Raw genomic sequence first — 55466 nt, 5'->3', positions numbered from 1 at the left:
CTGGGCGCCGATCGCCGCGATGGTCGCCGCGTTGGCCATCTGGTCGGCGTCCAAGGCGACCCGACCGTCGGCCTGGACCGTGCAGGTCCGCGAGGACAGCGGCAGTCGCAGCTCGTCTCCGACCTGCCGCAGGACGAGCCAGATTGCGATCACGGCGACGAGGACGAGGACCACGCCACCCGCCACGGTTGCCCGAGTTCGCACCCACACCCCCAGATCGACAGTCCGACAAGAGTACGTCCCCCGGCGACCAATCCGGGTCGTCCGACCGGTTTCGAACCGACGGGACCGACCTACGCCGACTGGAGATTCCCCCTCCGGTCGGGGTCTCACCCGACTTCCTGATCGCAGGACTATTGCCCGGATTCTCCGAATTTATCCCCAATGGTCTGTCGTCAGCGTCACGATGGCCGAGTTCGGTGGAAAGTGCTTGATCGGTCAAGCGATTGCCTGACATGACACGTCAATTACCCGGGCCCGTCAGGACCTGGGCCACGGACCGAGGAGGAGTCCCATGGGAACGCTGGATGGCGAGGTCGTGCTCATCACCGGCACCGGTGGAGGTCTGGGCCGCGTCGCGGCGCTGGCCTTCGCGCGGGAAGGTGCACGGGTCGTCGGGGCCGACATCCAGATCGATGGCAACAACGAAACGGTCGACCTCGTCCGGAAAGCCGGTGGGGAGATGACGGGCATCGCACCGGTCGATCTCACCGACCCGGAACAGGTGCGCCAGTTCGTCGAGGACGCGGTGGCGGCGTACGGCGGGCTTGACGTGGTTTACAACAACGCGGCCGCGCTCCGCTTCGGCCCGATGCCCGACTTCTCCGTCGAGGACTGGCGGTACACCATCACCGGCGAACTCGACATTCCCTTCTTTCGTGTCGAAGTTCGCCTGGCCGCACCTGGTCCGGCGCGGCGGCGGCGTCATCATCAGCGCCGCTTCCATGGCCGGAATGATCGGTGGCCATGTCCCCCCGATGGTCGGGCACGCCGCGGCGAACGCCGGCATCATCGGCATGACCCGACAACTCGCGCTCGAGGGCGCGCCCCACGGGATCCGGGCGGTGGCGATCAGTCCCGGGCCCATCGTGAGCCCGGCCAGCGAACGCGACCTCGGCGACAACCAGGCGGCCCGGGACGCGATCACCGGCAAGACGCTCGTCAAGCGCTTCGCCCAACCCGAGGAGGTCGCCGAGCTGGTGGTCTTCCTCGCGTCCGACCGGGCCTCGTACATCACCGGCGCGAACTACCCGGTCGACGGCGGCGCGACCGCGTGGTGACGGACCTCGGGGCGCCGCCTTTCCCGGGCGGCGCCCCACCCTCATCGAGGCCGTTTGCTCTGCTTAGACGTCGAGAGCGGGCACCCAGTGCGCCGGTCGTTTCTCCCGGAACGCGGTGACCCCCTCGCGTCCCTCGTCGGAGAGGAAGTATCCGGTCGACAGAGCGGACAGCCGGGCCAGCTCAGCGCGCAGCTCGGCGGTGCCCGGTTGGCGCAGCAACTCCTTCGCGCCGGCCAGTGCACCCGGGGCGCCGCGCACCAAGGAGTCGCAGTACCGGCTGACCGCCGAGTCCAGCCCCTCGACCGGGACCGCGGCGGTGACCAGGCCGATCTCGGCGGCCCGCCGGCCGTCGAAGGTGTCGCCCGTCAGGTACAGCTCGGCGGCGGCGCGCGGGTGCAGCCGGGGCAGCACGGTCGCCGAGATCACCGCCGGGATCACCCCGATCCGCACCTCGGTGAAGGCGAACGTCGCCTCCTCGGTGCAGACCGCCAGGTCGGCGGCCGCGATCAGGCCCAACCCACCGGCCCGCGCGGGCCCGGCGACCCGGGCCAGCACCGGCTTCGGGCACTCCCAGAGCGCGGCGAGCACGTCGCCCAGCATTCCGGCCGGCACCGTCCCGCTGGCATACGCGGCGGCGGTCTCCTTCAGGTCCGCGCCCGAGCAGAACACCGGACCGGTGTGGTCGAGCACGATCACCCGGACCGCGTCGTCGGCCACCGCGTCGGCCAGCCCGGCCAGCAGCTGGGTCATCAGGCCGGTGGAGAGCGCGTTGCGGTTGTGCGGGCTGTCCAGGGTGAGGGTGGTCACCCCGCGGGCCGTGGAGACCCGCACGAGCACGTCGGGAGAGGTCATGCCGGGCACACTAGTGGCCATGCCCGGCGTCCTTCCAGATGGTGAGACCGTCCCCGCCGACGGATCGCTGCCCGCCACCGCCACCACCGCGGTCGGCGCGCGCGGCTTCGGCGTGTACGTCCACGTGCCGTTCTGTGCCAGCCGCTGCGGCTACTGCGACTTCAACACCTACACCGCGGCCGAGTTGGGCGGCGGCGCCAGCCGCGAGGGGTACGCCGACACCGTGCTGGCCGAGCTGGCGCTCGCCGCCCGGGTGCTCGGCGACAACCCACCGCCCCGGGTCGACACCGTCTTCGTCGGCGGTGGCACGCCCACTCTGCTTCCCGCCGACGACCTGGCCCGCATCCTCGACGGCATCGACCGCACCTGGGGGCTGGCCGCCGACGCCGAGGTGACCACCGAGGCCAACCCGGAGTCGGTCACCCCGGAGTCGCTGAAGCTGCTGCGGGCCGCCGGCTACACCCGGATCTCGCTCGGCATGCAGTCCGCCTCCCCGGGGGTGCTGGCGATCCTGGACCGCAAGCACAGCGCCGGTCGGGCCACCGCCGCCGCCCTGGAGGCGCGCGACGCCGGTTTCGAGCACGTCAACCTGGACCTGATCTACGGCACCCCGGGGGAGCGGGCCGAGGACTTCGCCGCCTCGCTGGAGCAGGTGGTCGCAGCCGGGGTGGACCACGTCAGCGCGTACGCCCTGATCGTGGAGGACGGCACCCGGCTGGCCGCCCGGATGCGTCGCGGCGAACTGCCGTACCCCAGCGACGACGTCGCCGCGGACCGTTACCTGGCCGCGGAGGCTGCCCTCGACGCCGCCGGCCTGTCCTGGTACGAGGTCTCCAACTGGGCCCGCACCGACGAGGCCCGGTGCCGGCACAACCTGCTCTACTGGACCGGCGCCGACTGGTGGGGGCTGGGCCCCGGGGCGCACAGCCACGTCGGCGGGGTGCGCTGGTGGAACGTCAAGCACCCGTCGGCGTACGCCCAGCGGCTGGCCGCCGGCGCGTCACCCGGCCTCGCCCGGGAGGTGCTCACCGGCGACGAGGCGCACATGGAGGACGTCATGCTCCGGCTGCGGCTCACCACCGGGCTGCCGCTGGCGGTGCTCGACGCCACCGGCCGGGCCGGCGCCGAACGGGCGCTGGCCAACGGACTGCTGGCCGCACCGGAGTACGCGGCCGGCCGGGCGGTGCTCACCCTGCGCGGCCGACTGCTCGCCGACGCCGTGGTGCGCGACCTGCTGCCCTGAGCCGGCGTGCCGCCGCCGGTTGGCCCGACGGCCGTCGGCAGTCGGCCCGCCGGTCGACCGACGGCGGTGCACCGGGTCGGCCGGGGGAGCGGCCGACCCGGGTCACTTGATGAAACTGGCCGACATCGGGTAGCGGTAGAGCTGGCCCTCGTTGGCCTTCATCCCGGCGATGATCCCGAACAGGATCTGGATCACCACCACCGCGATGCTGGGCAGGAAGAGCAGGCACCAGCTCACGAAGAGCAGCACGAACGCGATGATCGACCAGAGGATCTGGAAGTTCAGCGCGGCCAGGGCTTGCGCCCGGACGGCCGGCGACTGCTGACCGCGGGCCAGATAGGCGATGAGCGGGGCGACGAAGCCCAGCGGGCCGAAGCTGATCAGCGCGCCGGCGGCGCCGCCGAAGTGCGCGACCAGTGCCCAGGTCTTGTCCTCGTTGCTGGCGTAGCCGCCGCCGGGGCCGCCGTAGGCGCCGCCGGTCGGATAGCCGCCAGGGGGATAGCCCCCGGGTGGCGGAGGGTAGCCGCCCGACGGCGGTTGGTCACCGGTGGGCGGCGGATAGCCACCGGCCGGGGGATAGCCGCCCGGGCCGGGTGCCCCGGACAGTGGTGCGGTGGGTGGCTCGGCCGAGGAGGCCGGGCCGGGAGCGGCCGGCGGGTAGGTCGGCTCCGGCGGCTGATCGCCGGGGTCTCCCGCACCGGGAGGGCGAGGTGGTTCAGTCATGGATGTCACGGTAGGGGCCCGTGGCAACGCCCACCAGAGCGACACCGCCGGGCCAGCCTGTCTGAACGGACAGCGGCGGCCTTGATCATCGCGCTGGGGGGCACGCCGACGTAGACTGGCACTCGTTACAGTCGAGTGCCAGTACGGCCCGCCGGCCCCGCCGTGCCGGCGGCCGACGTGCGACAGGAGGTGCGGAGGATGGGTCTGGACGACCGCAAGCTCGCCGTGCTCCGCGCCATCGTCGAGGACTACGTCTCCACGCAGGAGCCGGTCGGCAGCAAGGCGCTGGTCGAGCGGCACCAGCTCGGTGTCTCCCCGGCCACGGTCCGCAACGACATGGCCGTGCTGGAGGAGGAGGGCTACATCCGGCAGCCGCACACCAGTGCCGGCCGGGTGCCCACCGACCGCGGCTACCGGCTCTTCGTGGACCGGCTGTCCCGGGTAAAGCCGCTCAGCCCGGCCGAGCGCCGGGCCATCGAGCGCTTCCTGGTCGGCGCGGTCGACCTCGACGACGTCGTGCACCGCACCGTACGGCTGCTCGCCCAATTGACCCGGCAGGTGGCCGTGGTGCAGTACCCGAGCCTGGCCCGCTCCTCGGTGCGCCATCTGGAGCTGGTGCCGATCTCCACCACCCGGCTGATGCTCGTCATGATCGCCGACACCGGGCGGGTGGAGCAGCGGCTGGTGGAGCTGCCCGGGCCGGTGCATCCCGACGACGTCACCGACCTGCGCCGACTGGTCAACGAGAAGCTCGCCGGCGCCCGACTGTCCGACACGCCGCCGCTGGTGCAGGCGCTGGTCGAAGAGGCGCCGTCCGAGCTGCGCCCGGCGATGACCACGCTCTCCACCGTGCTGCTGGAGACGCTGGTCGAGCGGCACGAGGAGCGCATCGCGCTGGCCGGCACCGCCAACCTCACCCGGGGCGGCCTGCTCGACTTCCAGGGCTCGCTGCGGCCGATCCTCGAGGCGCTGGAGGAGGAGGTCGTGTTGCTCAAGCTCATCGGCGAGACCGAGCCGAGCACGACCCGGGTGCTGATCGGCGACGAGAACGAGTTCGACAACCTGCGTGCCGCCTCGGTGGTCAGCACCGGGTACGGCCCGGGCGCCACCATCGTGGGTGGCCTGGGGGTGCTGGGGCCCACCCGGATGGACTACCCCGGCACCATCGCCACGGTGCGCGCCGTGGCACGCTACGTGGGCGAGTTGCTGGCCCAGAACTGACCAGTCAGGGCCGACGGCCGGCTGCGGCCGCCGACCGGCGCAACGCGAGACGAACATGAGGACACGGAACGCAGTGGCCAGGGACTACTACGGCATTCTCGGTGTGAGCCGGGAAGCCTCCGATGACGAGATCAAGCGCGCCTACCGCAAGCTGGCGCGCCAGTTCCACCCGGACGTCAATCCGGACCCGGAGGCTCAGGAGAAGTTCAAGGACATCAACGCCGCGTACGAGGTGCTCTCGGACGACCGGAAGCGGCAGATCGTCGACCTCGGTGGCGATCCGCTCGCCCCGGGTGGCGGCGGCGCCGGCGGCCCGGGTGGTCCGGGCGGCGCCGGCCCGTTCGTCGGGTTCCAGGACATCATGGACGCGTTCTTCGGCGGCGCGGCGGGTGGCGCGCGCGGCCCGCGCCCGCGGACCCGGCCGGGCGCCGACGCGATCCTGCGGCTGGAGCTGGACCTGCACGAGACGGCGTTCGGGGTCGAGGCGCCGATCACCGTCGACACCGCGGTGCTCTGCACCACCTGTTCCGGCGCCGGCACGGCCGCCGGCACCCACCTGGCCACCTGCGAGGCGTGCGGCGGCCGGGGCGAGGTGCAGTCGGTGCAGCGCACCTTCCTCGGCCAGGTGGTCTCCGCCCGGCCGTGCACCGTCTGCCAGGGCTACGGCACCACCATCCCGCACCCCTGCCCCACCTGCGCAGGCGACGGCCGGGTGCGCACCCGCCGTTCGCTGACCGTGAAGATCCCCGCCGGCGTCGAGGACGGCATGCGGATCCGGCTGGCCCAGCAGGGCGAGGTGGGCCCGGGTGGCGGCACCGCCGGTGACCTCTACGTGGAGATTCACGAGCGGCCGCACGACGTGTACTCCCGCAAGGGCGACGACCTGCACTGCCGGGTCACCGTCCCGATGACGGCGGCGGCGCTGGGCACCCGGCTGACCATCAAGACGCTGGACAGCGAGGAGACGGTCGACGTCAAGGCAGGCACCCAGCCCGCCAGCACGCTGCGGCTGCGCGCCCGCGGTGTGCCGCACCTGCGTGGCACCGGGCGGGGCGACCTCTACGTGCACCTGGACGTCCGGACGCCGACCAAGCTCGACCCGGACCAGGAGAAGATGCTGCGCGACTTCGCCAAGACCCGGGGCGAGGAGGTCGCCGAGCTGACCAAGCAGGGCGGCTTCTTCTCCCGGATGCGCGACGCGTTCAACGGCCACGCCTGACGGGCGCGGCTAGCCTGATCATCGTGTCCGCCCCACTGTTCCTGGTCGAGTCGCTGCCCACCGCCGACACGATGACCCTCGACGGTCCCGAGGGGCATCACGCCGCCACCGTGCAGCGGCTGCGGGTCGGCGAGGAGCTGCTGCTCGCCGACGGCCGGGGCGGCACGGCCGCCGCCGTGGTCACCGCCGTCGGCCGGGGCAGCCTGGAACTCACGATCACCTCTCGGGGATACGTGGACGCGCCCGTACCCCGGCTGGTGATCGTGCAGGGCATCGCCAAGGGCGACCGGGGAGAGCTGGCCGTGCAGGCGATGACCGAGGTCGGGGTGGACGAGATCGTGCCCTGGGCGGCGGTCCGCTCGGTCACCCAGTGGCGCGGCGACCGGGGCGTACGGGCCCGGGAGAAATGGGTGGCCACGGCCCGGGAGGCGGCCAAGCAGGCCCGCCGCCCCTGGTTGCCGGTGGTGGCCGGGGCGCCGGACGAGTCGACCGCCACGGTGACCCGCCGGATCGCCGGTGCCGCCGCCGGGTTCGTGCTGCACGAGGAGGCCGACGAACGGCTGACCGTCGCCGACCTGCCGCCGGCCGGGGAGATCGTCCTGGTGGTCGGCCCCGAGGGCGGCATCGCCCCGGCCGAGCTGACCGCTTTCCGCGAGGCGGGCGGCCGACCGGTCCGGCTCGGCCCTGCGGTGCTACGGACGTCCACCGCCGGGGTGGCCGCGCTCAGCGTGCTCGCCACCCGGCTCGGCCGCTGGTAGTCCGGGCTCGGAGCCGTTCCCACCCCCGAGGGCGACGCCCGCCCCGGCTGTCCTGCCCCCGACGTCCCAGCTCCCCCAACCACCCTGCCCGCGCCCTTTGCTCTGCTTCAACCACCGCAACACTTGCGGCCGTCGGGTGTTGCGCCCGTTGAAGCAGAGCAAAGGCGCGATGAGCAGGTCGGGCGACTCGACAACCGGCGGGTCCGGCTCGATCGCGGAACCGGCGGTCAGCTGCGCAGGTAGGAGGCGCCGTTGAGGTCGACGATGGTGCCGGACGCCCACTCGGCCTGGGGCGAGGCCAGCCAGTGCACCGCAGCGGCGATCTCCTCCGGCCGGGCCACCCGGTCGAACGGGCTCTGCGCCCGGATCGCCGCGCCCGGCTCACCGCGCAGGTGCTCGGTGGTCATGTCGGTCGCCACGAAGCCCGGCGCGACGGTGGCGACGGCGATGCCGTACGGCGCGAGCGCCACCGCGAGGGACTGGCCCAGCGCGTTCAGCCCCGCCTTGCTGGCGCCGTACGCCGGCTGCGACGGCTCGCCCCGGAACGCACCCCGGGATGAGACGTTGACGATCCGCCCGCCGCGCTCCCGCATGTGCTGGGCGGCGCACCAGGTGACGTTGCCGGCGCCGGTCAGGTTGGTCTCGAGCACCTGCCGCCAGCGCTTCTGCCACTGCTCGTAGGAGGCGCCGAAGATCGGGTGCGGGTCGTCCCGGTCGCCGTACACCCCGGCGTTGTTGACCAGCACGTCCAGGCCGCCCAGCAGTTCGGCGGCCCGGTCCACCATGGCCCGGACCTCGTCCGGGTCGGTGAGGTCGGCGCGGACCACCACGTGCCCCGCGCCGGGCAGTTGGGCGCGTAGCTCTTCAGCGGCGTCCGCGGAGTCGCGATGGTGGATGGCCACCCGGTCGCCGCCGGCCGCGAACGCCGTCGCCACCGCCCGGCCGATCCCGCGCGAGGCCCCGGTCACCAGTACCGCCCGATTCGTCACGCCGGACATCCTGCCGTAGCCGCCGCGGATGTCGGGACGGGACCCTTCCTTAGACTGCCCCGATGGGATCCGATTGCCTGTTCTGCCGCATCGTCGCCGGGGAGATCCCGGCCACCGTGGTCCGGGAGACCGCCACCACGCTCGCTTTCCGGGACATCGGCCCGAAGGCGCCGGTGCACGTCCTGGTGATTCCGAAGGAGCACTACGCCGACATCGCCACCCTCGCCCAGGGTGACCCGGCGCTGGCCGGGGAGGTGTTGGCCACGGCCGCCGCGGTCGCCGAGGACGAGGGGCTGCTCGGCGACGGCTTCCGGTTGATGTTCAATACCGGCGCGTACGGCGGCCAGGAGGTGTTCCACGCGCACGCGCACCTGCTCGGTGGCGCGCCGCTCGGCCCGATGCTCGCCCGGGACCTGGCGTGAGCACCGAGGCGGCGTCGACCCGAGTCGTGGACGAGCGGCTGGGCCGGCTGGTCCGCCGGGTGCAGGCCGACGCCCGGGTGCCGGCGGTGTCGGCGGCGCTGCACCGGGCCGACCGTCCGCTGTGGAGCTGCACCGTCGGCGGCACCGGCACCGACAGCCCGTTGGGGCCACGCACCCAGTTCCGGATCGGCTCGGTCACCAAGACCTTCACCGCGGTGCTCACCCTCCAGTGCCGCGACGACGGGCTGCTGGACCTGGACGACCCGGTGGGCCGGCACCTGGACCTGCCCGCGCACGGTGAGCTGACCGTCCGCCGACTGCTGTCGCACACCGGTGGTCTGCAACGCGAGCCGTTCGGCGACGTCTGGGACAGCCTGCGCGCGCCGGACGCCGGGCAGTTGGTGGCCGAGCTGGACCGGGCCGAGCGCGTGCTGCCGCCGGCCCGCCGATTCCACTACTCGAACCTTGGCCTGGCCGTGCTCGGCCAGCTGGTCGCCCGGCTGCGCGGCGGCAGTTGGGCCGAGGTGCTCGCCGAGCGGGTGCTGACGCCGCTGGGGCTGACCGACACCACCGTGACGCCCGGGCCTGCGGCGGCCACCGGGTTCCTCGTCGACGCGTACTCCGACGAGGCGCACCCGGAGCCGCCGACCGACTTCGGCGCGGTCGGCCCGGCCGCCCAGCTCTGGAGCACCGCGACGGACATGGCCCGCTGGGCGGCGTTCCTCGCCGACCCGGCCGCGTTGGACCCGGCCGGCGCGGTGCTCGCCCCCGCCACGCTGGACGAGATGCGCTGGCCGGTGACCACCACCGACGAGACGCTCTGGGGGGCCGGCTTCGGGCTCGGGTTGATCCTGGTGCCGCAGGGCGAGCGGGTGGTGCACGTGGGGCACGACGGGGCCATGCCCGGTTTCCTGGCCGCGGCGTACGGCAGAAGGGGCGGCGACGGCACGGCGGGCGCGATGGGCGCCGCGGTGCTCGGCTCCTCCGGCACGGCGGCGGAGCTGTTCGACCTGCCGCACCGGCTGCTCGCCGCGGCGGTCGAGCACGACCCGGCCGAGATCGAGCCGTGGCGGCCCGGCGCACCCGCTCCGGCCGCACTGCGGGGTCTGCTCGGTCGCTGGTGGGGCGAGGGTTTCGAGTACGTCTTCTCCTGGCACGACGGCACGCTGCAGGCGCGTGGGGCCGGCGACCCGGCGGGACGCCCACCGGCGGTCTTCACCCCGCTGCCGGACCGGCCGGACGTGTTCCGCACGGTCTCCGGTCGGGAGGCCGGCGAGCTGCTGAGGCTGACCCGGGACGAGTCGGGCGCCGTGGTCCGCATGCACTGGGCGACGTACCGCTTCACCCGCCACCAGGAGACCTTCGACCGGTACGACTTCCGGGCCGGGAGCTGATCGCGGCCAGCGGAAATGGACGCGATGCGGGCCGCGTTGAACGGATACGATGGGGGTAACGTCCGCACGCCGTGCCAGCAGGGCCGGCGGAGAGATCGAGAGCAGGTGCGCAGGGCCCTTCGGCCCGACCTATGACTGGCACCCCACCTCCCGGCCCGCCCCGGGTGCAGACCAGGATCACCGTGCCCGACTCGAAGATCATGGTCAATCTGCTCGGCGCAGGTGACGAGATCCTGCGACTCGTCGAACGCTCGGTCACCAGTGACGTGCACGTGCGTGGCAACGAGATCACCATCACCGGTGCGCCCGCGGACAACGCCCTCGCCGAGCGGGTCTTCACTGAGCTGCTCGAACTCATCGAGAAAGGCGAGACCCTGACCACTGACGCGGTTCGGCGTACCGTCGGCATGCTCGAGCAGGGCAGCGCCGAACGGCCCGCCGAGGTCCTGACGCTCAACATCCTCTCCCGGCGCGGACGCACCATCCGCCCCAAGACCCTCGGGCAGAAGCGGTACGTCGACGCGATCGACTCGCACACCATCGTCTTCGGCATCGGCCCGGCCGGCACCGGCAAGACCTACCTGGCGATGGCGAAGGCCGTCCAGGCGTTGCAGGCCAAGCAGGTCAACCGGATCATCCTGACCCGGCCGGCGGTCGAGGCGGGTGAGCGACTGGGCTTCCTGCCCGGCACGCTGAACGAGAAGATCGACCCGTACCTGCGCCCGCTCTACGACGCGCTGCACGACATGCTCGACCCCGAGTCGATCCCGAAGCTGATGGCCGCGGGCACGATCGAGGTCGCCCCGCTGGCGTACATGCGCGGCCGGACGCTCAACGACGCGTTCATCATCCTGGACGAGGCGCAGAACACCACGCCCGAGCAGATGAAGATGTTCCTGACCCGGCTCGGCTTCAATTCCAAGATCGTCGTCACCGGTGACGTCACCCAGGTGGACCTTCCCGGCGGCACGACCAGCGGTCTGCGGGTGGTCCGGGAGATCCTGGAGAACGTCGAGGACGTGCACTTCGCCCAGTTGTCCAGCTCCGACGTGGTCCGCCACCAGCTGGTCGGGCAGATCGTCGACGCGTACGCCCGCTGGGATGAGCGGGAGACCCAGCAGGCGCAGGGCGTCCACGCGGTGCCCGGGCGACCCGCCCAGGGCGGCCGTGCCGGCCGCCGCCGTTAAAGCAGAGGAAAGCAGTTGTCCATCGAGATCGCCAACGAGTCCGGTGTCGAGGTCGACACCGACGCCGTGCTCGCCGTCGCCCGGCACGCTCTCGACGAGATGGGGGTCAACCCTCTCGCCGAGCTGTCCGTGCTGCTGGTCGACATCGACTACATGACCGAGCTGAACCACCGCTGGATGGGTGGCGAAGGCCCGACCGACGTGCTCGCGTTCCCCATGGACGAGGGCAGCGTCGACCACGGCCCGGGCGAGAGTGCCCCGTCCGGCGGCGAGCCGGCCCTGCTCGGCGACATCGTGCTCTGCCCCGAGGTGGCGGCCAAGCAGGCGGCGACCGCCGGGCACGCTCCGGCCGACGAGCTGCACCTGCTCACCGTGCACGGGGTGCTGCACCTGCTCGGTTACGACCACGCCGAGCCGGAGGAGGAGCGGGAGATGTTCGCGCTCCAGGCCCGACTGCTGGCGAGCTGGCGGTCGACCCGCACCCAGTGATGCCCACTCCGCTACTGGCGGTCGGCCCCACGGCCGGCCTGCCCGACCTGCAACTGATCGTCTTCGCGGCCGGCCTGGTGGTGCTGGCCGGCCTGATTGCGATGACCGAGGCGGCGCTCGCTGCGGTTTCCCCGGCCCGGGCCGCCGAGCTGGCCCGGGACGGCGTGCGTGGCGCCCGTACCCTCCAGACCGTCGCCGCCGACGTGGTCCGGCACCTCAACCTGCTCCTGCTGTTGCGGCTGCTCGCCGAGTTGACCGCCACCACGCTGGTGGCACTGGTCGCGGTGGACACCTTCGGCGCCGGCTGGCGGGCCGCGCTGGTCACCGCCGGCGCGATGACCGTGGTGAGCTTCGTGGTGGTCGGGGTCGCCCCGCGCACCATCGGCCGGCAGCACGCGTACGCCGTGGGGCGGGCGGTGGCGCCGCTGGTCCGCTGGCTGGGCCGGGCGCTCAACCCGCTCGCGTCGCTGCTCATCCTCATCGGCAACGCGGTCACCCCGGGGCGCGGCTTCCGGGAGGGTCCGTTCGCCACCCAGGTGGAGCTGCGCGAGCTGGTCGACCTGGCCGAGCAGCGCGGCGTGGTCGAGCACGGCGAGCGGCAGATGATCCACTCGGTCTTCGCGCTCGGCGACACCATCGCGCGTGAGGTGATGGTGCCGCGTACCGAGATGGTGTGGATCGAGGAGGGCAAGACCCTCGAACAGGCGCTGGCGCTGTTCCTGCGGTCCGGTTTCTCCCGTATTCCGGTGATCGGCGAGAGCGTCGACGACGTGCTGGGTGTGCTCTACCTCAAGGACCTGATCCGGCGGTCCCGGGGCGGTGACCCGGACGCTGAGCAGTTGCCGGTGGCCGAGTTGATGCGTCCGGCCACCTTCGTGCCGGAGTCCAAGCCGGTCGACGACCTGCTGTCGGAGATGCAGGCCGCCCGCAACCACCTGGTCATCGTCGTCGACGAGTACGGCGGCACCGGCGGCCTGGTCACGATCGAGGACATCCTGGAGGAGATCGTCGGCGAGATCACCGACGAGTACGATGTCGAACGCCCGCCGGTCGAACGCCTGGCGGACTCCTCGGTGCGGGTCACCGCCCGCCTGCCGGTGGAGAATCTGGGCGAGCTGTTCGACACGGACCTGCCCACCGATGAGGTGGAGACGGTCGGGGGCCTGCTCGCCCAGTCGCTGGGGCGGGTGCCGATCCCCGGAGCGCAGGCCGAGGTGGCCGGCCTCCGGCTGGTCGCCGAGGGCACCACCGGCCGGCGCAACCGCATAGACACCGTTCTGGTCAGCCGGGTGGAACCGGGCGATGAGCAGGACACCGCGGGGCGTGGCGAGCACGCCGGCCCCGGGGACGGCCAGGACCACTATCGAGACGAGGAGAGGCAACCCGCCGATGCCTGACACATCCGCCGCGCCCGCCGCCCGGCCCACCCCCACCGCGCCGGCCCCGCTGAGCGCCGAGGACGGCAAGCTTGTCGTCCTGGCCCGCGGAGCCCGTGGGCGGGTCGGTGCCGTCGAGGGCGCCGCGGTCCGGGACCAGGATGGCCGGACGTACGCGGCGGCCAGCGTCGCGCTGCCCTCGCTGACCCTCACGGCGTTGCAACTGGCGGTGGCCTCGGCCGTGGCGGCCGGGGCGAGCCGGCTGGAGGCGGCGGTGGTGGTGACCGAGGCGTCGACGCTGGACGGCGCCGGGCATGCGGCGGTGCGTGACCTCGCCGTGGACGCGCCGATCCATCTGGCGGCGCCGGACGGCACCGTGCTCGGCACGGTGACCCAGTGACCCCCGTGCAGGATCCGGACGGTCGCCCGTACCGGGCCGGGTTCGGCTGCTTCGTCGGCCGGCCCAACGCCGGCAAGTCCACGCTGACCAACGCCATCATCGGCACCAAGATCGCGATCACCTCGAACAAGCCGCAGACCACCCGTCACGTCATCCGGGCCGTGCTGCACCGGCCCGAATCGCAGCTGGTCCTGGTCGACACGCCGGGCCTGCACCGCCCCCGTACGCTGCTCGGCGAGCGCCTCAACGACCTGGTCCGATCGACGTGGACCGAGGTCGACGTGATCGGCCTGTGCATTCCGGCCAACGAGCCGGTCGGCCGGGGCGACCGGTTCATCACCGGCGAGCTGGCCGAGTTGAAGGCGACCGTGCTGGCGGTGGTCACCAAGACCGACCTGGTCGACAAGCGTCGCCTGGCGGAGCAGCTGCTCGCGGTGAGCCAGATGGGGGAGTTCGCCGAGATCGTGCCGGTGAGCGCGGTCTCCGGGCACCAGGTGGACACGCTGGTCGACGTGATGACCAGCTACCTGCCGCCGTCACCGCAGCTCTACCCGGACGACATGCTCACCGACGATCCCGAGCAGGTGCTGGTCGCGGAGCTGATCCGCGAGGCCGCCCTGGAGGGGGTCCGTGACGAGCTGCCACACTCCATCGCCGTGGTGGTGGAGGAGATGATCCCCGAGGGCCAGGTCATGAAGATCTACGCCGACCTGTACGTGGAACGGCCCAGTCAGAAGGCCATCGTTCTCGGTCACAAGGCGAGCCGGCTCAAGGAGGTCGGCACCACCGCCCGCCGGCAGATCGAGGAGTTGCTCGGCGGTCGGGTCTACCTGGACCTGCACGTGCGTGTCGCGAAGGACTGGCAGCGCGACCCGAAGCAGCTGCGCAAGCTGGGCTTCTGACCGACCCCACCGGTCCGGCCGGGCATTCCGGTCGGACCGGGGCGCGATGATCATCTTCGGTCGGGCTGAGGGGCAATGTCACGTTTGATCGGGGTGCCGGCCGTTTGGCGCGGCGGCCGCGAAGGGTAGGGGAGGTACGCCCGGCGTCCCCGACCCAGATGCAGGCTGATGCGCAACAGATACCTCGATCTGCTCCGTTTCCTCGCCATCGTCCGGGTGGTCGTCTACCACGTCACCGGGTGGGCGACCCTCACTCTCGTCTTCCCGGCCATGTCCGTGATGTTCGCGCTGGCCGGCTCGTTGATGGCCGCCTCGCTGACCCGCTCCGGACCGGCGGCGGTCGGCCGCCGGCTGCGCCGGTTGCTGCCGTCGCTGTGGGTGGTGGCGGTGATCTTCGTGCCGGCCATGCTGCTCACCGGGCTGCCGGCGTCGTTCCGGCTGCTGCTGTGGCTGTTCCCGGTCGCCGATCCACCGGCCAATCACTGGGGCGCCCTGGCGCTGAGCGTCATCTGGTACCTGCGCGACTACCTCTGGTTCGTGCTCGCCTCACCGGTCGCGTTCTGGCTGTTCCGGCGCGCCCCGCTGCCCACTCTGCTCGCCCCGTACCTCCTGCTGGTGACGATCGAGGCGGGGATCTACCCGGCGCCGCCGGTGCTGCGCGAGTTCGGGCTCTACTTCGGCGCGTGGCTGCTCGGCTTCGCCCACCACGCCGGGATGCTGCGCCGCCTGGCCGGCCGGCTGGTCTACCCGCTGGCGCTGACGCTCGCGGTGGGCGGCGGGGCCTGGATCGTCGCGCATCCGGGCCCACGGGGGTACGACCTCAACGACAACCACCTCGGCAACGCCCTCTGGTCCGCCGCGTTCGTCCTGATCGTGCTGGGTCGGGCGCCGGCGGGGATCGCCTGGCTGGGCCGTAGCCGGCTGGCCGACCGGGCGGTGACCGTGGTCAACCGGCGGGCGCTCACCGTCTACCTCTGGCACATGCCGTTCGTGGTGGCGCTCACCCCGCTGGTGGACGTGGTCGGCTGGTCCCACCAGGACCCGCTGGGACTGGCCGTCCGGGTGCTGCTGGTCTTCGCGCTGGTGGGGCTGGTCACCCTGGCCGTCGGCTGGGTCGAGGACATCGCCGCCCGCCGACCGCCGGAGCTGGTGCCCGGCCGCCGGTCGCGTCCCGCCGACCCGGCGGTCCGGTCCGGAGCCGGGCCGGCCGGGGAGACCACCGGACGAGCGGTGGTGCCGGCCCAGCGGGTGGCCGGGGACGCGGCCACCGCCGAGGTCAGCGCTCGCTGATCGTGACGTTGCCGCTGCCGGCCGAACCGTCGAGCACCAGGGACGCGGCCGGGTTGTCGGCGACGGTGATCCGCTCGTCACCGGATCCGGCGTTGGAGCGGACCCGGTAGCTGCCCGCCGGCACCAGCAGGGTGACGTCCCCGCTGGAGGCGTGCGCGCGGGCCGAGGCGGGCGTCTCCAGCTCGACGATGACATTGCCGGAGCTGGCCTCGGCGTCGACCGTGCCACCCAGTCGACGTGCGGTGATGTCCCCGGACGTGGCACGCAGCCGTACGGCCGCGCTGGTCTCGCTCACGTCGATGTTGCCGGAACGGGTCTCCACCCCGAGCGCGCCGGAGGCGTCGGCGACCCGTACGTCGCCCGAGCCCAGCCGCAGTTCGACCGTGCCGACCCGGCTCAGCTCGACGTTGCCGGAGCCGACCTCGCCCTGCACGGCCACACCCTCCGGCACGGTCACCTCGTAGGAGATGCTGCACCGCGAGCCGCAGTCGGTGTCCAGCACCAGCTCGCTGCCCTCGATCTCGTACCTTGCGTTGTCCGGTTCGCCGCCCTGGTAGCGCACCACCCGCTTGATCCGCGCCTGCCCGGCCGGGCCGGTGCCCCGGACCACCACATCGCCAGAGCCCCCCTGCACCCGGATCGTGGTGATCTTCACCGTCTCGGTGTTGTCGTAGTCGAGCCGGCGGAAGGACAGGTTGTCGCACCCGGCGAGCAGGATGAGGGCGGTGGTCAGCCCCAGCGCGATGGGGGCGGCGGCGCGACGGCGGAGGTCGGCGGTGGTCTGGTGCATTGCCATGGCGAGCACGCTACGGCCGGTCACCGGCCCGACGCATCGGGGTTCCTCCGCGCATCCACCCCGAGCCGACCCTGATTTCACACCCCGAGGGAGAATGGTCCGATGGCCGGGTACCGCCGACAGCTCTACCGCGACGACGCGGTGGTGCTGCGCGTGCAGAAGCTCGGCGAGTCCGACCGGATCATCACCCTGCTGACCCGCCGGCACGGCCGGCTGCGCGCGGTCGCCCGGGGGATCCGTCGCACCACCAGCAAGTTCGGTGCCCGGCTGGAGCCGTTCGGCCACGTCGATCTTCAGCTCGCCGGCGACCCGAAGGGCAACCTGGGCAGCTCGCTGCACACCGTCAGCCAGGTCGAGGGCATCGACCTGTACGGCAAGCGGTTCCTCGGGGACTATCCCCGCTACACGGCGGCCAGCGCGATCGCCGAGACCGCCGAGCGGCTGACCCCGGTGGAGCGGGAGCCGTCGCTGCGCCTGTTCCAGCTCACCGTGGGCGCGTTGAAGGCGCTGTCCCGGGGCGAGCACGCCACCACCCTGGTGCTCGACGCGTACCTGCTGCGCGGGATGGCCCTCGCGGGCTGGGCGCCGGCGCTGATCGCGTGCGCGGTCTGCGGCACACCGGGGCGGCACCGGGCGTTCTCCGTGCCGGCCGGCGGCGCGGTGTGCCCGGATTGCCGGCCGCCCGGCGCGGCCCATCCCGCGCCGGCCACCATCGACCTGATGTCCGCGCTGACCACCGGCGACTGGGTGATCGCCGACGCCACCGAGGCCGGCGTACGCCGGGAGTGCAGTGGGCTGGTGGCGGCTCACGTGCAGTGGCACCTGGAACGCGCGCTACGCTCGCTGCCGCTGGTCGACCGGGGTCCCTCGGCGGCCGGCGCGGTCCCGCCGCCGGGCGGCGCGGGGGCCGCGACGCTCCGGCCGCGCGGCGACGTGGAGGCCGGGGCGGACGGTGCGAGCAGGGAGAGAGCCGAGTGATCCGATCGATGAGGGCCGGCCGGCGTGAGCCGGTGCCGCCGACACCGCACCCGTCGGGCGCCCGGCCGCCGGCGTTGCCCACCGAGGCGGTGCCGAAGCACGTCGCCGTGGTGATGGACGGCAACGGCCGGTGGGCCAAGGAGCGCGGGCTGCCCCGCACCAAGGGTCACGAGGCGGGGGAGCACAGCCTCTTCGACACCATCGAGGGCGCCATCGAGATGGGCATTCCCTACCTGTCGGCGTACGCGTTCTCCACCGAGAACTGGCGGCGCTCGCCGGACGAGGTCCGGTTCCTGATGGGGTTCAACCGGGACGTCATCCGCCGCCGCCGCGACCAGATGGTCGATCTCGGCGTCCGGGTGGTCTGGTCGGGCCGGCCCGGGCGGTTGTGGAAGAGCGTCATCTCCGAGTTGCAGACCGCCGAGGAGATGTCCCGCGGCAACTCGACGCTGACTCTGCAGTTCTGCGTCAACTACGGCGGGCAGGCGGAGATCGGCGACGCCGCCGCCGCGATCGCCCGCGACGTGGCGGCCGGCCGACTGGACCCGGCGAAGGTCACCGAGAAGACCGTGGCGAAGTACCTCTACCACCCGGAGATCCCGGAGGTGGACCTGTTCCTGCGTCCCTCCGGGGAGGAGCGCATCTCCAACTTCCTGCTCTGGCAGACCGCGTACGCCGAGCTGGTCTTCCTGGACACGCTCTGGCCGGACTTCGACCGCCGTCACCTCTGGTACGCGTGCGAGCTGTACGCCCAGCGCGACCGGCGGTTCGGCGGCGCGCTGCCCAACCCGGTCGCCCCAGTGGGCTGAGCCGAGGCTTACCGGCACGTCACCCTGGGTACCACCGGTGTCAGGAGCCACTGACGGAGGTGAACCCACATGATCCAGAAGCGCATCGCACAGTGGGCGGTGATGGCGATCGCGGTGCCGTTGGCCGCGGCCGGCGCCCGCCGACTCAGCCACACCCTGGAGGACCGGCGTGGTCCCTCCGGGGCGACCCGGCTGCTGACCAAGGGCGCGGACTTCATGCGCCCCCAGAAGGCCAAGCGCCGCCGATTCTGGTAAGCCCGAACCACCCGGTGCCGCTCCCACATCCGTGCGAGCGGCACCGCCGCATCCCCGCCCCGGCCCGCCCTCACCCACGGTGGGCGCGGCGGGGCCGCGGGGGTCGTGGTTTTGGAGTTGTGGCGGGTGCGGGCGGGTAGGGTCCGAGAGTGGTGGGGTTGCGGCGGTCGGGGGTGGGATGTGCGGGATCTCCGGTACAAGATGATCATGGCGTTGAACGCGGCCGATCTGGGTGACCCGATCTGCGAGCAGGTGGCCGAGATCTGCGCGGAGATCGCCGAGCAGCACTGCGCCGAGTTCGGCCACACTCCGCAGCTGCGTACCGGCGAGATCGCCGAGCTGGCCACCGGGGACCCGGCCCTGACCTGGGCGCCGTCGTCCGCCGACACCGGGCAGCGTGCCTGGTGACCGCGTCCGCCCCAGCGGTCGACGTACGCCGGGCCGAGGACCGCTTCGCCACCCGGATCTCCTGGCTGGATTCCAAGCACTCCTTCTCGTTCTCCCGGCACTACGACCCGGCCAACACCCACCACGGGCTGCTGCTGGTCAACAACGACGACGTGGTCCGCCCGGGCGCCGGCTTCGAGACCCACCCGCATCAGGACATGGAGATCGTCACCTGGGTGCTGCGTGGGTCCCTCGTGCACCAGGACTCCACCGGGCACTCCGGGGTGATCTACCCGGGGCTGGCCCAGCGGATGAGCGCCGGCACCGGCATCCTGCACTCGGAGAAGAACGACGCCTGGCGGCTGAACAACCAGGAGCCGCACAGCGACCCGGTGCACTTCGTGCAGATGTGGGTGCTCCCCGACGAGGAGGGCGTCGACCCCGGCTACGAGCAGCTGGAGATCGAGGACGAGCTGCTGCGCGGCGGCCTCGTGCCGGTCGCCTCCGGAATGGAACGCTACGACGGGGCATCCGCGATCCGGATCCGCAACCGGTACGCCACCCTGCACGCCGCCCGACTCGCCCCCGGCGACGAGGTCACCCTCCCGGACGCGCCCTTCGTGCACCTGTACGTGCCCAACGGCACGGTGAACCTGGAGGGCAGCGGCCCGCTCGACACCGGTGACGCGGCCCGGCTCACGATGACCGGCGGCCGTCGGGTCACCGCCGACGAGCCGGCCGAGATCCTCGTCTGGGAGATGCACGCCACCATCGCCTGACCCCCGCACCCGACGTCGGGGAGAGGGGCCAGGCGGCGGGCCGTCAGGCCGGGGACTCGGTGCGGTCTCCCGCCCAGGTGGTGTGGAACGAGCCCTCGCGGTCGACGCGCTGGTAGGTGTGCGCGCCGAAGTTGTCCCGCAGACCCTGGATCAGCGCGGCTGGCAGGCGCTCGGCGCGCATGGCGTCGAAGTACGCCAGCGACGACGAGAACGCCGGCGTCGGCACCCCGGCCCGGACCGCGTCGGCCACCACCCGCCGCCAGCTCGGCACGCCGGCCGCGACCGCGTCGGCGAAGTACGGCGCCACCAGCAGCGTGGGCAGGTCGGGCTGCTTGTCGTACGCCTCACGGATCCGGTTCAGGAAGCGGGCGCGGATGATGCAGCCGCCCCGCCAGATGGTCGCCGTGCCTCCGAGGTCGATGTCCCAGTCGTACTCCTGGCTCCCGGCGCGGATGTGGTCGAAGCCCTGCGCGTACGCGACTATCTTCGAGGCGAGCAGCGCGCGCCGGACGTCCTCGATGAACGCCTCCCGGCCGGCCACCTGCCACTTCTCGCCGGCGTCCGGGAACGCCCGATGGGCCGCATCGCGCTGGTCGACGTGCCCGGAGAGCGAGCGGGCGAAGGTCGCCTCGGCGATCCCGGTGATCGGCACGCCCAGGTCCAGCGCGCTCTGCACCGTCCACCGCCCGGTGCCCTTCTGCTCGGCCCGGTCCTGCACCACGTCCACGAAGGGCTGGCCGGTGGCGGCGTCGCGGTGCGCCAGCACGTCGGCGGTGATCTCGATGAGGAAGGACTCCAGCTCGCCGCTGTTCCAGTCACGGAAGATCTCCGCGATCTCCGCCGGCTCCGCGCCCAGGCCAGCCCGGAGCAGGTCGTACGCCTCGGCGATGAGCTGCATGTCGGCGTACTCGATGCCGTTGTGCACCATCTTGACGAAGTGCCCGGCGCCATCCGGCCCGACGTGCATGCAGCACGGCACCCCGTCCACGTGGGCGGAGATCTTCTCGAACATCGGGCCGAGCTTGGCGTACGACTCGACCGAACCGCCCGGCATGATGCTCGGCCCGAGCAGCGCGCCCTCCTCGCCGCCGGAGACGCCGGTGCCCACGAAGTGCAGCCCGGACCCGCGCAACGCCTCCTCGCGGCGGCGGGTGTCGGCGAAGTGGGCGTTGCCGCAGTCGACGACGATGTCGCCCTCCTCCAGCAGGGGCACCAGCTCGTCGATCACCGCGTCGGTGGGGGCGCCCGCCTTGACCATCACGATCACCGCGCGGGGCCGTTCCAGCGACGCCACGAAGTCGGCCATCGACTCGCCGGGCACGAACGTGCCCTCGTCGCCGTGCTCGGCGACCAGGCTGCGGGTGCGCTCCGGCGAACGGTTGTGCACCGCCACGGTGAAGCCGTTGCGGGCCAGGTTGCGGGCCAGGTTGCGGCCCATCACCGCCAGCCCCGTCACGCCGATCTGCGCCGTCGCCTGCTCAGCCATCCGTGCCGCCACCTCTCACCGTCGTACTGCCGTGCTGCGACCGTATCGCGGTGCGCGGCGGAGCGGGCCGCCTCGTCGACAGCCAGTCACCGGCCGGTGGCGTTCGGCCCCGGACCAGCCGATTCTCCACGCGGTCACCTTCGTATTGAGCGCGTCGGTCAGCAGGCCGCCGATGCTGTCGGGGAAAACGGATGCGCCGGTGCCCGCCCACGGGATAGCGTGCGGGCATGCGTAACTGACGCCCCATTTCCGAGCCGGCCCGCCGCCCCGCGCCGCGGTCCGTGCGACTCCCGGGCGTCCCGCATCCCCACCCGCCGTGCGGCGGTGCTGGCCCTGCCCGACCCCGGTGAGCAGTCCCTTCCCTCTCGACCGTCGCGGTGCGACGGTCACCAGCCGAGCCGACCGACCGCGGAACGCGGGAACGGGTCGGCACGAAGGAGGCCCGGATGCCTGCCAGGCGCAACCCGAAGAAGAAGTCGTCCCGTACTCCCGCACCGACGCCGCCCGGCACCGAGCCGGCGGCCGGCCGCGGCCCGCTTCCGGCCGTGTCGACCCGGTCCGACCTGCCGGCCCTGCCGGTCAAGTCGGCCCTGCCGGCGATACCGGTCGAGCCGGCCCGGCCGGTCGGGGTGCCACCGGCCGTCGAGGTGCCGGCGGCGATCGACGTGCCCGTGGTGGTCGACGTGCCGGCGGCGCTGGACGTTCCCCCGGTGGTCGACGCGTCGTCGGTGGCCGGGCGGTCGGCGGCGCCCAAGGCCGGCCCGCCGCTGCCCGGGGCGGCCCGCTCCGCCGGTGGCAAGAGCCAGCGAGCCGGTCAACCACGCCGCTACGCCTTCCGCCGCAGCTGACCGGCCCCGCCCCGCGAGAATCGCGGTTGCCGCCTCCGCAGCAGCGGGGGCGGCAACCGCAGGATCGTGGGGGAGCCTCAGCCCAGCAGGGGGCGGAAGGTGCCGAGCAGCACGCTCACCGTCAGGGCCGCGCCGGCCAGCGCGACCGCTCCGGCGATGAGCAGTCCGTCGGCGAGGCCGAAGGGCTGACGGCGGGCCACGGTGCGCGGGGTGCCGGCGTCGAAACCGCGGGCGTCCATCGCCACGGCCAGTCGGGTGCCCCGACGGATCGCCCCGACCAGCAGCGCGAACCCGGTCGAGGCGAACAGCCGCAGCTTCGCCGCCGGGTTACGTCCGGCGTCGACGCCCCGCGCCCGCCGGGCCATGCTGATCATCTGCCACTCCTGACCGAGCAGCGGCACCAGCCGGAACGCGGCCAGTGCCCCGATGGCGAACCGGGCCGGCGCCTTCGCGTTCTGGATCAGCGCGTCCGCCAGGTCGGTGGGGTCGGTGGTGGCGAAGACGATGACGCCGGGCAGTGCGACCGCGAGCACCCGCAGGATCAGGCCGAGCGCGGTGAGCAGCACTCCGGTGGTCACCAGCACCGGCCCCGCGTCCAGCAGGACCCGACCGGACCGGTCGGAGGCGAAGAGCACCAGGGTGACCAGGATGCCGACGGCGCTGACCAGCAGCGGCCAGGCCCGCCGGGCCAGCACCCCGTAACGGATGCCGAACAGCGGCAGCACGGCGAGTTCGACGGCGATGGCGATCGCCGGGGCCACCGGGTCCAGGGTGGCCAGCAGGGTGAACGAGAAGACCAGCGCGGCGGCGACCTTCGCCACCGGGTTACGGCGGGCCAGCGGTGCACCGGGCGCGGCGACCGGCTCGATGCTGATCATCGAGCGGCCGGTCACGATCGCTCCAGGGTGACGGTGCGGTCGGCGAGCGCGGCGACGAAGTCCGGGTCGTGGGTCACGGTGACCACGCCGTGCCCGGCGTCGCGGAGATCGGCGAAGAGGTCGACCAGCTCCCGCCAGGTCCGCCGGTCCTGACCGAAGGTGGGTTCGTCGCAGATCAGCAGGCGGGGCGCGGTGGCCAGGGCGGTCGCCACGCTCAACCGCCGGGCCTCCCCACCGGAGAGGGTGTACGGGTTGGCCGCGGCGAGCCGGGTCAGCCGCAGCCGGTCCAGCAGCCCCGCCACGGTCTCCTTGACGGCCGCCTCGGGCTGGCCGGTCCGGCGCGGGCCGAGCGCCAGCTCGTCGAAGACGGTGCTGGTGACGAACTGGTGCTCAGGGTCCTGGAACACCGACCCGATCCGTCGCGCCAGCGCGGGCGCCCGCCACCGGTGCGGGGCGGTGCGGTGGTCCGGCCCGGCCAGTTCGGCGGACGCGGTGACCCGGCCGGCACCCGGCCGGAGCAGCCCACCGAGCAGCAGCGCGAGAGTCGACTTGCCGGCCCCGTTCGGCCCGCGCACGGCGAGCGCCTCGCCGGCGCGTACCGCCAGGTCGGTGGGGGCCAGCCGGGGCGGCAGGCCGAGCCGGTCGGCGGTGAGCAGCAGCTCGCCGGGGGCGGCGGTCGCCCGCCGGATGGCCACGGGATGACCCGGCACCCAGACGCCCTCGGCGGCGAGGGCGGCGCCGTGCGCGGCGAAGACCGCCGCGGGCGGACCGTCCGCGCGGACCCCGCCGCCGGGCTCCAGGACGACCACCCGGTCGACCAGCGGGAGCGCCTCGGCGACCCGGTGCTCGACCAGGACCAGCGTGGTGTCGGCCTCCAGCGCGCCGGCCACCGCCCGCCGGACGAGGTCTGCCCCGGCCGGGTCGAGGTTGGCGGTCGGTTCGTCGAGCAGCAGCAGGCCGGGGCGCAGGGCCAGCGCGCCGGCGAGGGCGAGGCGTTGCTGCTCGCCGCCCGAGAGCGCGGCGGTGGGCCGGTCCCGGTCGTACGGGAAGCCGACCCGGCGCAGCGCCTCGTCCACCCGGGGCCAGATCGCGTCCGTCGGCACGCCCCGGTTCTCCAGCCCGAAGGCGACGTCGTCGCCGCTACGGGCCATCATCAGCTGGGTCTCCGGGTCCTGGAAGACGATGCCGACCCGTTCCCGACCCTTGCGTGGGTCGAGCCCGTCGATCTCGACGGTGCCCTCCTGCTCGCCGGAGTCCTCCGGCAGCAGCCCGGCCAGCGCGCTGAGCAGCGTGCTCTTGCCGGCCCCCGACGGGCCGAGCAACAACACCCGCTCGCCAGCCTCGACCCGCAGGTCCACACCGCGTATGGCCCATGCGAGCCGCCCGGCGTGCCGCCACCCGAACCCCCGTAGCTGGACCCCGCTCACCACACCTCCTTCCCCCGCCCGGGCCGCTCTCACGTCGTTGATCAAGAGGTTTACGTCAGTTCGCCGCCCCTTGTTGACGCAAACCTCTTGATCAACGGGAAGACGTGGGGGTCAGATGGCGGCGCGGTCGCGGGCGACCGGGAAGCGGTCCAGGACGCCGGTGTCGGCAAGGGCGCGGGTGAGGACCCAACCGCCGACGCCGGCGATCACGGTGGCGCTGACGATGGTGAGCAGCGCGTACGGGATGCGGTAGTCGACCAGCTCGTACTCGGCGTTCCAGACGAAGAAGTCGAACAGCGCGGCGCTGAGCCCGGTCAGCGCGCCGGCCAGCGCCGCGGTCGGCAGCCGGAACGAGCGGTACCGGAAGGCCGCGAAGGCCAACTCGGCGCCGAGGCCCTGCACGATGCCCTGCGGGATCACCGTGCCGGCCCACTGGCTGCCCAGCAGCGCGGAGAGGACTGCGGCGACCGTCTCGCAGTAGAGCGCGGCGCCGGGCTTGCGGATGACCAGGCCGCCCACCACGGCCGGCATCAGCCAGACGCCGTAGATCAGCGTCTGTGCCGGCGGGAAGAAGGCGAACGCCCCCTCGGTGGCGCTCCAGACCAGGCCCCAGGCCCAGAAGATGACGCCGAAGGCGACCGCGATCACCGAGGCGACCACGATGTCGATGGTGCGCCAGCGGTTGGTGTCGCTGTGGTTCATGTGAATGCTCCCAGTTCTGACTGCGAACCAGGAGAAGACGCACGCCGCGCGCCCGGTGGCACCGGACGGCGGCGCGGCTGGAGGTCGACCGAACTCCCTGCGCTGGCATTACCCAGATCAGGTTCGAGGGTCTGCGGGCGTGCCCGCACTCTCAGCGCTGTGCGCTCCCCTGTCGGATGTGAAGTTGTCTCGCTGACGCTAGCACCGACCAGGGGTACCGGCCCAGCAGGGCGTCCCGCCGCAGGGTCCGGTTCAGGAGACTTCGGCTGGGTAGGCTGACGATCATGCGGGTTGACGCACGGGGTCTCAGGTTCGACGTACGCGCCGGTGGTCCGCCGGACGGCGCGCCCGTCCTGCTTTTGCACGGCTTCCCCCAGCACTCCGGCGAGTGGGACGAGGCCGCCACGGCGCTGCACACAGCCGGGCTGCGCACGTACGCGCTGGACCAGCGGGGCTACTCGCCGGGCGCCCGGCCGGCGGCGGTCCCGGACTACCGGATCCCCGAACTGGTCGCCGACGCGGTGGCGGTGCTGGACGCGCTCGGGCTGGACGCCGTCCACCTGGTCGGCCACGACTGGGGTGCGATCGTGGCCTGGGCGCTGGCCGCCCGGCACCCCGAGCGGGTCCGTACGTTGACCGCGGTGTCCGTGCCACATCCGGCAGCCATGGCGCACGCGCTCGCCACCGACGGCCAGCAGAAGGCGCGCTCGTCGTACATCGCGTTGTTCCGCAAGCCGGGCAAGGCGGAGAAGGTGCTGCTGGCGTGGAACGCCACCGCACTGCGCAAGTTGCTCACCGGGGTGGGCGACGCGTCCCGGGTGGACCACTACGCCGACCCGATGCGCGAGCCGGGCGCGCTCACCGCGGCGCTGAACTGGTACCGGGCGATGTCCCGCGCCGACCTGGCCGGCGTCGGCCCGGTCGCGGTGCCCACCACGTACGTGTGGAGCGACCGGGACATCGCCATCGGCCGGACCGCCGCCGAGGCGTGCGCCGCCAACGTCACCGGGGACTATCGCTTCGTCGAGCTGCCCGGCGTGAGCCACTGGATCCCGGACGCCGCGCCGGGCCCGCTGGCCGAGGCGATCCTGGCCCGAACCAGCGGAACGGCCTGAGCCATGGCGGTCGGGAGGCACACCGTGACGATGGACGCCTGCGGGCCGGGGACCCGGCGCTCGATCGCCGCGCAACTGCGCATGCTGGGCGTACGCCCCGGCGGGACGCTGCTGGTGCACGCCGGGCTGCGTCAGCTGGGTTTCGTCTGCGGTGGTCCGCAGGCGCTGGTGCTCGCCCTGCGCGACGCGCTCGGCCCGGACGGCACGATCGTGGTGCCCACCCACACCCCGGACAACAGCGACCCCGCGCAGTGGCGCGACCCGCCGGTGCCGGTGGACTGGTGGCCGCTGATCCGCGCCGAGATGCCCGGGTTCGATCCGGCGGTCACCCCGAGCCGATTCATGGGCGTGTTCGCCGAGACGGTCCGCTGCTGGCCCGGAGCGCTGCGCAGCTCCCATCCCCACGTGTCGTTCGCCGCCCTCGGCCCGGCCGCCGAACAGGTGGTGGCCGGGCACACCCGGGCCGACATGCTCGGTGAGGGCTCCCCGCTGGCCCGGCTCTACGACCTCGACGCCCACGTGCTGCTGCTCGGTGTGGACCACGCGGTGAACACCTCGCTGCACCTGGCCGAGTACCGCCGTCCGGCCCCACCCGGCGAGCAGTTGGGCGCGGCGGTACGCACCGCCGACGGTGGCCGCGAATGGGTGTGGTGGCAGGACGTACGGCTCGACGAGACCGACTTCGACGCGCTGGGCCAGGACCTGGAGGCGACCGGGGCGGTCCGTACCGGACGGGTCGGCACCGGGACCGGGAGGTTGATGCGCCAGCGGGCGGCGGTCGACTTCGCAGTGCAATGGCTCGCCAGCAACCGGACGACGGAGGACGCATGACGGTGAGTGCCGAGGACTACCTGGCCGTGGTGACCGAGACGATCGGCCGGGTGGCCGCGAGTCAGCGGGCGGCGGTGGGGCGGGCCGCTGACCTGATCGCCGACGCGGTGCGCGCTGACGGGGTGGTGCACGCCTTCGGCACCGGGCACTCCGAGGCGTTGGCGATGGAGATCGCCGGCCGGGCGGGCGGTCTGGTGCCGACCAATCGGATCGCGCTGCGCGACCTGGTGCTGCTCGGCGGCGAACCGGCCGACCGGCTCGGCCCGCTGCTGGAGCGGGACCCGGCGGTGGCGCACCGGCTGTACGAGCTGGCCCCGGTGCGGCCCACCGACGTCTTCGTGCTCGCCTCGAACTCCGGGGTCAACGGCGCGATGGTGGAGTTCGCCACGCTGGTCAAGCAGCACGGCCACGGGCTGGTGGCGATCACCTCCGCACAGCACTCCGGCCGGATGACCTCCCGCCACCCGTCCGGGCGCAAGCTGGCGGACCTCGCCGACGTGGTGCTCGACAACGGCGCGCCGTACGGCGACGCGACGCTGCCGCTGCCCGGCGGTGGCGCGGTGGGCGCGGTCTCCTCGATCACGGCGGCGCTGCTGGCCCAGCAGGTCACCGTGGAGGTGGTGGCCAGGTTGCTGGCGGCGGGGGAGCGGCCTCCGGTCTACCTGTCGGCGAACATCCCGGACGGCGACGCCCACAACACGGCGCTGGAGGCGCGGTACGCGGGCCGCATCCGGCGCGGCTCCTGAGGCTCGTCTGGGAGGGGCCGGTGCCCGGGCGGCGGTCGGGGTGTCGTGAACCTGTTTCGCGCTCGACCGGGTGGGGCACTTGCCTTGCTGGCGGCGGCCCGTACCGCCGGCAGTACCGTCGCACCGGAGGTAGCGCGTGTCCAAGGAGACCGAGAAGCAGCGTTGGCAGCGCAACTTCGCCGACCTGTTGCAGGAGTTGCGGGTCGCCCAGACCGGCGTGCAGATCCTCTTCGCCTTCCTGCTCACCCTGCCGTTCAGCAACGGGTTCACCAGCACGAGCGAGTTCCAGCGGGACGTCTACGTCGTCGCGCTGCTCGCCGCGGCCGCCGCCACCGCGCTGATCATCTCGCCGGTGGCGTTCCACCGGGCGCTGTTCCGGCAGGGGCGTAAGCCGGAGCTGGTCCGGTTCGCGCACCGGATGGCCGGTGGCGGCCTCGCCTTCATGCTGATCTCCATGGTCAGCGCGGTGCTGCTGATCACCGACTTCGTGCTGGACCGGCCGATCGCGTTCGTGCTCAGCGCGCTGACCGGGCTCTGGTTCCTCGCGTTCTGGGTGGTCCTGCCGTTCTCCCGGCGCAGCTGGGGGGACGACGACATCGACGACGACGATGACGACCCGCGCACCCTCGCCAGCTGAGGCCGGGGCCAGGTATCGAACTCGATCTTCACGGACCGCTACCCCTGAGTAACACCCGGGGGTAGCGTGACGGTAGTCGCGCACGTCGACGCAGCCGCACCGAGGTTCGAGGGGGCAGCCGTGACCACGACGCAGAACGGCCGACCGGCAGCGGACGGCCCCGATCCCGGCACCGCTCCGAGCACCGTCGGCGCCGCGGGGCCGTTGCCGAAGGAGGCGGGGCAGGTCTCCGAGAAGGAGGCCCGGCAGGTCGCCGAGGCGGCTCGCGAGTCCGTGTGGGACCGGCCCAGCTTCGGCAAGGAGCTGTTCCTCGGCCGGTTCCGGCTCGACCTGATCGACCCGTGGCCGCGGTCCGACCCGGACGACGTGGCCCGCGCCGACGAGTTCCTCGGCCGGTTCCGCGCCTTCCTTGCCTCCGAAGTGGACGGCGCGGCCATCGAGCGCGACGCGTCCATTCCGGACGCGGTGTTCCACGGGCTGGCCGACCTCGGCGCGTTCGGCATGAAGATCGACCGCGGGTACGGCGGTCTCGGGCTGAGCAACCTGCACTACTGCCGGGCGCTGATGCTGGCCGGCTCGGTCAGCCCGGCGATCGGCGCGCTGCTCTCGGCGCACCAGTCGATCGGGGTGCCGCAGCCGCTGAAGATGTTCGGCACCGCCGAGCAGAAGCAGCGCTTCCTGCCCCGGCTCGCCGCCGGCGAGGTGTCCGCGTTCCTGCTCACCGAACCGGACGTCGGCTCCGACCCGGCCCGCCTGGCCACCACCGCCGAGCCGACCGAGGACGGCACCGGCTACCGGCTCAACGGCGTGAAGCTCTGGGCCACCAACGGCATCGTCGCCACCCTGCTGGTGGTGATGGCCCGGGTGCCGGCCACCGAGGGGCGGCGCGGCGGGATCACCGCGTTTGTGGTGGACGGCGACAGCGCGGGCATCACCGTGGAGCGGCGCAACGAGTTCATCGGCCTGCGCGGCCTGGAAAACAGCCTCACCCGGTTCCACGACGTGTTCGTGCCCGCCGAGAACGTGATCGGCGGCGAGGGCAAGGGGTTGAAGATCGCCCTGACCACGCTGAACACCGGCCGGCTGTCACTGCCGGCGATGTGCGTGGGCGCAGGCAAGTGGGCGCTGAACGTGGCCCGGGAGTGGTCCGCCGACCGGGTCCAGTGGGGCCGACCGGTCGGCGAGCACGAGGCGGTCGCCCAGAAGCTCGCCTTCATCGCCGCCACCACGTACGCCATGGAGACCATGCTCGACCTCTGCTGCCTGCTCGCCGACGACGACCGCAACGACATCCGGATCGAGGCCGCGCTCGTCAAGCTGTACGCCAGCGAGATGGCCTGGAAGATCGCCGACGAGCTGATCCAGATCAGGGGCGGCCGGGGGTACGAGACGGCCGACTCGCTGGCCGCCCGCGGCGAACGACCGGCCGCGGTCGAGCAGATGCTGCGCGACCTGCGGATCAACCGGATCTTCGAGGGCTCCACCGAGATCATGCATCTGCTGATCGCCCGGGAGGCGGTCGACGCACACCTGTCGGTGGCCGGCGACATCATCGACCCGGACGCGGGGTGGGGCCGCAAGGCCCGTGCCGGGGCCCGGGCCGGGGCCTTCTACGCGAGGTGGCTGCCAACCCTGGCCGTCGGCCGCGGGCAGAGCCCGTCGGCGTACGCCGAGTTCGGGCCGCTGGCCGCGCACCTGCGTCAGGTGGAGCGCTCGTCGCGCAAGCTGGCCCGGTCGACGTTCTACGCGATGTCCCGCTGGCAGGGAAAGATGGAGCGCAAGCAGGCGTTCCTCGGCCGGGTGGTGGACATCGGCGCGGAGCTGTTCGCGATGTCCGCGGTCTGCGTCCGGGCGTCCGCCGAGAGGGACAGCCGGCCGGAGAACGTCGAGCTGGCCGACCTGTTCTGCCGGCAGGCCCGGGTCCGGGTGGACGCGCTGTTCGCCGCCCTGTGGGACAACACCGACTCGGTCGACACCGCCGCCGCGAAGCGCATCCTTGACGGCCGCTACGCGGCCTTGGAGGAGGGCGTCATCACCCCGTCCGACGAGCTGCCCTGGGTGGCCCGCTGGGCACCCGGTCCGTCCGCCGCCGACGACGTCCGCCGCCGTATCCCGCCGAAGCCGTGACCGGTGCCGCCCGGCGCGTCGCCGTGCCGGGCGGTCAGCGGGCGACCGCCCAGGCCAGCACCGCCGCCAGGATCAGGCCGTTGAGCACCGCCAGACCCAGGTACGCCGCGGGCGGGATCTTCCTGCCCCGTCGGACGAAGGAGACCAGGACCGCGGCGTAGCCGAGCAGCAGGACGGCGATGACGACCAGGAAGTAGAACACGCCGACGACCTTAGCGGGCCGCTCGGCTCCTGGCGCGCAGGCCGAGCTGCCGCAACTCCAGCGCGGCCAGGGCGTCGACGGTGTCGTCGTCACCGCGCCGCCACGCCTCGGCCACGTCGGGCGCGATCCGGGTCAGCCGGCCCAGTGGCTGGGTGGCCAGCGCGCGCAGGGCGAGCAGGTCCCGGCCGGCCGGCCCCGCGGCCAGCTTCGTGGCCGAGGAGGCCCGGCGCATCCAGCGGGCCCGCAGGGGCAGCCACCCGAACAGCACCAGCCCGAGCGGGAAGATCAGCACTGCGATGGCGAGGGCGAGGGCGAGCTGGTCGACCAGGTGCTGCTGGTCACGGCCGGCGTCGGCGAGCGACCGGGCGGCGTCGGCGGCCCGCTGGAAGGGCGCGGTCAGCTCGTCGCCGACCAGCGGCACCCGGCCGACCTTGCTGCCGGCGTCGCCCAGGTTGTCGGCGAGCCCGGTGCCGGCGCCCTCCAGCTTCTGCCCGGGTACGGCGAGCTTCTGCACCAGGTCGTGCAGCCAGAGCGCGCCGCGGATCGCGACGTACACCCAGGCGACGACGAGCAGATCGGTGAGCAACTGGCGGGCGGCGGTCGGAAAGCGATCGGCGTAGATCTTCACGCCGGACAGCGTGCCACGAACAGCCCGGCACGGCACTCGTCGTCCAGCCCACCACGTCCACGGACCCCACCTCGAAGCCGGTGCTGGTGATCCGTGGATGCGGCTGGTTCACCCGTCGAAGCGTCGTCCGCCGCCGGCGCGGGCCGCATTACCCAGCGCCTTTGCTCTGCTTCAACGGGCGCAACACTTTCGGCCGGCCGCTGTTGCGTGGATTGAAGCAGAGCAAAGGGCGCGCGGAGGGTGCCCCGGGCCGGGAGGGCGTGCGGAGGGTGGCTGGGGGCCGGGAGGGCGAGCGGAAGGTGGCCGGGGCGTTGGTCAGTGGGCGCAGGCCGGGCAGGTGCCGAAGATCTCCAGGGTGTGGCTGACGTCGGCGTAGCCGTGCTGGGCGGCGACCCGGTCAGCCCAGCTCTCCACTGCCGGGCCGGCCACCTCGACCGTGTTCCCGCAGGCCCGGCACACCAGGTGGTGGTGGTGCCCCTCGCTGCACCGGCGGTAGAGGTGCTCGCCGCCCGGCGGGCGCATCACGTCGATCTCGCCCGCGTCGGCCAGCCCCTGCAGTGTGCGGTAGACCGTGGTCAGGCCGACCCGCTCGCCGCGCTGCCGCAGCATCGCGTGCAGGTCCTGGGCGCTGTGAAAGCCTTCCATCTCGGCGAGCAGCGCGCTCACCGCCGAGCGCTGCCGGGTGTTGCGCACCGCGGCGCCACTCTCGCTCATCATCCCTCCCCGGCGTGGCTGACCGCGTCCGCCACGATGTGCGCGACGTGCTCGTCGACCAGGCTGTAGGCGATCTCCCGCCCACGGCGGGAACCCCGCACCACGCCCGCGCCGCGCAGCACCCGCAGGTGCTGGGAGACCAGCGGTTGCGCGGCCCCGAGCTTCTCCACCAGCTCGTGCACGCACCGCTCGCCGTCGGCGAGCTCACTGACGATGGCCAGCCGGATGGGCGCCGACAGGGCGCGAAGCAACTCGCTGGCCCCATCGAACCCCTCGTAGCCCGTTGCGCTGGTCACCCTGCAACGGTAACCAATATCGGCGACATCCCGCTGATCAGGTTCACCCCAGCACAACCTCGTGCGGTTCCGGCGCCGGCGCGGCGGCCGGCGCGGCCCGGCGGCGCAACGCCCGCCAGACCCCACCCGCCACGGCCACCACCAGGAACGAGGCGATCGCCAGCAGCACCACCGAGGCGCCCGGCGGCGTGTCCGCCGTGGCCGCCACCCACACGCCGGAGCCGGCGGCGAAGAAGCCGAGCGCCATCGCGGCGGTCATCGTGCTGCGGAACCCCCGGGTGACCTGTTGGGCGGTGGCCACCGGCACCACCATCAGCGCGCTGATCAGCAGCACCCCGACGGCCCGCATCGCGATGGTCACGGTGATCGCGGTGGTCACCGCGATGAGCAGGTTGAGCGTACGCACCGGCAGGCCGGACACCCGGGCGTACTCCTCGTCGTGGCAGACCGCGAAGAGCGCCGGCCGCAGCGCGATCATGGTGACGAGGATCGCCGCGCCGAGAACCGCGATGGTGATCAGGTCACTGGCCTGGATGGTGGTCAGCGACCCGAACAGGTAGGCGTTGAGGTTGGTGCTGGTCGCGTCGGAGAGCCCGACCAGCAGTACGCCACCGGCGATGCCGCCGTAGAAGAGCAGCGCCAGGGCCAGGTCGCCGGAGGTACGCCCGCGGGCGCGGACCAGCTCGATGGCGATCGCCCCGATGGTGGCCACGATCACCGCCACCAGCACCGGCGAGCGGTTGAGCAGCAGGCCGGCGCCAACGCCGGTCAACGCCACGTGTCCGACGCCGTCGCCGATCAACGCCAACCGGCGCTGCACCAGGTAGATGCCGAGCGCCGGCGCGGCCAGGCCGATCACCAGCGCGCCGATGAGGGCGCGCTGCATGTAGGGGTACTGGAAGAGTTCCATGCTCAGTTGCTCCACAGCCCGGCGGGCTCGTCTGGACCGTGCGGGTGCACATGGTCGTGGTCGGGCTCCGCGTGATGGCCGGCCGGGTCCGGCACCGCACCGTCGTGACAGATGCCGCCCTCGTGGACGACGACCGCCCGGCTGATCACCGGTCGCAGCGGGCCCAGCTCGTGGGCCACCAGCAGCACCGTCCCGCCGCCGGCGACGAAGTCGCGCAGCGCCCCGGCGAACGCCTCCTGGCTGGCCGCGTCCACGCCGGCGGTGGGCTCGTCGAGGATCAGCAGCTCCGGTTGGCCGGCCAGCGCGCGGGCGATCAGCGTGCGCTGCTGCTGGCCGCCGGAGAGGGTGGACACCGGGTCCGCGGCACGGTCGGCGAGCCCGACGGCGCGCAGTGCGGCGTCGACGGCGGCCCGGTCGGCCCTGCCCGGTGGGCGGAGCACCCCCCGGCGGGCCAGCCGGCCGGAGGCCACCACCTCACGGACGGTGGCCGGCACGCCGCCGCCGGCACCCAGGCGCTGCGGGACGTACCCGATGCGCTGCCACTGGCGGAACTGGCGCAACGGCCGGTCGAAGAGGGTGATCGAACCGCCGCTGAGCGGCACCAGCCCGAGCACGGCCCGGATCAGCGTGGACTTGCCAGAGCCGTTGGCGCCGAGCACCGCGACCACCTCCCCGGCGGTCACGGTGAGCGAGACGTCCCGGAGCACCGGGCGGCCGTCGTAGCCGACCGCCCCGTGCTCGACGGTGATGACGGGTGCGTTCACGAGCAGCTCAACGCCGTCCGCAGGGTCTGCAGGTTGGTACGCATGACCGAAAGGTAGTCCGCGCCGCTGCCGGCGGCGAGCCCCTCGATCGGGTCCAGCACCGCGGTCCGCGCGCCGACCTGACCGGCGATCGTCTCGGCGACCTTCGGGCTGACCAGTGTCTCGAAGAAGATCGTGGTGGCCTGGTGCTCCTTCGCCTCCTCGATCACCTGCGCGAGCCGCTGCGGCGAGGGCTCGACGTCCGGGCTCAGCCCGGTGATGCCGACCTGCTGGAGCCGGTACCGGTCGGCCAGGTAACCGAACGCGGCGTGGCTGGTCACGATCTCCCGCCGCTGGCAGGTCCGCAGGCCCTGGGTGAACTCGCCGTCCAGGGTCGTCAGGTCGGAGCGCAGCGCCGCGGAGCGGGCGGTGTAGTCGGCGGCGTGATCCGGGTCGGCCTTGCCGAGCCGCTGGGCGAGCTGGTCGCCGATGGCGGCCAGTCGGGTCGGGTCGAGCCAGACGTGCGGGTCCTTGCCGCCGTGCTCCTCCTCGGCGTGCTCGTCCGCGCCCTCGCCAGCGTGGTTGTGCCCGCCGGCGCTCGCGTCCAGCAGCGGCTGCACGCTGGTGACGTCGAACGTCCGGTCGTCACCGTTCTGCGCGACGGCGTCGTCCACCGCCGGCTGGAAGCCCTTCAGGTAGACGATCAGCTCGGCCTCGCTGACCTGGCCGACCTGGCTCGGTGTGAGCTCCAGGTCGTGCGGCTCGGCGCCCGGCTTGGCGAGGTTGGTCACCCGGACAGCGTCGCCGCCGATCCGCTCCGCGAGGAACTGGAGTGGGTAGAACGCGGCGACCACGTCGACCCGCTGGGGGTCGGCGCCGGCGGCGCCGCCGCTGGAGCAGCCGGCGGCGGCGCCCAGGGCGAGCAGGGCGGTCGCGGCGGCCAGGACACGGGACGTGGTGCGGTTGGTCATGCCACCAACTGTCCGTCGTAACGATAATGATTGTCAAAAACGCATGAGTGCATGTCAGAGCAGCTTCGCCAGGCCCACCGTCACCAGCAGGGTCAGCATCAGCAGCCGGATCAGCCGGGTCTGCGGGGCCTGAACCGGCCAGGTGGTGGCCAACAGGGCGATCAGGCCCGCGGCCAGCGCCAGCGTCAGCAGCCCGCCGATCACCCCGGGCGTGAAGAACGCGACCAGCACCACCACCAGGGTGAGCAGGAACACCGACGTCGGGTTCGCCCCGGCCAACCGAGCCAGCAGGGGGCGCTGCGTACGCTGCATCCCACAGACTCTACGAGGAGGAACCCGGTGCTGGTGACCAACCGGTTCGTGGTCGACGTCGATGTCGCCGACGACTTCACCGAACGGGCGCACGCCGCCCTCACCGCGCTGGCCGCCCGCCCCGGCTACCTGCGCGGTCAACTGGTCCGGGCGCTGGACGACCCCCGCCACTGGTCCCTGGTCACCGAGTGGGAGTCGGTCGGCACGTACCGGCGGGCGCTGGGCGCCTTCGAGGTCAAGGTGAGCGCGGTGCCGCTGCTCGCCGAGTCGGTCGACGAGCCGTCCGCGTACGAGGCGCTGGCCACCGCGGCGCCCGGCGGGGCCGTGGTGGTCGCCGAGAGTGATCGGGCTGCTGGTCCTTACCGCTGAGCCGTCGGGCACTACCCTGCTCCTATGACCGCACCCGCCCCGCCGCCCGGTCCCGGGGTGGCGCCGCCGTTCGCCGCGCCCCCCACCGAGGGCCGCCGGACCCGGCTCTGGATCGGCCTCGGCGTCGGCGCGCTCGCCGTGCTGCTCTGCTGTGGCGGAGGCGGAGCGGCCGTGGTCGGCCTGGCCGTCACCGGCGTGCAGGCGATCCGGGAACAGGGCCGCACGGTGACCGGCGACTACTACCAGGCACTGGTCGAGCGGAACTACGGCCGCGCCTACGACCAGCTCTGCGACGACGCGCAGCGGCGCGAGTCCCGCCCCGAGTTCGAGCGGCGCGCGGCCGCCGAGCCACAGGTCGCCGCGTTCCGGGTGGGTGAGGTGGACACCACCAGCCTGACCGTGCCCGTCGACGTGACGCTCGACGGCGGCGACCGGGAGCAGCAACAGGTCAGCCTGGGTCAGGACGGCCAGACCGGTGGCATGGAGGTCTGCGGGGTGAGCTGAGCCGCCCCCGGTATTCTGCTGGGCTCGGGGCGACAGTGGTCGTACCGTTGTCCCGAACTGACCCGCTCCATCCACATCTCGCCCCCGCCGACCGCCAGCCGGCGTAGGAGGAAACATGCCAGCCGACCGTATCGACGCCGTCGTCAGTCTCGCCAAGCGCCGAGGCTTCGTCTTCCCCTCCAGCGAGATCTATGGAGGCACCCGATCGGCGTGGGACTACGGCCCGCTCGGCGTGGAGCTCAAGGAGAACGTCCGCCGGCAGTGGTGGAAGACCATGGTCCAGCAGCGCGACGACGTGGTCGGCCTTGACTCCGCGGTGATCCTGGCCCGCAGGGTGTGGGAGGCGTCCGGTCACATCGCCGAGTTCGTCGACCCGCTCACCGAGTGCCAGTTCTGCCACAAGCGGTTCCGGGCCGACCACCTCGAGGAGGCGTACGCCGAGAAGCACGGCAAGCCGCTGACCTCGCTCGCCGAGCTCAACTGCCCCAACTGCGGCAACAAGGGCACCTTCACCGAGCCGAAGATGTTCAACGGCCTGATGAAGACCTACCTGGGCCCGGTGGAGAGCGACGAAGGGCTGCACTACCTGCGCCCGGAGACCGCGCAGGGCATCTTCGTCAACTACAAGAACGTCGAGACGGTCGCCCGCAAGAAGCCGCCGTTCGGCATCGCGCAGACCGGCAAGTCGTTCCGCAACGAGATCACCCCGGGCAACTTCATCTTCCGGACCCGCGAGTTCGAGCAGATGGAGATGGAGTTCTTCGTCGAGCCGGGCACCGACGAGCAGTGGCACGAGTACTGGCTCCAGGAGCGCTGGAACTGGTATCTCGACCTCGGCCTGTCGGCGGACAACCTGCGGCTCTTCGAGCACCCCAAGGAGAAGCTCTCGCACTACTCGAAGCGGACCGTGGACATCGAATACCGCTTCCAGTTCGGCGGCACCGAGTTCGCCGAGCTGGAGGGCATCGCCAACCGCACCGACTTCGACCTCTCCACGCACAGCAAGCACTCCGGCGTCGACCTGTCCTACTTCGACCAGACCAAGGGCGAGCGCTGGATGCCGTACGTCATCGAGCCCGCCGCCGGTCTGACCCGCGCCGTGCTCGCCTTCCTGCTGGAGGCGTACGACGAGGACGAGGCGCCGAACACCAAGGGCGGCGTGGACAAGCGCACCGTGATGCGGTTCGACCCGCGGCTGGCCCCGGTCAAGGTGGCGGTGCTGCCGCTGTCCCGCAACGAGGCGCTGTCGCCGAAGGCGAAGGACCTCGCGGCGCTGCTGCGCAAGCGCTGGGTGGTGGAGTTCGACGACTCGCAGGCGATCGGCCGCCGTTACCGCCGGCAGGACGAGATCGGCACCCCGTTCTGCGTGACGGTGGACTTCGACACTCTGGACGACAACGCCGTGACGGTTCGCAACCGGGACACGATGGCCCAGGAGCGGGTCTCCCTGGACCAGGTCGAGCGCTACCTGATCGAGCGCCTCCCCGGCTGCTGAGGTGCAAGGAAGGGCCCCTTCTTAACGCCTCAGGTATAGGAGGGGCCCCTTCTTAACCGCGCACACTCCGGGAGTGGAGTGTGCGCGTACCCGATCAGGGGCCTGCGTGCTCCGGGCCGGCTGAGTCGACCCGGACCCGGAGCGTGGCGCCGACGCCCTGCCGGGACTCGTACGCGTCCTCGACAGTTCGTCGGATGTGGTCCGGATGGCGCCGGAGCTGTGCTGGCGTAACGTGCAGTACCAGGACACCGTGCCGACTCAGCTCGTTGTGCCGTTCCAACGTCCGCGCCCAGTCGCTTGGACTGAAGTGGTACTCCTGCGAATCGACCTCCAGCGCCACCGCCGAGCCGGTCAGGTACCCGTCCGGCGTCGGCAGCGCCGCCCCGTCGAGCGTACGAAGGCGTGGATTCCATCGTATTTCTGGCAGAACTGCGCTGCCTGCCAGGCACTCGCGCATCTCCGCCTCTAGAGCCGACCGGGTGCCGGCCACGACCTCCCCGTACGCCATCCTGATCAGCGCTGTGCGACTGCGCCGCGCCCGGCGGATCTCCTCGTCCAGCCTGCCGAGATCGGTGAAGCCGCGCTGGACGGACTCGGCGACGATGGCCCGCACTGGGCGAAGCTGCCGTAGGTCACGGGCCGCGTCCACCACCGCCCGCGCCGGCGAGCAAACCGGGTAGAGCGCGGTCGACCGGGGCCGATCATCGAGTGCCAGGGCTCGCCGAACAAGGGCGTAACCCGCCGACCGGCGCCGCGTGTGGTGCGGCACCACCAGGTGTACGTCGGTGTTGCGCGGAATCTGGCGGAACCCGTACCAGGCGAGCGCCGCGAAGCTGGTGAGCTGCGCCTGCGGCCCGGCGTAGAGCGCTGCGGAGATCCGCCGTTGTTCATCGGTCAGTACGCCCGTCACCAGGGCGTACGTCGCTGGCAGGACGCGTTGCCACTGGCCGCGCCGGGCCTGACGGTACAGGTACATGTCGTCGTAGCCGGCGGCGAGCAACTGAGCTCGGGTGGCGATCTGCTGCTGCCGCTCGGCCACCGCCGCCAGCTCGGGTGGATGTTCACGCATGACCGCAGCCTGGCTGCCGGAGCCGGGCTGTTCCCGTCCCAGCCGTACGAGCTGTGGACAACCCGCCTGCTGTGGACAACCCCGTTGATCATTGCTTGGTGTGATATGCGTCGTGTTAATAGGGGGCCCTTCCTATGCACCAGGCGTTAAGGAGGGGCCCTTCCTTACACTTGTCCGGTGAATGTTTCGACCGTGCCTGTGCTGCGTCCGTTGACGCTCGGGCGGTATCAGGTGTGGCCGCCGGTCGTGCTCGCGCCGATGGCCGGGATCACCAACGTCGGGTTCCGGCGGCTGTGCCGGGAGCAGGGCGGCGGCATCTACGTCTGCGAGATGATCACCACGCGGGCACTGGTCGAGCGGAATCCGAAGACGCTGCGCATGATCGCGTTCGGTGACGACGAGCAGCCGCGCAGCCTCCAGCTCTACGGCACCGATCCGGAGATCACCGCCGCCGCGGTGCGGATCGTCGTGGAGCGCAACCTGGCCGATCACATCGACCTGAACTTCGGCTGCCCGGTGCCCAAGGTGACCCGCCGGGGTGGCGGCGCGGCGTTGCCGTGGCGACGCCGGCTCTTCGCCCGGCTGGTGAAGGCCGCGGTGGACGCCGCGTCGCCGGCCGGGGTGCCGGTCACGGTCAAGATGCGCAAGGGCATCGACGACGACCATCTGACGTACGTCGAAGCCGGGCTCGCGGCCCAGGAGGCCGGTGTCGCCGCGGTGGCCCTGCACGGACGCACGGCCGGGCAGCGTTACTCGGGCACGGCCGACTGGGACGCGATCGCCACGCTCAAGCAGGCCCTGGACGTGCCGGTGCTCGGCAACGGCGACATCTGGGAGGCCGACGACGCGCTGCGGATGGTCGCGCACACCGGCGTCGACGGCGTGGTGATCGGGCGCGGCTGCCTGGGCCGACCGTGGCTCTTCGCCGACCTGGAGGCCGCCTTCCACGGTCGGCCGGAGCGGCGGCTGCCCACCCTCGGCGAGGTGGCGGTGACCATGCGCCGGCACGCCGAGCTGCTGGTCGACCAGTTCGTCGCGGGGGCGCGCAACCCGGCCCGCGGTGAGCGGGACGGGTGCACCGACTTCCGCAAGCACGTCGCCTGGTACCTCAAGGGCTTTCCGGTCGGCGGCGAGCTGCGCCGCTCGCTGGCGATGATCGAAAGCCTGGCCCAGCTCGACGACCTGCTCGGCAAGCTCGATCCGGCGGAGCCGTTCCCGGCGGCCGCCCTCGGCCAGCCGCGCGGCCGGACGAACTCCCCGGGCAAGGTCTTCCTGCCCGACGGTTGGCTCGCGAACCGGGACGACGACGCTGTGCCCGAGGGTGCGGAGCTGGACGACTCCGGCGGCTGATCCGGACGACGACGAAAGGGCCGGCCCCCGTTTGGGGGCCGGCCCTTTCGCGTTGTTGTCGCTGTGTCAGGAGGCCGAGTAGCCGCGGGTGGCGATCCAGTCGGCCAGGTTGTCCACGCTGATCCAGTACGACGCCATGTCCGGGTTGGCGGAGTCGGCGATCTTCACCGTCTCGCCGCCGTCGCGGTAGCCCACGACGCTGATGTAGTGGCCACCCTCGAAGGAGTGGACGGCACCGTCGACGTCGGTGGTGGTGCCGGCGATGTTCGCGACCACGGCCCGGCCCTCGTCCACGGTGTGGACGACGTCGGCGCGCAGCTTGTCGGTCTGCTTGTCATCAGCGCTGGAGCTGCTGATCTCGACCGAGTGGTACGCGTTCTTGCCGGTCTCCTTGTTCAGCACCGGGGTGATGTCGTTGATCGAGTTGGTGCCGGCCTCGGTGGTGCCCATCTCCTTGGCCATGGCGTCCACGTCGATGTTCTTGCCCTGCACGGACAGGGCGTTACGCGTGGCGGCCGGGCCGCAGTAGTAGAAGTTGGGCTGCGCCTCGTAGCGGACGCTCAGCTCGCGGTCGCCGTGGCCCTTGCGGTCGGTCTGGGTCTGCGTGGCCGGCTTGGCGTCCGACATGGCGTACGCGGCGGTCACGGGGCCGGCGATGGCGCCGCCGGTGAAGGCGAGGCCGGCAGCGGTCAGGGCGGTCTTGCGGATCAGATCGGTACGCATGATGGCGTGCTCCTCTGGTCGGGGGTGCATGCGGCACACGTGCTCCGCACGATGTTCATTGGATGGTTCGAAGGGATCTGCCCGGCTGCTCAGGGGCCTGCTCGGGTGTCCGGGGGTTGTAACCGTGGCGGCCAGCCGGGTGTTCCCGGCGGCTGCCGCACCGGGCCGGGGCCGCGGTGGTCTGCCATGTGTAACGACGCGGGCCGGGCCCCGATTCCACCGTGCGGGTGGCCCCGACCACGGGACGATCCGTCCCAAACCGGACGAGCGTTTAGCCCGCTCCACGGCTAGCCCCGGGCCGTGGGCGGGTTCGCGTCGAACGTGAATGACTCTGAGGTATCAATCGTCCCGTGTCGTCCGGCCAGGCACCCTGCTCTCCCGCGCCGGGGCGGCGGTCTGGGTCGGGAGGTGTGGGCGGGTCGGCTGGGTGGCCGCGGCCCGCTCGGCCGGCCAGGGGATCTCGGGCGCGCGGTGGAAGGCGATTCCGGCGGTGGCCCAGCGCGGGCCGTGACCGGCCAGCCGGTCACGGAACCCGGCCCAGTCGTGCGTTGCCCGGGGCGACCAGCCCAGCTCGGCGATGGCGGGCAGCCGGGGCAGCAGCATGAACTCGACCTCGGCCAGCGAGGTGACCGATTCGGTCCAGAGCGGTGCCTCGACACCGAGTACCGCCGCGTCGGGCACTCCCGTCACGTGTGACCCGGGATTCCAGTCGTACGCCCGGCGCACGTCGATCAGGCCGGCCCAGTCCTGCCCGAGCGGGGTGTCCGGGTCGTACTTCATGTCCAGGTAGGCGTGGTTGCCGGGGGAGAGGATCAGCCGGGCGCCCCGGCGTACCGCCTCGAGGGTGGCCGGGTCTTCGCCGTTCGTGCCCCACCACTGGAGTACCCGCCCGTCGACGTGCGCGGCCGGCGCGAGCTGGTGCCAGCCGACGACGGTCTTGCCGGTGTCGGCGACGATCCGCTGCGTCCGCTCGACGAAACCGGTGTAGACCGCACCCTTGACCTTGAACGCCTCGTCACCGCCGATGTGCAGCCACGGTCCGGGGGTGAGCGCGGCGATCTCACCCAGTACGTCGGCGATGAAGTCGTACGTCCGTTCGTCGGCCGGGTCGACGTAGCTGAAGCCGACCTCGGTGCCGGTGTACGGCGGTGGCGCGACCTTGTCCGGCGCCAGCTCGGGGTATGCGACCAGCGCCGCGTTGGTGTGCCCGGGGAGGTCGATCTCCGGGACGACGGTGACGTGGCGGGCGGCGGCGTAGCTGACGATCCGCCGGTAGCCGGCCTTGGTGTAGTGCCCGCCGGGGCCGCCGCCGACCTCGGTCGCCCCACCGACGGTGGTCAACCTCGGCCAGGAGTCGACGGCGATCCGCCAGCCCTGGTCGTCGGTGAGGTGCAGGTGCAGGTGGTTGAGCTTGTACCGGGCCAGGTGGTCGACGACGCGCAGGACGTCCTCGACGTCGAAGAAGTGCCGTGCCACGTCGAGCATCGCGCCCCGGTACGAAAAGCGGGGTGCGTCGGTGATGGTCCCGCCCGGCAGCATCCACCGTTCGGTGACCGGGGCCGGGCTCTCGATCGCCGATGGCAGCAACTGGCGCAGGGTCTGCACGCCGTGGAAGAGGCCGGTGGCGGTGGCCGCGGTGATGGTGACGCCGGCGCGGGTCACGGCGAGCCGGTATCCCTCCGCGCCCAGGCTGTCGTCGTCGTTGAGCACGAGCGCGATGCCGCCCGCCGCCGGTCGGGTGGTGTCGGTGACCGGCAGCGGGTAACCGGTGGCGGGTCGCAGCAGCTCGGCGAGGTGCGCGGCCACCGTCAGCGCGGCGGGATCGGCGCTGGCCACGATGACGGCGTCGGGTGGTAGCAGCCAGTCCCCGGCCGGGTTCGGCTCGACCTGCTGCGGCGCGGGCACGACGTCGGCCAGCCGGACCGGGGCCGGCGGGGCGAGCAGTTCGCCGGCGGCCTGCTCGGCAGACCGGGCGAGCGTGGCGGCGTCCGGTTCGTGCGCCGACAGCGGCACGGAGCCGGTGGGACCGGGTCCGCCGGGGGTGGCGGTGGGTCCGGGCGAGGGGATGGTCGACACGGCGGCGGCTCCGGGGGGTGTATTCGCGTCGGTTATGGCAAAAGTGAGGTTCACCGGCTGGCGTTGCCGTCAAGGGTACGGCGACAGGCCGGGATGCGTGATCGTGCGCATGGAAGCGTTCCCAAAAACCGGTACGAACGCGGATAGTCGTGATAGCTGTGCCGATTGTCACCGAACGGTCCCGGGCCACTCGATGTTCGCTTAACCTTCGCCCACCGATCGGCGTCGACCCCGGGATTACCGGTGGTCCGTCCCGGGGTATGAGGAAACTGAACCTTCGTTAAGTGTCAATCCGGCGCGCGTGGGAGGCTCTGGTGGCAGCGCAAGAGACCGTCGATCACAAGTACGTCTACGACTTCACCGAGGGCAACAAGGACCTCAAGGACCTGCTCGGCGGCAAGGGCGCCAACCTCGCCGAGATGACCAACCTCGGTCTGCCCGTTCCGCCTGGCTTCACCATCACCACCGAGGCCTGCCAGGCGTACCTCACGACCGGCCGGGAGCCGGACGGGCTCGCCGACCAGATCGAGGCGCACCTGGAATCGCTGGAGCGCGCGATGGGCAAGCGCCTCGGTGACCCGCAGGACCCGTTGCTGGTCTCCGTCCGCTCGGGCGCCAAGTTCTCCATGCCCGGCATGATGGAGACCGTCCTCAACGTCGGCCTCAACGATCAGAGCGTGGTCGGGCTCTCCGCGCAGGCCGGGAGGAACGACCGGTTCGCCTGGGACTCGTACCGGCGACTCATTCAGATGTTCGGCAAGACCGTCTGCGAGGTGCCGGGCGAGGAGTTCGAGCACGCCCTCGAAGACATCAAGCGCGCCAAGAACACCCACAACGACCTGGACCTGGACGCGGACGACCTTCGCGGGCTGGTCGACGCGTACAAGAAGATCTTCCTGAAGCACACGGGTCGGGAGTTCCCGCAGCAGCCGCGCGAGCAGCTCGACCTGGCCATCCGGGCGGTCTTCGAGTCGTGGAACGCCGAGCGCGCGGTGCTCTACCGCCGCCAGGAGCGGATCCCGGCCGACCTCGGCACCGCGGTCAACGTGGTGACCATGGTCTTCGGCAACCTCGGCCCGGATTCCGGCACCGGCGTCGCGTTCACCCGCGATCCGGCCAGCGGCGCCCAGGGCATCTACGGCGACTACCTGGCCAACGCCCAGGGCGAGGACGTGGTCGCCGGCATCCGCAACACGGTGCCGTTGCAGGAGCTGGAGCAGCTGGACAAGACGTCCTACGACCAGCTGCTCTCCTTCATGGCCCGGCTGGAAGAGCACTACCGGGACCTCTGCGACATCGAGTTCACCATCGAGCGCGGCAAGCTGTGGATGTTGCAGACCCGCGTGGGCAAGCGCACCGCCGCCGCCGCGTTCGTCATCGCCGGGCAGCTCGTCGACGAGGGCCTGATCGACCTGGACGAGGCGCTGCACCGGGTCAACGGCGCGCAGTTGGCCCAGCTGATGTTTCCCCGCTTCCAGCTCGACCACGAGTTCCAGCCGGTCGCGAAGGGCATCGGCGCCTCGCCCGGCGCGGCGTCCGGCAAAGTGGTCTTCACCTCCGCGCGGGCCGTCGAGCTGGCCGCCGAGGGTGAGTCGGTGATCCTGGTCCGCCGGGAGACCAACCCGGACGACCTGAACGGCATGATCGCCGCCAAGGGCATCCTCACGTCGCGCGGTGGCAAGACCAGCCACGCCGCCGTGGTGGCCCGGGGGATGGGCAAGACCTGCGTCTCCGGCGCCGACGAGATCGACGTGGACGTGCCGGCGAAGCGGTTCACCGTGGCCGGCCAGACCGTGAGCGAGGGCGACGTCGTCTCCGTCGACGGCACCACCGGCAAGGTCTACCTGGGCGAGGTGCCGGTCATGCCGTCGGAGGTGGTGCAGTACTTCGAGGGCAGTCTCGACCCGGAGCACATCGACAACGCGCTGGTCCGTGCCGTACACCGGATCATGACGCACGCCGACGGCAGGCGGCGGCTCGCGGTCCGCACGAACGCCGACACCGGCGCGGACGCCGCCCGGGCCCGGCGCTTCGGCGCCGAGGGCATCGGCCTGTGCCGCACCGAGCACATGTTCCTCGGTGACCGGCGGGAGCTGGTCGAGCGGCTGATCCTGGCCCGCGCCGAGGGCGAGCGGGACGAGGCGCTGGCCGCGCTGCTGCCGTTGCAGCGGGCCGACTTCGAGGAGATCTTCCGCGAGATGGACGGGCTGCCGGTCACCGTCCGGCTGATCGACCCGCCGCTGCACGAGTTCCTGCCGCCGCTGGAGCAGCTCGCGGTCAACGTCGCGGTCGCCCAGGAGCGCGGCGAGGACGTGGCCAAGGAGGAGGCGCTGCTCGCCGCCGTCCGGCGGATGCACGAGGAGAACCCGATGCTCGGGCTCCGGGGCGTCCGCCTCGGCCTGGTCATCCCCGGATTGTTCGCGATGCAGGTCCGGGCCATCGCCGAGGCGGCCGTCGCCTGCGCCCGCGGCGGCGGGGTGGCCAAGCCGGAGATCATGGTGCCGCTGGTCGGCGCCGTGCAGGAGCTGGAGACGGTGCGCGCCGAGGCCGAGAAGATCATCGCCGAGGTGGTCGGGGACAGCGGCGTCGAGGTGCTGATCGGCACCATGATCGAGGTGCCGCGGGCGGCGCTGACCGCCGGGCAGATCGCCGAGGCGGCCGAGTTCTTCTCCTTCGGCACCAACGACCTCACCCAGATGGCCTGGGGCTTCTCCCGGGACGACGTCGAGGGCGCGTTCTTCTGGCGCTACCTGGAGCTGGGCATCTTCGGTATCTCGCCGTTCGAGTCGATCGACCGCGACGGCGTCGGCCGGCTGGTGCGGATCGCCGCCGAGGAGGGTCGGGCCGCGCGGCCCGGACTGAAGCTCGGCGTCTGCGGTGAGCACGGCGGCGACCCGGACTCGGTGCACTTCTTCCACGAGGTCGGCCTGGACTACGTCTCCTGCTCGCCGTTCCGGGTGCCGGTGGCCCGGCTGGAAGCCGGCCGCGCGGTGGTGGAGACCGACGGCTCGGACAGCCGCTGACGCGGTGCCGGCGGCGGCCCGGACCGCCGCCGGCACCGATGATCAGATCGGCGGGCGACGCCAGGTGGGCCGGGCCGAGCGGCGCAACTGCGCCGGCAGGGTGGCCATCGGGGTACGCATGACCAGCGGCGCGTGCGCGTCCGGTACGGCCGAGACGGGGGGTCTCGCGTCCCGGTTGTCCAGCACCGAGCCGGCCCGGCGCGCCACCGCCCGGGCTTCCTCGTGCAGCCCCTCCAGGTCGTCCGCCGCCGTGACGGTGACCAGGGTCAGCAAGGCGGTGCGCCCAGCCGGGTAGGTGACCACGCAGCCGGCGGTGGTGCGCACCACCGACTCCCGGAAGTCGCCCCGCCGCACCGTGTCGGCCACCCGGTGACCCAGACCGAAGCTCGCGGCGGCGAGCGCGGCGAGGTGGGTGGCGTCGGTGCTGGGCAGGTCACTGGAGATGAGCAGCCCGTCGGTGCCGGCCAGCACGGTCCCCGCGACCTCGGGGCGGCGCCGACGCAGCCCGCGTAGTTCCGTGCCGACCACCATGTCTGCGTCCACGAGCGTCTTCTCCCTACCGGTCGGGCCCCTGCGTGCGATCGGTTGGTCACGTTCCGCGCCTGGAACGCTACCGGCGGCCACTTCCGTCCGCGAGCCCGTAACGGTCGGCGATCGGCTGACAACTCCCGGCCAATCGGCGGTTGTGGACCTTTCGGCGAGGCGTCGCGGGCAGGTCGGGCGGCCCTGGCGGGCGTAATCTTGGCTCGCTCGTACACCGCGGATTGCGCACGCCGTCGAGGGGGAAGGGGACTGCATGAGCAGCGTCTGGGAGAGCCTGACCGTCGACGCCCGCGATCCGGCCCGACTGGCCCGCTGGTGGGCCGAGGCGCTCGGCTACCAGGTCGTCGCCGAGGAGCCGGACGGCGTGGAGATCCGCCAGTCCGCGGACCGGCGTCCCGCCCTGTTCTTCGCGCGGGTGGCCGACGGCAAGGAGCGGAAGAACCGGCTGCACCTCGACCTGCGCCCCGCTGACCAGGAGGCCGAGGTCGAGCGGCTGGTCGACATGGGCGCCCGGCACGTCGACATCGGCCAGGGCGACGTGGACTGGACGGTGCTGGCCGACCCGGAGGGCAACGAGTTCTGCGTTCTTCGTGAGCGCGAGGAGTGAGCCGGGTTTGCGAGCCCCGCAGTCGCGGTTGACCGCACTGCCGTCTGGCGCGGCGGACGCCCGGCTGGTCGAGGAGGCCCCCAAGGACACCGGCCACCGTCGGTCACCGTACGAGCGTGACCGCGCCCGGGTGCTGCACTCCGCGGCGTTCCGTCGACTGGCCACGAAGACGCAGGTGCACACCGCCGGCACGGACGACTTCCTGCGTACCCGGCTGACCCACTCGTTGGAGGTCGCCCAGATCGCCCGGGAGATGGGCGCCCGGCTGGGCTGCGACCCCGACGTGGTGGACGTCGCCGGGCTCGCCCACGATCTCGGGCACCCGCCGTTCGGGCACAACGGCGAGGCGGCGCTGGACCTGCTCGCCACGCCCTGCGGCGGCTTCGAGGGCAACGCGCAGACGCTGCGGGTGCTGACCCGGCTGGAGGCGAAGGTGCTCGCCCCGGACGGCTCGTCCGCCGGGCTGAACCTGACCCGAGCCTCGCTCGACGCCATCGGCAAGTACCCCTGGGCGCGGCGGCCGGGCCAGCGGAAGTTCGGGGTGTACGCCGACGACGTTCCGGTCTTCGACTGGCTCCGGGTTGGCGCGCCCGGCGACCGGCGCTGCCTGGAGGCGCAGGTGATGGACTGGGCCGACGACGTCGCGTACTCGGTGCACGACGTGGAGGACGGCATCCACGGCGGGTACGTCTCGCTGCGCCCGCTGCTCGCCGACGCCGACGAGCGGGCAGCTCTCTGCGCCGATGTGGCCGCCACCTACTCGGGGGAGTCCCCGGCGGACCTGGGTGAGGTGCTGGTCGAGCTGCTGGCCGACCCGTTGCTCGCCCCGCTCGCGGGGTACGACGGCAGCCACCGTGCGCAGGCCGCGCTGAAGGCCACCACCAGTGGACTGACCGGTCGGTTCGTCTCCGCGGCGGTGGCTGCCACCGAGGAGCGGTTCGGCCCCGGCCCGCACCGCCGCTACGCCGCCGATCTGGTGGTGCCGCGGCTGGTCCGGGCCCACTGCGCCCTGCTCAAGGGCATCGCGCTGCGCTACGTGATGCGTCGCGCCGGCTTCCGGGGTCGCTACGAACGGCAGCGGACGATGCTGGCCGAGCTGGTGGCCGCGCTGGTCCGGCGGGCGCCGGACGGGCTCGATCCGGTCTTCGCCCCGCTGTGGCGGGCCGCGCAGGACGACGCCGCCCGGCTGCGGGTGGTGATCGACCAGGTCGCCTCGCTCACCGACCCGGCGGCCGTGACCTGGCACACCCGTCTGGTCGGCGGCAACGCACCGCCGGCGGGCGACGGCGAAGATTAGGCTAGCCTAAGTGGCATGACGGAACGCCCCAGGAACGTCACCTCGGTCCGGGTGCTGCGCACCGAGCGGCCCACCCCGCACCTCATCCGGCTCGTCCTCGGCGGGGACGAGCTGGCCGACCTGCCGGTGGGCGAGTGCACCGACCACTACATCAAGGTGGTCTTCCCGCAGCCGGGCGTCGCGTACCCGCAGCCGCTGGACCTCGCCGCGATCCGCCGGGACCTGCCCCGGGAGCAGTGGCCCCGGCTGCGGGCGTACACCGTGCGGCGCTGGGACCCGCTCGCCGAGGAGCTGACCGTCGACGTGGTGCACCACGGCGACGAGGGGCTGGCCGGGCCGTGGGCGGCCGCGCTGCGCCCGGGCGATCCGGTGCACTTCGTCGGCCCCGGCGGGGCGTACGCCCCGAGCCCGGACGCGGACTGGCACCTGCTGGTCGGCGACGAGAGCGCGCTGCCGGCGATCGGCGCCGCCCTGGAACGGCTGCCGCTGGGCGCCCCGGCCCATGTCTTCGTGGAGATCGCCGACCCGGCGGAGGAGCAGAAACTGCTCAGCCCGGGTGCGGTCCAGCTCACCTGGCTGCACCGCGGTGAGCGCCCGGTGGGCGCCGCGCTGGTGGCGGCGGTCCGAGAGCTGGAGTTTCCGCCCGGTCAGGTGCACGCCTTCGTGCACGGCGAGGCGACCTTCGTCCGGGAGCTGCGCCGGTTGCTGCGCACCGAGCGCGGCCTGCCCGCTGATCAGCTCTCCATCTCCGGCTACTGGCGGCGCGGCATGGACGACGAGGGCTGGCGCTCGACCAAGGCCGACTGGAACCGGCAGGTGGCTGCCGAGGAGACCACGGCCGCCTGAGCACGGTCAGCCGCCGGACCGGCGATCCCACTCCTCGCGGACCGCGGTGAGTCGCCGGTTGAGCAGCACGGCGTACCCGACGATCGCCGCGGCGATCAGGAACAGCAGCAGCCGCGGCTCGCGTACCGTCGCGCCGATCAGGCTGACCGAGACCACCCCGTAGCCGGCGATCGCCACCCGGGCCCTGCTCGGTCGGGCCGAGAGCGCGTAAAGGCACAGCCCACACACCACCCAGACCACCACCGAGGCAGCCAGCAACAGCCGCAGCTCCAGCGGCAATCGGCTCGCGCCACGGTCGACCAGCCGGACCGCCTGCCCGAGCGACCAGCCGAGCAGCAGCAGCGCACCGCTGAGCGGGATGTGCAGATAGGTGTACGCCTGCCCGCCACGCAGGCGGGTCGCCGCCTGGCGGGTGGTGACGAAGGTGGTGTAGACCCACCAGACGGCGGCCGGCACGACGAAGGCCAACCCGGCGGTGAGGATCATCTGCGGCCGGGGGTGGTCCGGCACCGCGAAGAGCAGGTTGGCCAGCGCGCTGCCCAGCACGATGATGGTGAATTGCCCGATCCGTTCCGGCAGGTGCCGGTTGTCCACCGGCCAGTGCTCGAGCCGGCGTCGGCCGACCCAGGGCGTGGCCAGCTCGATGGCCATCGCGACGATCCACAGCACCGGGCGCGACGCGATCGGCACGACCAGCGAGACCAGCCAGATCAGCCAGCCCAGCCCGAAGCCGAACAGGTAGACCGTGGTCACCGTGCGGGCCTCCGGGTTGGTCGGCCGGGCCCGCAGATACAGCAGGAGCAGTACGCCCCGGACGATCAGGTAGCCGATCGGCAGGAGCGGGCTCTCCGGCACCTCGTCCACGCCGAGCGTCATCGCGCCGGCGCCAACCAGGGCCACCAGCACCAACATCCGGTGCGGCAGGTCGTCCGGGTCGAATCGGGTGTCGTAGTAGACCTGCCCCATCCAGGCCCACTGGACCACCACGAAGAGCCCGATCACGGCCAGCATGGCGTTCGGCGTCGGGGTCGGGTCGGTGCCCAGCCGGGCCACCACCGCCGCCAGCGCGTACACGAAGATGACGTCCAGGAAGAGTTCCAGCCAGGTGGCGTGCCGGTGCCCGGCCTCGTCCGTCAGCGGTTCGGGCCCGCGTACGCCCAGCCAACCGGTCAACCATCCGGGCAGGTGCGCGCTGACGGTCCCGTACCCTGCGCATCTGGTCATGGTCCCCGCGCGGACCCGGCTCCCGGGCCGGAACCGAAGAGCCGGTGGCGGCCGCCGCCACACCGGCGTCCCCCGGCCGGCGCGTCGTCGGTCCGGCAGGGCAGGATGTACGCCGAGGGGGTGGCGCATGGCTGGGCGGATCCGGGACGAGGACATCGCACTGGTCCGGGAACGCTCCTCGATCGGGGATGTGATCTCCGAGACCGTCACGCTGAAGTCCGCCGGGGGCGGCAACCTCAAGGGCCTGTGCCCGTTCCACGACGAGAAGAGCCCGTCGTTCAACGTCTCCCCGGCCCGCAACGTCTGGTACTGCTTCGGCTGCGGGGCCGGCGGCGACGCGATCAAGTTCCTGATGGACGCCGAGCACCTCAGCTTCGTCGAGTCCGTCGAGCGGTTGGCCGGCCGCGCCGGCATCCAGCTGCGCTACGTGGAGGACGACAAGGGCACCCCGCGCCCCCGTCCCCAGCAGGGCCAGCGCCAGCGCCTGGTGGCCGCGCACGCCGCCGCGGTCGAGTTCTACCGGGCGCAGCTCAGCACCGCCGGCGCCCGGCCGGCGCGGGAGTTCCTGGCCCAGCGCGGCTTCGACCGGGCCGCCGCCGAGCGCTACGGCTGCGGCTTCGCGCCGGAAGGTTGGGATCTGCTCACCAAGCACCTTCGCCAGCAGGGCTTCACCCACCAGGAGCTGGTCACCGCCGGGCTGTCCCGGGAGTCCCGCTCCGGCACGCTGATCGACCGGTTCCGCCGGCGGCTGCTCTGGCCGATCCGCGACCTCGCCGGTGACGTGATCGGCTTCGGTGCCCGGAAGCTCTTCGACGACGACGACGGGCCGAAGTACCTGAACACCCCCGAGACGCCGATCTACAAGAAGTCGCACGTGCTCTACGGCATCGATCAGGCCAAGCGGGAGATCGCCAAGCAGGGCCGTGCGGTGATCGTCGAGGGTTACACCGACGTGATGGCGTGCCACCTGGCCGGGGTGACCACAGCGGTGGCGACCTGCGGCACCGCTTTCGCAGCGGACCACATATCTGTCCTGCGTCGGCTCCTGTTCGACAGCGACGAGGTGGCCGGCGAGATCATCTTTACCTTCGACGGCGATGCTGCCGGCCAGAAGGCCGCACTGCGCGCCTTCGAAGACGATCAGCGCTTCGTCGGGCGCACCTTCATCGCGGTCAGCCCGGACAGCATGGACCCGTGCGATCTGCGGCTGGCCAAGGGTGACCTGGCGGTGCGTGACCTGGTCGCCCGCCGCGAGCCGCTGGTCGACTTCGCGCTGCGACACGTGATCAGCCGCTTCGACCTGGACACCGTAGACGGCCGGGTCGAGGCGATGCGCCACGCCGCGCCGCTGGTCGCGCGACTGAAGGACCGGGAGAAGCGCCCGGAGTACGTCCGCAAGCTCGCCATGGACCTCGGCATGGAGATCGAGCCGGTGCAGCGGGCGGTGCTCGCCGCCGCCAACACCCCGCCGCCCAACGCCCGGGACGCCGCACCCGCGGCCCGGCCCGCCCCGGCCCGCCCCGAGCCGGCGCTGGACAGCCCGCAGTCGATGGTCGAGCGGGAGGCGTTGAAGCTCGCTCTCCAGCAGCCGGTGCTGGCCGGGCCGATGTTCGACGCGGTCGAGGCCACCGAGTACCGCCACCCGGTGCACGTCTCGGTGCGCGCGGCCATCGCGGCGGCCGGCGGGGCCGCTTCGGCGACCGGCGGCGCGGTCTGGATCGAGTCGGTCCGCGACGCCTGCGACGACCTGGCGTCCGCGGCGCTCGTCGGCGAACTGGCGGTGGAGCCGCTGCGGATCGACGGTGAACCGGACCCGCGCTACGTGTCGATCACGATGGCCCGGGTGCAGTTCGGGTCGGTGACGGCCCGGATCCGGGAGCTCAAGTCCCGGATCCAGCGCATCAACCCGGTCAACAACAAGGACGAGTACTTCGCCGCCTTCGGCGAGCTGCTGTCTCTGGAGCAGCACGCGCGGGCGCTGCGCGAGCAGGCCGCAGGAGGGCTCTGATGGGACTGTTCAGCCGCAAGCCGAAGCTTCCCCCGGCCGACCGGCCGCCGCTGACCGCCGACGAGCGGGTGTTGGCCTGGGCGGCGGCGGGCAACGGCGAGGGCGACGGGGTGGTGGTGGCCAGCAACCTCGGGTTGTGGCTGCCCGGCCGCGGGCACCGGCTCGGCTGGCACACTATTCTCAAGGCGGTCTGGTCCGGCCGGGAGCTGACCGTCACGCCCGCCGAGACCCTCGTCGAACGTGACGGCTACACGGTGGTCACCGACGGGCCGGCCGAGACCTACCTGCTGCTCGACCCGGGCGAGCTGCCGCACCAGGTGCGGGCCCGGGTGACCCGCTCGGTCGCGTACACCGAACACCACCCGGTGCCCGGCGGCGCGGCCCGGGTCGCGGCCCGGCGCGTGGCCGGGGTGGACGGTCTGACCTGGACCGTCCGCGTCGACCCCGGCACCGCGCCGGACGACGAGGACCTGCTCGCCGCGACCGACCGCCTGATCACCGTCGCCCGCGCCGCCACCGCACCGGTCGACGGCTAGCGGTCGGGCGGCCACTGACCGCCCGACCCCGGCGCCCGGTCAGTTGGCGCCGAGACCCTCCAGCGCCTTGGCGGCACCGCGGTGCAGCGGAACCGGCTCGGTCTTGCGGGCGTTCTCCAGGGAGATGCCCTTGGCCGCCGGGTTGGCCTGGGCGAGGACGTCCCGCTTGTCGAACACCGTCCGGGTGATCGCGCAGGCGACGTTGGCGTCCAGGTCCTTGCGGACCAGCAGCACGTTCGGCACGACGATCGTCGGGGTGTCCGCCGCCGTCTTGTACGCGTCCCGGCCGATCGTTCCGGCCTGGTAGGCGGGGCTCAACTCGTTCATCTTCGGCAGCAGGGGCGCGATGTCGATGAACTTCACCGTGTCGCCGGCGGTGGTGAACAGGTCGGTCAGGCCGCCGGTGGGCAGGCCACCGGACCAGAAGAAGCCGTCGATGCTGCCGTCCTTCATGCCCTCGACCGTCTTGGCCAGGTCCAGGCGCTGCGCACGGATGTCCTTGGCCGGATCGAGGCCCGCGGCCTCCAGCAGCCGGTTGGCGATCACCTCCGTGCCGGACTTCGGGGACCCGGTGGAGATCCTCTTGCCCCGCATGTCAGCCACCGAGCCGATCTGGGCGCCGTTGCGGACCACGACCTGGGTGTAGTTGTCGTAGATGCGCGCGAGCGCCTCGACCGGCTGCGGCGCGGTGAAGCTGCCCTTGCCCTGAACCGCGTTGACCGCCGTGTCGAAGAGGGAGAACGCCACGTCGTACTGGCCGCCGACAAGCTGCTCGACGTTCTGCACCGAGGCGCCGGTCTCCGCGGCGGTGCCGGTGAGCTTGCCGCCGGTCGCCCCGGACAGCTGCCCGGCCAGGGCGTTGCCGACCACGTAGTAGACGCCGGTCGCGTTTCCGGTGGCGATGCCCACCCGGGTCTCCCGGTCCACCTCACAGGTGACCTCGCTGGCCGCGTCGTCCTTGGCCGCGCCGCCCTGCTGGCCTCCGCACCCCGCCGCGCCGACCGCCACGAGGGCCACCACACTCAGGCCTGCCACGAGCCGTACGTTGATTCGTCTCACAGTTTCTCCTCCCGGAGGTTGGCTGGTGATCCGGCTCGCGGCCCGCCGGTCCGGCCGGCGGCTCCGCGTCGTACGAGCACCCCCGCCACCGCGACGGCGGCCAGTGCGGCGCCGACCGTGACCGGCACGGGTTCGAGCCAGAGCAGGGTGACCCCTGCGAGTGCGCCGAGCACGCGCTCCGGGGCGCCGGCGGGGCCGACGCCGGGCAGCCAACCGCCGGCGGCGACGGCGAGCACGGCCACGCTGAGCGCGACGACCACACCGGCGAAGGCGATCCGCCCCGCGCCGCCGATGCCGAGCAGCCCCAGCCCGGCCGGTGTGATCACGAAGGCGATCGGGGTCAGGTAGGCCGGCAGCGCGTACCGCAGGGTCTGCCACATGGTCGGCACCAGCCGGCCGCCGGTGACCGCCGCGGCGGCCACCGCGGCGAGCGCGGTCGGCGGGGACACCTCGGACAGGACCGCGAAGTAGAAGACGAACATCGCCGCGGCCGGCGCCGTCACGCCCAGGTCTAGCAGCGCCGGGCCGACGATCACCCAACCGATCACGAACGAGGCGGTGACCGGCACGGCCAGGCCCAGCAGGCTCAGTGCGACGGCCGCGAGCAGCGCGGTGAGCACCAGCACGAGGGTCGGGTCCGAGGTGACCGCCTTGGCCCCGCCGATCAGCAGCGCCGCCGCCTGCGGCCCGAGGCCGGTCTTCGTGGTGGTGGCGGTGATGATGCCGGCGGCGGCGCAGACGGCGGTCACCGCCAGGACCCCGCGTACGCCGGTGACGAAGGCGGTCACCAGCCGGGCCGGGGTGAGCTGGTGCGCCCGGTCCAGGAAGGAGAGCGCCACCGCCAGGAGGGTGGCGAGGACGACCGCCCTCGTCGCGGAGAAGCCGACGGCGAGAAGCACGACGATGGCGATCAGCGAGGCGAAGTGGTAGCCGAACCGGGCCAGCAGGCGCCACGGCGAGCTGACGTCGATCACCACCGGGCGTACGCCGGAGCGCCGGGCGTCGATCTCCACGGCGAGCAGGATGCCGAGGTAGTACAGCACCGTCGGCACGGTGGCCCAGCCCAGCACCTGGAGGTACGAGACGCCGAGGTACTCGGCGATGATGAACGCCGCCGCTCCCAGGGTGGGCGGGGAGAGGATCGCGCCCACCCCGGCGGCGGCGAGCATGCCGCCGGCCCGCTCCGGGGGGTAGCCGGCGCGGCGCAGCAGCGGCCAGGTGACCGCACCGATGCTCACCGTCGTCGCGGCACCGGACCCGGAGACGGTGCCGAGCAGGAAGCCGGAGGCCACCGCCGTCCGTCCGGCGGCGGTGCGTGAGCCCTGTCTGTCAGGGTGAGTTGAGGCCAACGGCTCGTAGCAAGTCCGTCTGGCAGGGCGAGTTCAGGATCGAGATTCGTTGAATACTGCTGTTGA

Annotated in this window: 57 protein-coding genes, 2 pseudogenes and 1 riboswitch (1 of these 60 running past the window's edge); of the genes and pseudogenes, 35 read left to right on the top strand and 24 right to left on the bottom strand. The window is 72.5% G+C overall.

Annotation, left to right across the window (positions count from 1 at the left end; genetic code table 11):
* Window positions 1-210, bottom strand: the 5' end (the start) of a protein-coding gene (locus ACWD5O_RS22945; protein ID WP_354965590.1) for a hypothetical protein. It extends 651 nt beyond the left edge of the window; 210 of the gene's 861 nt are visible here — the first part of the coding sequence; the start codon lies at window positions 208-210; the stop codon falls past the left edge of the window.
* A 304-nt stretch (window positions 211-514) separates the two neighbouring features.
* Here ACWD5O_RS22945 and ACWD5O_RS22940 point away from each other — a divergent pair.
* A pseudogene (locus tag ACWD5O_RS22940) lies at window positions 515-790 on the top strand (SDR family NAD(P)-dependent oxidoreductase); the annotation flags it as partial.
* A gap of 88 nt (window positions 791-878) precedes the next feature.
* Complete coding sequence (locus tag ACWD5O_RS22935) at window positions 879-1280, top strand: SDR family NAD(P)-dependent oxidoreductase (protein WP_450086500.1); 402 nt, start codon at window positions 879-881, stop codon at window positions 1278-1280.
* 63 nt (window positions 1281-1343) lie between these two features.
* Here ACWD5O_RS22935 and ACWD5O_RS22930 read toward each other — a convergent pair whose 3' ends face one another.
* Window positions 1344-2132, bottom strand: coding sequence for an enoyl-CoA hydratase-related protein (locus ACWD5O_RS22930; protein WP_354965588.1), 789 nt, complete (start codon window positions 2130-2132; stop codon window positions 1344-1346).
* A 19-nt stretch (window positions 2133-2151) separates the two neighbouring features.
* Here ACWD5O_RS22930 and hemW point away from each other — a divergent pair, with 19 nt between their 5' ends.
* On the top strand, window positions 2152-3375 hold the full coding sequence (gene hemW, locus ACWD5O_RS22925; protein ID WP_450086535.1) for a radical SAM family heme chaperone HemW: 1224 nt from the start codon (window positions 2152-2154) through the stop codon (window positions 3373-3375).
* A 102-nt stretch (window positions 3376-3477) separates the two neighbouring features.
* On the opposite strand, the gene ACWD5O_RS22920 is transcribed toward hemW, so the two are convergent.
* Window positions 3478-4098 carry a DUF4870 domain-containing protein gene (locus ACWD5O_RS22920; RefSeq protein ID WP_354965587.1) on the bottom strand — a complete coding sequence of 207 codons (621 nt, stop codon included), beginning with the start codon at window positions 4096-4098 and terminating at the stop codon, window positions 3478-3480.
* A 198-nt stretch (window positions 4099-4296) separates the two neighbouring features.
* Here ACWD5O_RS22920 and hrcA point away from each other — a divergent pair, with 198 nt between their 5' ends.
* The 3 genes from hrcA to ACWD5O_RS22905 all read left to right on the top strand — a co-directional run bounded on the left by hrcA (window position 4297) and on the right by ACWD5O_RS22905 (window position 7296).
* Window positions 4297-5319: a heat-inducible transcriptional repressor HrcA gene (gene hrcA, locus ACWD5O_RS22915; protein ID WP_074313627.1), complete on the top strand. Its 1023-nt coding sequence runs from the start codon at window positions 4297-4299 to the stop codon at window positions 5317-5319.
* A 73-nt stretch (window positions 5320-5392) separates the two neighbouring features.
* Window positions 5393-6538, top strand: a complete 1146-nt coding sequence (gene dnaJ, locus ACWD5O_RS22910; protein ID WP_172899204.1) for a molecular chaperone DnaJ — start codon at window positions 5393-5395, stop codon at window positions 6536-6538.
* Between the two features lie 23 nt (window positions 6539-6561).
* Window positions 6562-7296, top strand: coding sequence for a 16S rRNA (uracil(1498)-N(3))-methyltransferase (locus tag ACWD5O_RS22905; protein WP_354965586.1), 735 nt, complete (start codon window positions 6562-6564; stop codon window positions 7294-7296).
* A 227-nt stretch (window positions 7297-7523) separates the two neighbouring features.
* On the opposite strand, the gene ACWD5O_RS22900 is transcribed toward ACWD5O_RS22905, so the two are convergent.
* Window positions 7524-8285 carry an SDR family NAD(P)-dependent oxidoreductase gene (locus tag ACWD5O_RS22900; protein WP_354965585.1) on the bottom strand — a complete coding sequence of 254 codons (762 nt, stop codon included), beginning with the start codon at window positions 8283-8285 and terminating at the stop codon, window positions 7524-7526.
* Between the two features lie 62 nt (window positions 8286-8347).
* On the opposite strand from ACWD5O_RS22900, the gene ACWD5O_RS22895 reads away from it, so the two are divergent.
* From ACWD5O_RS22895 to ACWD5O_RS22860, 8 genes are all read left to right on the top strand, one after another.
* Window positions 8348-8707 carry a histidine triad nucleotide-binding protein gene (locus tag ACWD5O_RS22895; RefSeq protein ID WP_089019445.1) on the top strand — a complete coding sequence of 120 codons (360 nt, stop codon included), beginning with the start codon at window positions 8348-8350 and terminating at the stop codon, window positions 8705-8707.
* On the top strand, window positions 8704-10101 hold the full coding sequence (locus ACWD5O_RS22890) for a serine hydrolase domain-containing protein (protein WP_354965584.1): 1398 nt from the start codon (window positions 8704-8706) through the stop codon (window positions 10099-10101). Before ACWD5O_RS22895 ends, ACWD5O_RS22890 begins: the two co-directional genes overlap by 4 nt.
* Before the next feature lie 131 nt (window positions 10102-10232).
* Complete coding sequence (locus ACWD5O_RS22885; RefSeq protein ID WP_354965583.1) at window positions 10233-11288, top strand: PhoH family protein; 1056 nt, start codon at window positions 10233-10235, stop codon at window positions 11286-11288.
* Between the two features lie 15 nt (window positions 11289-11303).
* A complete protein-coding gene (gene ybeY / locus ACWD5O_RS22880) occupies window positions 11304-11777 on the top strand; it encodes an rRNA maturation RNase YbeY (RefSeq protein WP_210912337.1) in 474 nt (157 codons plus the stop codon).
* On the top strand, window positions 11753-13174 hold the full coding sequence (locus ACWD5O_RS22875) for a hemolysin family protein (protein WP_387323966.1): 1422 nt from the start codon (window positions 11753-11755) through the stop codon (window positions 13172-13174). The genes ybeY and ACWD5O_RS22875 overlap by 25 nt, the downstream gene beginning before the upstream one ends.
* Window positions 13167-13553: a cytidine deaminase gene (locus tag ACWD5O_RS22870; RefSeq protein ID WP_354965581.1), complete on the top strand. Its 387-nt coding sequence runs from the start codon at window positions 13167-13169 to the stop codon at window positions 13551-13553. The genes ACWD5O_RS22875 and ACWD5O_RS22870 overlap by 8 nt, the downstream gene beginning before the upstream one ends.
* A 5-nt stretch (window positions 13554-13558) precedes the next feature.
* Window positions 13559-14455 (top strand): GTPase Era, encoded by an 897-nt coding sequence (era, locus tag ACWD5O_RS22865; protein WP_354965659.1) that lies wholly within the window; start codon window positions 13559-13561, stop codon window positions 14453-14455.
* Window positions 14456-14623: 168 nt separating this feature from the next.
* Entirely contained in the window at window positions 14624-15745 is a 1122-nt protein-coding gene (locus ACWD5O_RS22860; RefSeq protein ID WP_450086499.1) for an acyltransferase family protein, read from the top strand.
* Here the strand turns inward: ACWD5O_RS22860 and ACWD5O_RS22855 are convergent.
* Window positions 15732-16541, bottom strand: a complete 810-nt coding sequence (locus tag ACWD5O_RS22855) for a DUF4097 family beta strand repeat-containing protein (RefSeq protein WP_450086498.1) — start codon at window positions 16539-16541, stop codon at window positions 15732-15734. The genes ACWD5O_RS22860 and ACWD5O_RS22855 overlap by 14 nt on opposite strands.
* Window positions 16542-16643: 102 nt before the next feature.
* Between ACWD5O_RS22855 and recO the strand changes: the two genes are divergently transcribed.
* The 5 genes from recO to ACWD5O_RS22830 all read left to right on the top strand — a co-directional run bounded on the left by recO (window position 16644) and on the right by ACWD5O_RS22830 (window position 19749).
* The gene (gene recO, locus ACWD5O_RS22850) at window positions 16644-17519 is read left to right on the top strand and encodes a DNA repair protein RecO (RefSeq protein ID WP_450086497.1); all 876 of its coding nucleotides are present in this window, start codon (window positions 16644-16646) and stop codon (window positions 17517-17519) included.
* A gap of 8 nt (window positions 17520-17527) precedes the next feature.
* On the top strand, window positions 17528-18328 hold the full coding sequence (locus tag ACWD5O_RS22845) for an isoprenyl transferase (RefSeq protein WP_354965658.1): 801 nt from the start codon (window positions 17528-17530) through the stop codon (window positions 18326-18328).
* 69 nt (window positions 18329-18397) lie between these two features.
* Window positions 18398-18583 carry a hypothetical protein gene (locus ACWD5O_RS22840; RefSeq protein ID WP_450086496.1) on the top strand — a complete coding sequence of 62 codons (186 nt, stop codon included), beginning with the start codon at window positions 18398-18400 and terminating at the stop codon, window positions 18581-18583.
* Between the two features lie 207 nt (window positions 18584-18790).
* Complete coding sequence (locus ACWD5O_RS22835) at window positions 18791-18991, top strand: thioredoxin reductase (RefSeq protein WP_354965576.1); 201 nt, start codon at window positions 18791-18793, stop codon at window positions 18989-18991.
* Window positions 18988-19749, top strand: a complete 762-nt coding sequence (locus ACWD5O_RS22830; protein WP_354965575.1) for a pirin family protein — start codon at window positions 18988-18990, stop codon at window positions 19747-19749. Before ACWD5O_RS22835 ends, ACWD5O_RS22830 begins: the two co-directional genes overlap by 4 nt.
* Before the next feature lie 43 nt (window positions 19750-19792).
* On the opposite strand, the gene gndA is transcribed toward ACWD5O_RS22830, so the two are convergent.
* Window positions 19793-21235: an NADP-dependent phosphogluconate dehydrogenase gene (gene gndA / locus ACWD5O_RS22825; RefSeq protein WP_450086495.1), complete on the bottom strand. Its 1443-nt coding sequence runs from the start codon at window positions 21233-21235 to the stop codon at window positions 19793-19795.
* Window positions 21236-21681: 446 nt separating this feature from the next.
* On the opposite strand from gndA, the gene ACWD5O_RS22820 reads away from it, so the two are divergent.
* On the top strand, window positions 21682-22083 hold the full coding sequence (locus tag ACWD5O_RS22820) for a hypothetical protein (protein WP_450086494.1): 402 nt from the start codon (window positions 21682-21684) through the stop codon (window positions 22081-22083).
* 77 nt (window positions 22084-22160) lie between these two features.
* Here ACWD5O_RS22820 and ACWD5O_RS22815 read toward each other — a convergent pair whose 3' ends face one another.
* From ACWD5O_RS22815 to ACWD5O_RS22805, 3 genes are all read right to left on the bottom strand, one after another.
* The gene (locus ACWD5O_RS22815; RefSeq protein ID WP_354965657.1) at window positions 22161-22961 is read right to left on the bottom strand and encodes an energy-coupling factor transporter transmembrane component T family protein; all 801 of its coding nucleotides are present in this window, start codon (window positions 22959-22961) and stop codon (window positions 22161-22163) included.
* Window positions 22962-22972: 11 nt separating this feature from the next.
* Complete coding sequence (locus ACWD5O_RS22810) at window positions 22973-24388, bottom strand: ABC transporter ATP-binding protein (RefSeq protein ID WP_450086493.1); 1416 nt, start codon at window positions 24386-24388, stop codon at window positions 22973-22975.
* 111 nt (window positions 24389-24499) lie between these two features.
* Complete coding sequence (locus tag ACWD5O_RS22805; protein ID WP_450086492.1) at window positions 24500-25090, bottom strand: ECF transporter S component; 591 nt, start codon at window positions 25088-25090, stop codon at window positions 24500-24502.
* A gap of 76 nt (window positions 25091-25166) precedes the next feature.
* Window positions 25167-25271, bottom strand: a riboswitch (TPP riboswitch).
* Window positions 25272-25374: 103 nt separating this feature from the next.
* On the opposite strand from ACWD5O_RS22805, the gene ACWD5O_RS22800 reads away from it, so the two are divergent.
* The 5 genes from ACWD5O_RS22800 to ACWD5O_RS22780 all read left to right on the top strand — a co-directional run bounded on the left by ACWD5O_RS22800 (window position 25375) and on the right by ACWD5O_RS22780 (window position 30546).
* A complete protein-coding gene (locus ACWD5O_RS22800) occupies window positions 25375-26205 on the top strand; it encodes an alpha/beta fold hydrolase (protein ID WP_354965570.1) in 831 nt (276 codons plus the stop codon).
* 30 nt (window positions 26206-26235) lie between these two features.
* Window positions 26236-27036, top strand: coding sequence for an aminoglycoside N(3)-acetyltransferase (locus ACWD5O_RS22795; RefSeq protein WP_450086534.1), 801 nt, complete (start codon window positions 26236-26238; stop codon window positions 27034-27036).
* Window positions 27033-27782, top strand: coding sequence for an SIS domain-containing protein (locus tag ACWD5O_RS22790; protein ID WP_354965569.1), 750 nt, complete (start codon window positions 27033-27035; stop codon window positions 27780-27782). Before ACWD5O_RS22795 ends, ACWD5O_RS22790 begins: the two co-directional genes overlap by 4 nt.
* 136 nt (window positions 27783-27918) lie before the next feature.
* Window positions 27919-28419: a DUF6328 family protein gene (locus tag ACWD5O_RS22785; protein ID WP_450086491.1), complete on the top strand. Its 501-nt coding sequence runs from the start codon at window positions 27919-27921 to the stop codon at window positions 28417-28419.
* A gap of 120 nt (window positions 28420-28539) precedes the next feature.
* Window positions 28540-30546, top strand: a complete 2007-nt coding sequence (locus tag ACWD5O_RS22780) for an acyl-CoA dehydrogenase family protein (protein WP_450086490.1) — start codon at window positions 28540-28542, stop codon at window positions 30544-30546.
* Between the two features lie 34 nt (window positions 30547-30580).
* Here ACWD5O_RS22780 and ACWD5O_RS22775 read toward each other — a convergent pair whose 3' ends face one another.
* From ACWD5O_RS22775 to ACWD5O_RS22740, 8 genes are all read right to left on the bottom strand, one after another.
* Complete coding sequence (locus tag ACWD5O_RS22775) at window positions 30581-30748, bottom strand: hypothetical protein (RefSeq protein WP_167517539.1); 168 nt, start codon at window positions 30746-30748, stop codon at window positions 30581-30583.
* Window positions 30749-30758: 10 nt separating this feature from the next.
* A complete protein-coding gene (locus ACWD5O_RS22770; RefSeq protein WP_450086489.1) occupies window positions 30759-31376 on the bottom strand; it encodes a hypothetical protein in 618 nt (205 codons plus the stop codon).
* A 315-nt stretch (window positions 31377-31691) separates the two neighbouring features.
* Window positions 31692-32090: a Fur family transcriptional regulator gene (locus tag ACWD5O_RS22765; RefSeq protein ID WP_354965566.1), complete on the bottom strand. Its 399-nt coding sequence runs from the start codon at window positions 32088-32090 to the stop codon at window positions 31692-31694.
* Window positions 32090-32386, bottom strand: coding sequence for an ArsR/SmtB family transcription factor (locus ACWD5O_RS22760; protein WP_089019464.1), 297 nt, complete (start codon window positions 32384-32386; stop codon window positions 32090-32092). The genes ACWD5O_RS22765 and ACWD5O_RS22760 overlap by 1 nt, the downstream gene beginning before the upstream one ends.
* A gap of 43 nt (window positions 32387-32429) precedes the next feature.
* Window positions 32430-33296 (bottom strand): metal ABC transporter permease, encoded by an 867-nt coding sequence (locus ACWD5O_RS22755; RefSeq protein ID WP_354965565.1) that lies wholly within the window; start codon window positions 33294-33296, stop codon window positions 32430-32432.
* A 2-nt stretch (window positions 33297-33298) separates the two neighbouring features.
* Window positions 33299-34060, bottom strand: coding sequence for a metal ABC transporter ATP-binding protein (locus tag ACWD5O_RS22750; RefSeq protein WP_450086488.1), 762 nt, complete (start codon window positions 34058-34060; stop codon window positions 33299-33301).
* Window positions 34057-35010, bottom strand: a complete 954-nt coding sequence (locus tag ACWD5O_RS22745) for a metal ABC transporter substrate-binding protein (RefSeq protein WP_450086487.1) — start codon at window positions 35008-35010, stop codon at window positions 34057-34059. Before ACWD5O_RS22745 ends, ACWD5O_RS22750 begins: the two co-directional genes overlap by 4 nt.
* Before the next feature lie 54 nt (window positions 35011-35064).
* The gene (locus tag ACWD5O_RS22740; RefSeq protein WP_089019468.1) at window positions 35065-35322 is read right to left on the bottom strand and encodes a hypothetical protein; all 258 of its coding nucleotides are present in this window, start codon (window positions 35320-35322) and stop codon (window positions 35065-35067) included.
* Between the two features lie 27 nt (window positions 35323-35349).
* Here ACWD5O_RS22740 and ACWD5O_RS22735 point away from each other — a divergent pair, with 27 nt between their 5' ends.
* From ACWD5O_RS22735 to ACWD5O_RS22725, 3 genes are all read left to right on the top strand, one after another.
* Window positions 35350-35691 carry an antibiotic biosynthesis monooxygenase family protein gene (locus ACWD5O_RS22735; protein WP_074313566.1) on the top strand — a complete coding sequence of 114 codons (342 nt, stop codon included), beginning with the start codon at window positions 35350-35352 and terminating at the stop codon, window positions 35689-35691.
* Between the two features lie 24 nt (window positions 35692-35715).
* The gene (locus ACWD5O_RS22730; RefSeq protein WP_354965561.1) at window positions 35716-36195 is read left to right on the top strand and encodes a hypothetical protein; all 480 of its coding nucleotides are present in this window, start codon (window positions 35716-35718) and stop codon (window positions 36193-36195) included.
* A gap of 115 nt (window positions 36196-36310) precedes the next feature.
* Window positions 36311-37690, top strand: a complete 1380-nt coding sequence (locus ACWD5O_RS22725; protein WP_354965560.1) for a glycine--tRNA ligase — start codon at window positions 36311-36313, stop codon at window positions 37688-37690.
* Between the two features lie 94 nt (window positions 37691-37784).
* On the opposite strand, the gene ACWD5O_RS22720 is transcribed toward ACWD5O_RS22725, so the two are convergent.
* Window positions 37785-38759 carry a type IV toxin-antitoxin system AbiEi family antitoxin domain-containing protein gene (locus tag ACWD5O_RS22720; RefSeq protein WP_450086486.1) on the bottom strand — a complete coding sequence of 325 codons (975 nt, stop codon included), beginning with the start codon at window positions 38757-38759 and terminating at the stop codon, window positions 37785-37787.
* A gap of 177 nt (window positions 38760-38936) precedes the next feature.
* Here ACWD5O_RS22720 and dusB point away from each other — a divergent pair, with 177 nt between their 5' ends.
* Complete coding sequence (gene dusB, locus ACWD5O_RS22715; RefSeq protein ID WP_450086485.1) at window positions 38937-40109, top strand: tRNA dihydrouridine synthase DusB; 1173 nt, start codon at window positions 38937-38939, stop codon at window positions 40107-40109.
* A 66-nt stretch (window positions 40110-40175) separates the two neighbouring features.
* Here the strand turns inward: dusB and ACWD5O_RS22710 are convergent, their stop codons facing one another.
* A complete protein-coding gene (locus ACWD5O_RS22710; protein ID WP_450086484.1) occupies window positions 40176-40832 on the bottom strand; it encodes a C39 family peptidase in 657 nt (218 codons plus the stop codon).
* Between the two features lie 339 nt (window positions 40833-41171).
* Window positions 41172-42908, bottom strand: coding sequence for a beta-N-acetylhexosaminidase (locus ACWD5O_RS22705; protein ID WP_450086483.1), 1737 nt, complete (start codon window positions 42906-42908; stop codon window positions 41172-41174).
* Between the two features lie 314 nt (window positions 42909-43222).
* Here ACWD5O_RS22705 and ppdK point away from each other — a divergent pair, with 314 nt between their 5' ends.
* Window positions 43223-45931, top strand: coding sequence for a pyruvate, phosphate dikinase (gene ppdK / locus ACWD5O_RS22700; protein WP_450086482.1), 2709 nt, complete (start codon window positions 43223-43225; stop codon window positions 45929-45931).
* Window positions 45932-45973: 42 nt separating this feature from the next.
* Here ppdK and ACWD5O_RS22695 read toward each other — a convergent pair whose 3' ends face one another.
* A complete protein-coding gene (locus ACWD5O_RS22695; protein WP_354965554.1) occupies window positions 45974-46474 on the bottom strand; it encodes a roadblock/LC7 domain-containing protein in 501 nt (166 codons plus the stop codon).
* 253 nt (window positions 46475-46727) lie between these two features.
* On the opposite strand from ACWD5O_RS22695, the gene ACWD5O_RS22690 reads away from it, so the two are divergent.
* Genes ACWD5O_RS22690 through ACWD5O_RS22680 form a run of 3 tightly spaced genes read left to right on the top strand, consistent with a single transcriptional unit; the run spans window position 46728 to window position 49224 of the window.
* Window positions 46728-47081 (top strand): VOC family protein, encoded by a 354-nt coding sequence (locus ACWD5O_RS22690; RefSeq protein ID WP_354965553.1) that lies wholly within the window; start codon window positions 46728-46730, stop codon window positions 47079-47081.
* A gap of 37 nt (window positions 47082-47118) precedes the next feature.
* Window positions 47119-48378: a deoxyguanosinetriphosphate triphosphohydrolase gene (locus ACWD5O_RS22685; protein WP_450086533.1), complete on the top strand. Its 1260-nt coding sequence runs from the start codon at window positions 47119-47121 to the stop codon at window positions 48376-48378.
* 15 nt (window positions 48379-48393) lie between these two features.
* Entirely contained in the window at window positions 48394-49224 is an 831-nt protein-coding gene (locus ACWD5O_RS22680) for a siderophore-interacting protein (RefSeq protein WP_450086481.1), read from the top strand.
* Window positions 49225-49230: 6 nt separating this feature from the next.
* Here ACWD5O_RS22680 and ACWD5O_RS22675 read toward each other — a convergent pair whose 3' ends face one another.
* A complete protein-coding gene (locus ACWD5O_RS22675; protein ID WP_450086480.1) occupies window positions 49231-50448 on the bottom strand; it encodes a low temperature requirement protein A in 1218 nt (405 codons plus the stop codon).
* A 105-nt stretch (window positions 50449-50553) separates the two neighbouring features.
* On the opposite strand from ACWD5O_RS22675, the pseudogene dnaG reads away from it, so the two are divergent.
* A pseudogene (gene dnaG / locus ACWD5O_RS22670) lies at window positions 50554-52456 on the top strand (DNA primase).
* Window positions 52456-52992, top strand: a complete 537-nt coding sequence (locus tag ACWD5O_RS22665) for a hypothetical protein (RefSeq protein ID WP_450086479.1) — start codon at window positions 52456-52458, stop codon at window positions 52990-52992. Before dnaG ends, ACWD5O_RS22665 begins: the two are co-directional and overlap by 1 nt.
* Before the next feature lie 39 nt (window positions 52993-53031).
* Here the strand turns inward: ACWD5O_RS22665 and ACWD5O_RS22660 are convergent, their stop codons facing one another.
* On the bottom strand, window positions 53032-54027 hold the full coding sequence (locus tag ACWD5O_RS22660) for a TAXI family TRAP transporter solute-binding subunit (protein WP_450086478.1): 996 nt from the start codon (window positions 54025-54027) through the stop codon (window positions 53032-53034).
* Window positions 54028-54047: 20 nt separating this feature from the next.
* Window positions 54048-55343, bottom strand: a complete 1296-nt coding sequence (locus ACWD5O_RS22655) for a TRAP transporter large permease subunit (protein ID WP_450086477.1) — start codon at window positions 55341-55343, stop codon at window positions 54048-54050.
* Window positions 55344-55466 lie beyond the last annotated feature (123 nt).

It is taken from the genome of Micromonospora sp. NPDC005161, assembly GCF_053599855.1.
The sequence above is the reverse complement of the archived record's forward strand: the minus strand, read 5'-3'. Positions and strand labels throughout refer to the sequence as shown.

Coding starts and splice junctions, on each gene's coding strand:
- ACWD5O_RS22740 (WP_089019468.1), bottom strand. CDS start 35,322: ATGCAGCGTACGCAGCGCCCCCTGCTGGCTCGGTTGGCCGGGGCGAAC.
- ACWD5O_RS22675 (WP_450086480.1), bottom strand. CDS start 50,448: ATGACCAGATGCGCAGGGTACGGGACCGTCAGCGCGCACCTGCCCGGA.
- ACWD5O_RS22845 (WP_354965658.1), top strand. CDS start 17,528: ATGAGGGCCGGCCGGCGTGAGCCGGTGCCGCCGACACCGCACCCGTCG.
- ACWD5O_RS22895 (WP_089019445.1), top strand. CDS start 8,348: ATGGGATCCGATTGCCTGTTCTGCCGCATCGTCGCCGGGGAGATCCCG.
- recO (WP_450086497.1), top strand. CDS start 16,644: ATGGCCGGGTACCGCCGACAGCTCTACCGCGACGACGCGGTGGTGCTG.
- hrcA (WP_074313627.1), top strand. CDS start 4,297: ATGGGTCTGGACGACCGCAAGCTCGCCGTGCTCCGCGCCATCGTCGAG.
- ACWD5O_RS22725 (WP_354965560.1), top strand. CDS start 36,311: ATGCCAGCCGACCGTATCGACGCCGTCGTCAGTCTCGCCAAGCGCCGA.
- ACWD5O_RS22790 (WP_354965569.1), top strand. CDS start 27,033: ATGACGGTGAGTGCCGAGGACTACCTGGCCGTGGTGACCGAGACGATC.
- ACWD5O_RS22805 (WP_450086492.1), bottom strand. CDS start 25,090: ATGAACCACAGCGACACCAACCGCTGGCGCACCATCGACATCGTGGTC.
- ACWD5O_RS22665 (WP_450086479.1), top strand. CDS start 52,456: ATGGGACTGTTCAGCCGCAAGCCGAAGCTTCCCCCGGCCGACCGGCCG.
- ACWD5O_RS22795 (WP_450086534.1), top strand. CDS start 26,236: ATGGACGCCTGCGGGCCGGGGACCCGGCGCTCGATCGCCGCGCAACTG.
- ACWD5O_RS22745 (WP_450086487.1), bottom strand. CDS start 35,010: ATGACCAACCGCACCACGTCCCGTGTCCTGGCCGCCGCGACCGCCCTG.
- hemW (WP_450086535.1), top strand. CDS start 2,152: ATGCCCGGCGTCCTTCCAGATGGTGAGACCGTCCCCGCCGACGGATCG.
- ACWD5O_RS22930 (WP_354965588.1), bottom strand. CDS start 2,132: ATGACCTCTCCCGACGTGCTCGTGCGGGTCTCCACGGCCCGCGGGGTG.
- ACWD5O_RS22800 (WP_354965570.1), top strand. CDS start 25,375: ATGCGGGTTGACGCACGGGGTCTCAGGTTCGACGTACGCGCCGGTGGT.
- ACWD5O_RS22730 (WP_354965561.1), top strand. CDS start 35,716: ATGACCGCACCCGCCCCGCCGCCCGGTCCCGGGGTGGCGCCGCCGTTC.
- ACWD5O_RS22855 (WP_450086498.1), bottom strand. CDS start 16,541: ATGGCAATGCACCAGACCACCGCCGACCTCCGCCGTCGCGCCGCCGCC.
- ACWD5O_RS22690 (WP_354965553.1), top strand. CDS start 46,728: ATGAGCAGCGTCTGGGAGAGCCTGACCGTCGACGCCCGCGATCCGGCC.
- ACWD5O_RS22765 (WP_354965566.1), bottom strand. CDS start 32,090: ATGAGCGAGAGTGGCGCCGCGGTGCGCAACACCCGGCAGCGCTCGGCG.
- ACWD5O_RS22885 (WP_354965583.1), top strand. CDS start 10,233: ATGACTGGCACCCCACCTCCCGGCCCGCCCCGGGTGCAGACCAGGATC.
- ACWD5O_RS22860 (WP_450086499.1), top strand. CDS start 14,624: ATGCGCAACAGATACCTCGATCTGCTCCGTTTCCTCGCCATCGTCCGG.
- gndA (WP_450086495.1), bottom strand. CDS start 21,235: ATGGCTGAGCAGGCGACGGCGCAGATCGGCGTGACGGGGCTGGCGGTG.
- ACWD5O_RS22820 (WP_450086494.1), top strand. CDS start 21,682: ATGCCTGCCAGGCGCAACCCGAAGAAGAAGTCGTCCCGTACTCCCGCA.
- ACWD5O_RS22755 (WP_354965565.1), bottom strand. CDS start 33,296: ATGGAACTCTTCCAGTACCCCTACATGCAGCGCGCCCTCATCGGCGCG.
- ACWD5O_RS22920 (WP_354965587.1), bottom strand. CDS start 4,098: ATGACTGAACCACCTCGCCCTCCCGGTGCGGGAGACCCCGGCGATCAG.
- ACWD5O_RS22815 (WP_354965657.1), bottom strand. CDS start 22,961: ATGATCAGCATCGAGCCGGTCGCCGCGCCCGGTGCACCGCTGGCCCGC.
- ACWD5O_RS22720 (WP_450086486.1), bottom strand. CDS start 38,759: ATGCGTGAACATCCACCCGAGCTGGCGGCGGTGGCCGAGCGGCAGCAG.
- ACWD5O_RS22870 (WP_354965581.1), top strand. CDS start 13,167: ATGCCTGACACATCCGCCGCGCCCGCCGCCCGGCCCACCCCCACCGCG.
- ACWD5O_RS22835 (WP_354965576.1), top strand. CDS start 18,791: ATGGCGTTGAACGCGGCCGATCTGGGTGACCCGATCTGCGAGCAGGTG.
- ACWD5O_RS22840 (WP_450086496.1), top strand. CDS start 18,398: ATGATCCAGAAGCGCATCGCACAGTGGGCGGTGATGGCGATCGCGGTG.
- ACWD5O_RS22710 (WP_450086484.1), bottom strand. CDS start 40,832: ATGCGTACCGATCTGATCCGCAAGACCGCCCTGACCGCTGCCGGCCTC.
- ACWD5O_RS22680 (WP_450086481.1), top strand. CDS start 48,394: ATGACGGAACGCCCCAGGAACGTCACCTCGGTCCGGGTGCTGCGCACC.